Annotated in this window: 59 protein-coding genes and 1 tRNA gene (2 of these 60 cut by a window edge); 38 read left to right on the forward strand and 22 right to left on the reverse strand. The window is 30.1% G+C overall.

Features of this window, described 5'->3' with window-relative positions:
* Both ELQ10_RS06615 and putP read left to right on the forward strand, forming a co-directional pair.
* A protein-coding gene (locus ELQ10_RS06615) for a proline dehydrogenase family protein (protein WP_134250366.1) crosses the window boundary here: on the forward strand, positions 1–2,972 show its 3' portion. It extends 517 nt beyond the left edge of the window; only the last 2,972 of its 3,489 coding nucleotides appear in the window; its start codon lies off the left edge, out of view; its stop codon occupies positions 2,970–2,972.
* Positions 2,973–2,989: 17 nt separating this feature from the next.
* A complete protein-coding gene (putP, locus tag ELQ10_RS06620; RefSeq protein ID WP_002921293.1) occupies positions 2,990–4,459 on the forward strand; it encodes a sodium/proline symporter PutP in 1,470 nt (489 codons plus the stop codon).
* Positions 4,460–4,474: 15 nt separating this feature from the next.
* Here putP and yedF read toward each other — a convergent pair whose 3' ends face one another.
* Positions 4,475–4,702 carry a sulfurtransferase-like selenium metabolism protein YedF gene (gene yedF / locus ELQ10_RS06625; RefSeq protein WP_002867050.1) on the reverse strand — a complete coding sequence of 76 codons (228 nt, stop codon included), beginning with the start codon at positions 4,700–4,702 and terminating at the stop codon, positions 4,475–4,477.
* A gap of 3 nt (positions 4,703–4,705) precedes the next feature.
* On the reverse strand, positions 4,706–5,914 hold the full coding sequence (gene yedE / locus ELQ10_RS06630; RefSeq protein ID WP_134250367.1) for a selenium metabolism membrane protein YedE/FdhT: 1,209 nt from the start codon (positions 5,912–5,914) through the stop codon (positions 4,706–4,708).
* A gap of 139 nt (positions 5,915–6,053) precedes the next feature.
* Here yedE and ELQ10_RS06635 point away from each other — a divergent pair.
* The 30 genes from ELQ10_RS06635 to ELQ10_RS06780 all read left to right on the forward strand — a co-directional run bounded on the left by ELQ10_RS06635 (position 6,054) and on the right by ELQ10_RS06780 (position 34,547).
* Positions 6,054–6,151: transfer RNA gene (locus ELQ10_RS06635), tRNA-Sec, on the forward strand.
* 27 nt (positions 6,152–6,178) lie between these two features.
* A complete protein-coding gene (locus ELQ10_RS06640) occupies positions 6,179–7,429 on the forward strand; it encodes an adenylosuccinate synthase (protein WP_002862151.1) in 1,251 nt (416 codons plus the stop codon).
* On the forward strand, positions 7,426–7,854 hold the full coding sequence (locus ELQ10_RS06645) for a flagellar export protein FliJ (RefSeq protein WP_134250368.1): 429 nt from the start codon (positions 7,426–7,428) through the stop codon (positions 7,852–7,854). The genes ELQ10_RS06640 and ELQ10_RS06645 overlap by 4 nt, the downstream gene beginning before the upstream one ends.
* Complete coding sequence (locus ELQ10_RS06650) at positions 7,847–8,365, forward strand: MotE family protein (protein WP_002851265.1); 519 nt, start codon at positions 7,847–7,849, stop codon at positions 8,363–8,365. The genes ELQ10_RS06645 and ELQ10_RS06650 overlap by 8 nt, the downstream gene beginning before the upstream one ends.
* A 92-nt stretch (positions 8,366–8,457) precedes the next feature.
* A complete protein-coding gene (locus ELQ10_RS06655) occupies positions 8,458–9,009 on the forward strand; it encodes a DUF507 family protein (RefSeq protein ID WP_002851269.1) in 552 nt (183 codons plus the stop codon).
* Positions 9,009–10,127, forward strand: a complete 1,119-nt coding sequence (gene carA / locus ELQ10_RS06660; protein WP_134250369.1) for a glutamine-hydrolyzing carbamoyl-phosphate synthase small subunit — start codon at positions 9,009–9,011, stop codon at positions 10,125–10,127. The genes ELQ10_RS06655 and carA overlap by 1 nt, the downstream gene beginning before the upstream one ends.
* A complete protein-coding gene (locus ELQ10_RS06665) occupies positions 10,124–10,783 on the forward strand; it encodes a sulfite exporter TauE/SafE family protein (RefSeq protein WP_004306547.1) in 660 nt (219 codons plus the stop codon). Before carA ends, ELQ10_RS06665 begins: the two co-directional genes overlap by 4 nt.
* Positions 10,780–11,991, forward strand: coding sequence for a butyrate sensor histidiine kinase-like phosphatase BumS (bumS, locus tag ELQ10_RS06670; protein ID WP_002932343.1), 1,212 nt, complete (start codon positions 10,780–10,782; stop codon positions 11,989–11,991). Before ELQ10_RS06665 ends, bumS begins: the two co-directional genes overlap by 4 nt.
* A gap of 2 nt (positions 11,992–11,993) precedes the next feature.
* Positions 11,994–12,674 carry a butyrate response regulator transcription factor BumR gene (gene bumR / locus ELQ10_RS06675; RefSeq protein WP_002855907.1) on the forward strand — a complete coding sequence of 227 codons (681 nt, stop codon included), beginning with the start codon at positions 11,994–11,996 and terminating at the stop codon, positions 12,672–12,674.
* A gap of 125 nt (positions 12,675–12,799) precedes the next feature.
* Positions 12,800–14,266: a cytochrome-c oxidase, cbb3-type subunit I gene (gene ccoN, locus ELQ10_RS06680; RefSeq protein ID WP_002851405.1), complete on the forward strand. Its 1,467-nt coding sequence runs from the start codon at positions 12,800–12,802 to the stop codon at positions 14,264–14,266.
* A 12-nt stretch (positions 14,267–14,278) separates the two neighbouring features.
* On the forward strand, positions 14,279–14,944 hold the full coding sequence (ccoO, locus tag ELQ10_RS06685) for a cytochrome-c oxidase, cbb3-type subunit II (RefSeq protein ID WP_002855439.1): 666 nt from the start codon (positions 14,279–14,281) through the stop codon (positions 14,942–14,944).
* 4 nt (positions 14,945–14,948) lie between these two features.
* Positions 14,949–15,212: a cytochrome c oxidase, cbb3-type, CcoQ subunit gene (locus tag ELQ10_RS06690; RefSeq protein ID WP_002851307.1), complete on the forward strand. Its 264-nt coding sequence runs from the start codon at positions 14,949–14,951 to the stop codon at positions 15,210–15,212.
* A complete protein-coding gene (locus tag ELQ10_RS06695; protein ID WP_002851306.1) occupies positions 15,212–16,075 on the forward strand; it encodes a cbb3-type cytochrome c oxidase N-terminal domain-containing protein in 864 nt (287 codons plus the stop codon). The genes ELQ10_RS06690 and ELQ10_RS06695 overlap by 1 nt, the downstream gene beginning before the upstream one ends.
* Positions 16,072–16,293, forward strand: coding sequence for a DUF4006 family protein (locus ELQ10_RS06700; protein WP_072224426.1), 222 nt, complete (start codon positions 16,072–16,074; stop codon positions 16,291–16,293). Before ELQ10_RS06695 ends, ELQ10_RS06700 begins: the two co-directional genes overlap by 4 nt.
* Positions 16,290–16,391, forward strand: a complete 102-nt coding sequence (locus tag ELQ10_RS06705; RefSeq protein WP_002858872.1) for a hypothetical protein — start codon at positions 16,290–16,292, stop codon at positions 16,389–16,391. The genes ELQ10_RS06700 and ELQ10_RS06705 overlap by 4 nt, the downstream gene beginning before the upstream one ends.
* Positions 16,388–16,990, forward strand: a complete 603-nt coding sequence (locus ELQ10_RS06710; protein ID WP_002851454.1) for a hypothetical protein — start codon at positions 16,388–16,390, stop codon at positions 16,988–16,990. Before ELQ10_RS06705 ends, ELQ10_RS06710 begins: the two co-directional genes overlap by 4 nt.
* Positions 16,977–17,498, forward strand: a complete 522-nt coding sequence (locus tag ELQ10_RS06715) for a FixH family protein (protein WP_002877447.1) — start codon at positions 16,977–16,979, stop codon at positions 17,496–17,498. Before ELQ10_RS06710 ends, ELQ10_RS06715 begins: the two co-directional genes overlap by 14 nt.
* Entirely contained in the window at positions 17,495–19,861 is a 2,367-nt protein-coding gene (locus ELQ10_RS06720) for a PD-(D/E)XK nuclease family protein (RefSeq protein WP_134250370.1), read from the forward strand. Before ELQ10_RS06715 ends, ELQ10_RS06720 begins: the two co-directional genes overlap by 4 nt.
* Entirely contained in the window at positions 19,858–22,623 is a 2,766-nt protein-coding gene (locus tag ELQ10_RS06725) for a RecB-like helicase (RefSeq protein ID WP_134250371.1), read from the forward strand. Before ELQ10_RS06720 ends, ELQ10_RS06725 begins: the two co-directional genes overlap by 4 nt.
* Positions 22,624–22,706: 83 nt before the next feature.
* Positions 22,707–23,132, forward strand: coding sequence for a 50S ribosomal protein L13 (rplM, locus tag ELQ10_RS06730; protein ID WP_002779321.1), 426 nt, complete (start codon positions 22,707–22,709; stop codon positions 23,130–23,132).
* Positions 23,133–23,134: 2 nt separating this feature from the next.
* Positions 23,135–23,524, forward strand: a complete 390-nt coding sequence (gene rpsI, locus ELQ10_RS06735; protein ID WP_002851459.1) for a 30S ribosomal protein S9 — start codon at positions 23,135–23,137, stop codon at positions 23,522–23,524.
* Between the two features lie 125 nt (positions 23,525–23,649).
* Positions 23,650–24,609, forward strand: coding sequence for a fibronectin-binding outer membrane protein CadF (gene cadF / locus ELQ10_RS06740; protein ID WP_134250372.1), 960 nt, complete (start codon positions 23,650–23,652; stop codon positions 24,607–24,609).
* Positions 24,609–25,250 (forward strand): HAD family hydrolase, encoded by a 642-nt coding sequence (locus tag ELQ10_RS06745; RefSeq protein ID WP_002867040.1) that lies wholly within the window; start codon positions 24,609–24,611, stop codon positions 25,248–25,250. Before cadF ends, ELQ10_RS06745 begins: the two co-directional genes overlap by 1 nt.
* 92 nt (positions 25,251–25,342) lie before the next feature.
* Positions 25,343–28,903: a pyruvate:ferredoxin (flavodoxin) oxidoreductase gene (nifJ, locus tag ELQ10_RS06750; protein WP_134250373.1), complete on the forward strand. Its 3,561-nt coding sequence runs from the start codon at positions 25,343–25,345 to the stop codon at positions 28,901–28,903.
* Between the two features lie 23 nt (positions 28,904–28,926).
* Positions 28,927–29,238: a hypothetical protein gene (locus ELQ10_RS06755; protein ID WP_002862131.1), complete on the forward strand. Its 312-nt coding sequence runs from the start codon at positions 28,927–28,929 to the stop codon at positions 29,236–29,238.
* Positions 29,216–30,628 carry a pilus (MSHA type) biogenesis protein MshL gene (gene mshL, locus ELQ10_RS06760; protein WP_002862130.1) on the forward strand — a complete coding sequence of 471 codons (1,413 nt, stop codon included), beginning with the start codon at positions 29,216–29,218 and terminating at the stop codon, positions 30,626–30,628. Before ELQ10_RS06755 ends, mshL begins: the two co-directional genes overlap by 23 nt.
* A complete protein-coding gene (locus ELQ10_RS06765) occupies positions 30,621–31,229 on the forward strand; it encodes an ATP-binding protein (RefSeq protein ID WP_002862129.1) in 609 nt (202 codons plus the stop codon). Before mshL ends, ELQ10_RS06765 begins: the two co-directional genes overlap by 8 nt.
* A gap of 3 nt (positions 31,230–31,232) precedes the next feature.
* Positions 31,233–31,820, forward strand: a complete 588-nt coding sequence (locus ELQ10_RS06770; protein ID WP_070299883.1) for a transformation system protein — start codon at positions 31,233–31,235, stop codon at positions 31,818–31,820.
* Complete coding sequence (locus tag ELQ10_RS06775) at positions 31,810–33,369, forward strand: GspE/PulE family protein (protein ID WP_134250374.1); 1,560 nt, start codon at positions 31,810–31,812, stop codon at positions 33,367–33,369. The genes ELQ10_RS06770 and ELQ10_RS06775 overlap by 11 nt, the downstream gene beginning before the upstream one ends.
* On the forward strand, positions 33,366–34,547 hold the full coding sequence (locus tag ELQ10_RS06780) for a type II secretion system F family protein (protein ID WP_134250375.1): 1,182 nt from the start codon (positions 33,366–33,368) through the stop codon (positions 34,545–34,547). Before ELQ10_RS06775 ends, ELQ10_RS06780 begins: the two co-directional genes overlap by 4 nt.
* Here the strand turns inward: ELQ10_RS06780 and ELQ10_RS08565 are convergent, their stop codons facing one another.
* On the reverse strand, positions 34,548–34,718 hold the full coding sequence (locus tag ELQ10_RS08565) for a hypothetical protein (RefSeq protein WP_166739196.1): 171 nt from the start codon (positions 34,716–34,718) through the stop codon (positions 34,548–34,550).
* 125 nt (positions 34,719–34,843) lie between these two features.
* Between ELQ10_RS08565 and ELQ10_RS06785 the strand changes: the two genes are divergently transcribed.
* Positions 34,844–36,073, forward strand: a complete 1,230-nt coding sequence (locus tag ELQ10_RS06785) for a hypothetical protein (protein ID WP_134250376.1) — start codon at positions 34,844–34,846, stop codon at positions 36,071–36,073.
* On the opposite strand, the gene ELQ10_RS06790 is transcribed toward ELQ10_RS06785, so the two are convergent.
* The 10 genes from ELQ10_RS06790 to ELQ10_RS06835 all read right to left on the reverse strand — a co-directional run bounded on the left by ELQ10_RS06790 (position 36,045) and on the right by ELQ10_RS06835 (position 43,741).
* Positions 36,045–36,809, reverse strand: coding sequence for a TSUP family transporter (locus ELQ10_RS06790; RefSeq protein ID WP_134250377.1), 765 nt, complete (start codon positions 36,807–36,809; stop codon positions 36,045–36,047). The genes ELQ10_RS06785 and ELQ10_RS06790 overlap by 29 nt on opposite strands.
* 3 nt (positions 36,810–36,812) lie before the next feature.
* Positions 36,813–37,577 carry a TIGR02757 family protein gene (locus ELQ10_RS06795; RefSeq protein WP_134250378.1) on the reverse strand — a complete coding sequence of 255 codons (765 nt, stop codon included), beginning with the start codon at positions 37,575–37,577 and terminating at the stop codon, positions 36,813–36,815.
* Between the two features lie 16 nt (positions 37,578–37,593).
* The gene (gene flgK, locus ELQ10_RS06800) at positions 37,594–39,420 is read right to left on the reverse strand and encodes a flagellar hook-associated protein FlgK (RefSeq protein WP_134250379.1); all 1,827 of its coding nucleotides are present in this window, start codon (positions 39,418–39,420) and stop codon (positions 37,594–37,596) included.
* Between the two features lie 9 nt (positions 39,421–39,429).
* On the reverse strand, positions 39,430–39,864 hold the full coding sequence (locus tag ELQ10_RS06805; RefSeq protein ID WP_134250380.1) for a flagellar protein FlgN: 435 nt from the start codon (positions 39,862–39,864) through the stop codon (positions 39,430–39,432).
* Positions 39,865–39,905: 41 nt separating this feature from the next.
* Positions 39,906–40,103 (reverse strand): flagellar biosynthesis anti-sigma factor FlgM, encoded by a 198-nt coding sequence (flgM, locus tag ELQ10_RS06810; protein WP_134250381.1) that lies wholly within the window; start codon positions 40,101–40,103, stop codon positions 39,906–39,908.
* Between the two features lie 62 nt (positions 40,104–40,165).
* Positions 40,166–40,507, reverse strand: coding sequence for a hypothetical protein (locus ELQ10_RS06815; RefSeq protein WP_002869194.1), 342 nt, complete (start codon positions 40,505–40,507; stop codon positions 40,166–40,168).
* Positions 40,507–41,553, reverse strand: a complete 1,047-nt coding sequence (locus tag ELQ10_RS06820; protein WP_002826014.1) for a flagellar basal body P-ring protein FlgI — start codon at positions 41,551–41,553, stop codon at positions 40,507–40,509. Before ELQ10_RS06820 ends, ELQ10_RS06815 begins: the two co-directional genes overlap by 1 nt.
* Positions 41,554–41,611: 58 nt before the next feature.
* Positions 41,612–42,295 carry a 16S rRNA (guanine(966)-N(2))-methyltransferase RsmD gene (rsmD, locus tag ELQ10_RS06825; RefSeq protein ID WP_134250382.1) on the reverse strand — a complete coding sequence of 228 codons (684 nt, stop codon included), beginning with the start codon at positions 42,293–42,295 and terminating at the stop codon, positions 41,612–41,614.
* Positions 42,288–42,671 (reverse strand): ornithine carbamoyltransferase, encoded by a 384-nt coding sequence (locus tag ELQ10_RS06830; RefSeq protein ID WP_134250383.1) that lies wholly within the window; start codon positions 42,669–42,671, stop codon positions 42,288–42,290. Before ELQ10_RS06830 ends, rsmD begins: the two co-directional genes overlap by 8 nt.
* The gene (locus ELQ10_RS06835; protein ID WP_052777936.1) at positions 42,668–43,741 is read right to left on the reverse strand and encodes a DUF5644 domain-containing protein; all 1,074 of its coding nucleotides are present in this window, start codon (positions 43,739–43,741) and stop codon (positions 42,668–42,670) included. Before ELQ10_RS06835 ends, ELQ10_RS06830 begins: the two co-directional genes overlap by 4 nt.
* 86 nt (positions 43,742–43,827) lie before the next feature.
* Between ELQ10_RS06835 and ELQ10_RS06840 the strand changes: the two genes are divergently transcribed.
* Both ELQ10_RS06840 and truD read left to right on the forward strand, forming a co-directional pair.
* Entirely contained in the window at positions 43,828–44,649 is an 822-nt protein-coding gene (locus tag ELQ10_RS06840) for a thiamine-phosphate kinase (protein ID WP_134250384.1), read from the forward strand.
* Positions 44,618–45,736: a tRNA pseudouridine(13) synthase TruD gene (truD, locus tag ELQ10_RS06845; RefSeq protein ID WP_134250385.1), complete on the forward strand. Its 1,119-nt coding sequence runs from the start codon at positions 44,618–44,620 to the stop codon at positions 45,734–45,736. Before ELQ10_RS06840 ends, truD begins: the two co-directional genes overlap by 32 nt.
* 24 nt (positions 45,737–45,760) lie before the next feature.
* Here the strand turns inward: truD and ELQ10_RS08660 are convergent, their stop codons facing one another.
* The 6 genes from ELQ10_RS08660 to prfB form a co-directional block, all read right to left on the reverse strand.
* Positions 45,761–47,236 (reverse strand): hypothetical protein, encoded by a 1,476-nt coding sequence (locus tag ELQ10_RS08660; RefSeq protein ID WP_243833035.1) that lies wholly within the window; start codon positions 47,234–47,236, stop codon positions 45,761–45,763.
* Positions 47,237–47,324: 88 nt separating this feature from the next.
* Complete coding sequence (gene cysC, locus ELQ10_RS06855; RefSeq protein ID WP_134250386.1) at positions 47,325–47,924, reverse strand: adenylyl-sulfate kinase; 600 nt, start codon at positions 47,922–47,924, stop codon at positions 47,325–47,327.
* A 7-nt stretch (positions 47,925–47,931) separates the two neighbouring features.
* The gene (locus ELQ10_RS06860) at positions 47,932–49,644 is read right to left on the reverse strand and encodes an SLC13 family permease (RefSeq protein WP_134250387.1); all 1,713 of its coding nucleotides are present in this window, start codon (positions 49,642–49,644) and stop codon (positions 47,932–47,934) included.
* Entirely contained in the window at positions 49,641–51,056 is a 1,416-nt protein-coding gene (gene cysN / locus ELQ10_RS06865; protein WP_134250388.1) for a sulfate adenylyltransferase subunit CysN, read from the reverse strand. The genes ELQ10_RS06860 and cysN overlap by 4 nt, the downstream gene beginning before the upstream one ends.
* On the reverse strand, positions 51,056–51,961 hold the full coding sequence (gene cysD / locus ELQ10_RS06870) for a sulfate adenylyltransferase subunit CysD (protein WP_134250389.1): 906 nt from the start codon (positions 51,959–51,961) through the stop codon (positions 51,056–51,058). The genes cysN and cysD overlap by 1 nt, the downstream gene beginning before the upstream one ends.
* Positions 51,962–51,974: 13 nt before the next feature.
* Positions 51,975–53,072, reverse strand: a complete 1,098-nt coding sequence (gene prfB, locus ELQ10_RS06875; protein WP_134250390.1) for a peptide chain release factor 2 — start codon at positions 53,070–53,072, stop codon at positions 51,975–51,977.
* 73 nt (positions 53,073–53,145) lie between these two features.
* Here prfB and rimO point away from each other — a divergent pair, with 73 nt between their 5' ends.
* Positions 53,146–54,465, forward strand: a complete 1,320-nt coding sequence (gene rimO / locus ELQ10_RS06880; RefSeq protein WP_134250391.1) for a 30S ribosomal protein S12 methylthiotransferase RimO — start codon at positions 53,146–53,148, stop codon at positions 54,463–54,465.
* Positions 54,455–55,420, forward strand: coding sequence for a tRNA lysidine(34) synthetase TilS (gene tilS, locus ELQ10_RS06885; RefSeq protein WP_134250392.1), 966 nt, complete (start codon positions 54,455–54,457; stop codon positions 55,418–55,420). Before rimO ends, tilS begins: the two co-directional genes overlap by 11 nt.
* On the opposite strand, the gene ELQ10_RS06890 is transcribed toward tilS, so the two are convergent.
* Genes ELQ10_RS06890 through ciaI form a run of 3 tightly spaced genes read right to left on the reverse strand, consistent with a single transcriptional unit; the run spans position 55,403 to position 57,406 of the window.
* Positions 55,403–56,116: an EI24 domain-containing protein gene (locus tag ELQ10_RS06890; protein ID WP_070210348.1), complete on the reverse strand. Its 714-nt coding sequence runs from the start codon at positions 56,114–56,116 to the stop codon at positions 55,403–55,405. The two genes, tilS and ELQ10_RS06890, sit on opposite strands and share 18 nt — an antisense overlap.
* 1 nt (position 56,117) lies before the next feature.
* On the reverse strand, positions 56,118–56,807 hold the full coding sequence (dut, locus tag ELQ10_RS06895) for a dUTPase (protein WP_002936466.1): 690 nt from the start codon (positions 56,805–56,807) through the stop codon (positions 56,118–56,120).
* 35 nt (positions 56,808–56,842) lie between these two features.
* Positions 56,843–57,406 (reverse strand): intracellular survival protein CiaI, encoded by a 564-nt coding sequence (gene ciaI, locus ELQ10_RS06900; protein ID WP_002922215.1) that lies wholly within the window; start codon positions 57,404–57,406, stop codon positions 56,843–56,845.
* Between the two features lie 76 nt (positions 57,407–57,482).
* On the opposite strand from ciaI, the gene ELQ10_RS06905 reads away from it, so the two are divergent.
* On the forward strand, positions 57,483–57,671 hold the start of the coding sequence (locus tag ELQ10_RS06905; protein WP_002874151.1) for a hypothetical protein. Its footprint extends 219 nt past the window's final position; only the first 189 of its 408 coding nucleotides appear in the window; its start codon is at positions 57,483–57,485; its stop codon lies off the right edge, out of view.

The raw sequence follows: 57,671 nt of genomic DNA on the forward strand, positions 1-57,671 counted from the left end.
CCATAAAAATTACTACGATTTTTTCACAAATTAATATTATAGATTTTGATTATTCCAAAGAAGAGGTGGTAAAAAGACTAGATTATCTTTATGCTTTAGCCTTAGAAGAAGAGAAAAAACAAGGTGTATCTAAATTTATCAATCTTGATATGGAAGAATTTAGAGATTTAGAACTTACTGTTGCAGCTTTTATAGAAAGTGTGGCTAAATTTGATATTAAAGCGGGGATTGTTTTGCAAGCTTATATTCCTGATTCTTATGAGTATCTTAAAAAACTTTTTGCTTTTTCAAAAGAGAGGGTTTTAAAAGGTATGAAGCCTATTAAGATCCGTTTTGTTAAGGGTGCTAATATGGAAAGTGAAGAAACCATTGCATCTCAAAAAGGCTGGGAGCTTCCTACTTTTTACAAAAAAATAGATACTGATAGCAATTATAATAAAATGCTTGATTTTATTCTTGAAGGAGATAATTATAAATATATCAACATAGGAATTGCAAGTCATAATATCTTTGAGATTGCTTATGCTTATACACGCATAAGTGAAGCGGGTGCTTTAGATTCTTTTACTTTTGAAATGCTTGAAGGTATGAGTTTGCAATGTTCTTATGAATTATCCAAAATGCATGATTTAATCCTTTATGCTCCAGTTTGCGATGAAGCACATTTTAACAATGCCATTGCTTATCTTGTAAGACGCCTTGATGAAAATACGAGTGAAGATAATTTTATGCGTTATTTTTTCAATCTTAAAATAGGTGATGAAAATTGGAAGGCTCAAAAAGAGCTTTTCTTAAAGTCCTTAGAGGGTATAAAAACTCTTGATAATAGCACTCATCGTAAGCAAGATAGAAATAAAGAATCAAATATCATAAGTTCTTATGAAAGTAAAAAATTTAGCAACGAAAGTGATACGGATTTTATTTTAGCGCAAAATAGAGCATGGGCTAAAGAAATTAAAGCTAAATATGAAAATTTAAAAGATTATGATGTTTATCCTGTTATAGGTGAGCTTGATTTTAAAGCAGAAAATTTAAATGTTTTAGAAGTTAAAGATAAGATTGAAGATAGAGTGATAGGAAAGGCTTATTTAGCCGGAGAAAAAGAAATCAAACAAGCTTTAGAAGTAGCTAAAAATTCCAAATTTACACAAAAAAGTCATGATGAAATTTATCAAATTTTAGCTAAAAGTGCAAAACTTATGAGAGAAATAAGAGGGGATTTGATAGGTTTGGCAGCTTTAGAAGTGGGCAAAACCTTTTTGGAGATCGATCCTGAAGTAAGTGAGGCTATTGATTTTATAGAATTTTACCCACATTCTTTAGAAGAGCTTAAAAAACAAAATCCAAAAGTTAAATTCACGCCTAAAGGTATAGGGGTTACCATAGCTCCTTGGAATTTTCCTATAGGGATTTCAGTGGGTACCATAGCTGCACCCCTAGCTGCTGGAAATGTGGTGATTTACAAACCTTCTTCACTTTCAACTCTAACAGGTTATATGCTTTGTAAGTGTTTTTGGGATGCAGGTATTCCAAAAGACGCTTTGATTTTCTTACCTTCAAAAGGAAGTGATATTTCTAAATATTTACTTGTTGATGAAGTGATTAAATTTTCAATTCTTACAGGAGGAGAGGATACTGCTTATGCTATGTTAAAAGCTAATCCAACCTTGCTTTTAAGTGCTGAAACTGGCGGAAAGAATGCGACTATAGTTTCTAAATTTGCTGATCGTGATAGTGCGATTAAAAATATTATTCATTCTGCTTTTAGTAATAGTGGTCAAAAATGTTCAGCTACTTCTTTGTTAGTCTTAGAGGAAGAAGTTTATAATGATGAAGAATTTAAAAAGACTTTAGTAGATGCTGCAAGTTCTATGGCAGTGGGCAATCCTTTTGAATTTAAAAATAAATTAGGTACTTTAGTTGATAAGCCAAGTTCTAAAGTTCAAAAGGCCTTAGATGAATTACAACCTTATGAAGAATGGGCATTAAAACCTAAGTTTTTAGAGGGTAATCCTTATTTGATGACTCCAGGTATTAAATACGGTACCAAAAAGGGTGATTTTACTCATATGAATGAACTTTTTGTACCGATTTTAAGTGTAATGAAAGCTAAAGACTTAAAAGAAGCTATTGATATAGTAAATTCTACAGGTTATGGTTTAACTGCAGGTTTTGAAAGCTTAGATGAAAGAGAATGGGAGTATTTTCACACTCATATAGAAGCAGGAAATATTTATATCAATAAACCAACCACAGGGGCTATAGTTCTGCGTCAACCTTTTGGAGGGGTTAAAAAATCTGCCATAGGTTTGGGTAGAAAAGTGGGAATTTATAATTATATCACTCAATTTTTAGAGATTAAGCAAGAAGATTTTGATGATCATTTAATTGAAGATAAATTTTCAAAAAAATTAGCACAAATAGATTTAAAAGAAGCACAAGATTTTACGAACGATTTAATTAAAATGTCTCAATCTTATGCTTATCATTATAAAAATGAGTTTAGTGTTTCAAAAGATTATGTCAATATACGTGGAGAAGATAATCTTTTTTCTTATACTAAAATAAAGAATATGGTTTTAAGACTTTGTGGAAATGAAAGCTTAAAAGATGTTTTAGGGGTGGTTTTAGGTGCAAATATTGCAAATATTGATCTAAGTATCAGTTATGATGAACAAGATATTAGTATGATAGAGCAAATTGTTCAAAGTATAGGAGCAAAAGTATTATTTTTAAAAGAAAATAAAGAAAATTTTATCAAGAGTATTAAAGAATATGAAAGAGTGCGTTATTTGGCAAAGCCAGATGTAAATGATGAGATTTATAAAGAGGCTGCAAAGCTTGCTAAAATCATCATAAGAGAAAAGCCATTGTTAAATGGTCGTTTTGAACTTTTAAATTATTTTAATGAAAAAGCTTTAAGTATATCTTTTCATCGCTATGGAAATTTAGGCATTAGAGCAATATCTTAATGATCAAGGAGAGATTGATGGAAGTAGTTCAAATTAATACCCCAATAGCAGTGATGTTTGTAGTTTATGCCTTATTGATGCTTTATATAGGTTTTTATTTTTATAAGCAAAATAAAAATTCAGAGGATTATTTTCTAGGTGGGCGTACTATGGGGCCTGTGATATCTGCGCTTAGCGCAGGGGCTTCTGATATGAGTGGTTGGCTTTTAATGGGATTACCAGGAGCTTTATATGTAAGTGGCTTTATAGATTCTTATATTGCAATTGGACTTACTATAGGAGCTAGTTTAAATTGGATTTTTGTGGCAAAAAGACTTAGAATTTATACCAGCGTGATTGCAAATTCTTTGACTATTCCTGATTATTTTGAAACTCGTTTTGATGATGATAAACATATACTACGCATCGTATGTGCGGTGGTAATTTTGATATTTTTTACCTTTTATGTTTCATCAGGGCTCGTAAGTGGAGCAAAACTTTTTGAAAGTACTTTTGGTATCAGATATGATTATGCTTTAACTACTGGAACGATTATTATTGTTGCTTATACTTTTTTAGGCGGATATAAGGCGGTTTGTTGGACGGATATGATACAAGGGCTTTTAATGATGATGGCTTTAATTATTGTACCTTTGGTTATGCTTTATCATTTAGGTGGCTTTGGTGAAGCGATGAATATAGTAAAAGAAATAAAACCACAAGCTTTATCTATGGGCGAAGGAGTAGGAGTTATAAGTATTATATCTGCACTTGCTTGGGGTTTGGGTTATTTTGGTCAACCACATATTTTAGTGCGTTTTATGTCGATTCGTTCTACTAAAGATATTCCTATGGCCACTTTTATAGGTATTGCTTGGATGGCGGTTTGTCTTTTAAGTGCTTGTATGATAGGTATTTTGGGTATAGCTTATGTGCATAAATTTGAGTTGAGTTTGCAAGATCCTGAAAAGATTTTCATCGTGATGTCGCAGCTTTTATTTAATCCTTGGATAGCAGGTATTTTACTCAGTGCTATTTTAGCGGCTATTATGAGTACGGCAAGTTCACAATTGTTGGTTTCAAGTTCTACTATAGCGGAAGATTTTTATAAAAAGATTTTTAGAGAAGATGCGCCGAGTCATGTTGTATTAAATTTAGGTAAATTAGGTGTTTTACTAGTAGCTGTAATAGCGTTTTTGATTTCTACTGATAAAAACTCAAGTGTTTTGAGTATAGTTTCTTATGCATGGGCCGGATTTGGAGCTTCTTTTGGTTCTGTAATGCTTTTTTCTTTATTTTGGAGTAGGATGACAAGAGTAGGAGCGATTTTAGGTATGATAACAGGAGCTGCTACTGTGGTGCTTTGGAAGAATTTTGCAAATTCAGGTCTTTATGAAATAGTTCCAGGGTTTTTAGCAGCTTCTGTGGTAATTATTATTGCAAGTTTGTTTACAAATGTAAGATCTGGAACTAAAGCAGCTTATGAAAAGATGTTAAAAGAGCTTTGAGAACAAAAGCCTTTTTTAAGGCTTTTGTATTAAAAATCTTAGCGTGGGTCCACTTTGATCGATTTCAAGCACTTTAAAACCACGGTTTTTTGCATCTTGAGGTATGGAATTGATACTTTGTGGGCAATCACAAAGCACTTCCAAAATTTCTCCGCTTTGAAGCTTGGGTAAGACATCAAGTGTTGCTATAGCAGGATAAGGACAAGCTTCACCTTGTAAATTTAAACTATAAGTAATTTTCACTGTTTATCCTTTAAGTTGATTTTTAAAGAAGTGTTTTTTGTAAAATACTACAAAAGCAAACATCAAGATAAATAAAATAAGGTTGATAAAAAATCCATTTAAATTGCCAAATTCAGTTAAAAGATTGATTTTTATACCTTCTTTAAAAGCTTTTGGTAAAAAGTCATAACTTAAAGCTAAAATCATAGTTCCTATTATATTTGCAATTCCTACTATCATAAAATGACTTTGTCCTTCAAAGGCACGATAAGTCCAACCACACTCGCAACCTCCGGCAAAAACTATGCCAAAACCAAACAAAAATGCTCCCACAGCTACAGCAGGAGAAAGTTCTATGAGTTTGCTAGTATGACCTTGCAAGATAAAAGCAAAAGCGATTAAAGAAGCGATAATCATGCCAATTAATGCGCCTTTTATAGCATTATCTCTACCAAATAAAAATAAATCTCTAAAGCAAGAAGTAAAACAAATTTGCCCTCTAGAAATAATAAAGCCAAAAACAAAACCAAAAATCAGCGCTAAAGCTAGAAGACTTTGTTTGTTTTGTGTGCTGATATTGCCGTTTGTAAAAACAAGATAAAACACCCAAACTAAAAAGGCTATGAAAAGTAATATGCCTAAGTTAAAATATAATTTTGTACGCAAACTTTGCTTGTTTAGCGGCAAGTTTTCTTTATTTACACGTTCTAATTTAGCTTTAGGTTTAAAAAAGGAAGTGTTGCAAATTTTCACTCCGAGATAAATTCCTAAAACCATAAAAACAGTAAAAAGCCAAGTGTGTAAAGAAAAATAAGGTAAACCTGTAAAAAAATTAGCTAAATTGCATCCAAATGCAAGTCTTGCTCCATATCCTGAAAGAATTCCACCTACTATTGCTTGAAAAATTCTTATATTGCTAGCAGGTAGACGAAATTTGACTTTGTTAGCTAAAAGTGCGGCTACTAAACAACCTATAAACATACCTATGAGCATAATACCATCAGTTCTTGTTAAAGGGGTTCCATTTAAATTTTGCTTTTGGTAATAAGAATACCCATCTAAATTCATACCTAAAAGTTCTAAAAATTCACCACCCCAACGCGTCATTTCTCCAGTAACAGCCCAAACGCCACCAAAAATCCCAAAATACACTGCACTTAAAATTCCAAGTGCAATCATAGAACGGGAATTGCCCCAAAAATTGATTAAATATTTTTGTTTAAAAGAATTCAAAGAAAGATCCTAAAAATGTAATCATCAAAACTTGATGCTAAAAAAGAGTGAGATTATAGCTTAAATTTAACATGAAGTCAAAAAGAATATTGATAAATTTATTTTGTTTTTCATTAAAAATCGCTATAATTATCACTTTGGAAGATTAGCGTATCTGGTGATCGCCACTGACTTCAAATCAGATGAAAGGATAGTTGACTATTCTTTGGGGAGTTCGATTCTCTCATCTTCTCGCCAATATTAAGTAAAATCAAGGAAATTTTTATGAGCAAAGCAGATATTATTGTCGGCATTCAATGGGGCGATGAAGGAAAAGGTAAGGTAGTTGATAAATTATGTGAAAATTATGATTTTGTTTGCAGAAGTGCAGGTGGACACAATGCAGGACATACGATTTGGGTAAATGGTGTAAGATATGCGCTTCATCTTATGCCAAGTGGAGTTTTGCATCCAAGATGTATTAATATTATCGGAAATGGAGTTGTGGTTTCTCCTGAAGTATTGATTGCTGAAATGGCTCAATTTGAAAATTTAAAAGGTAGATTATATATCAGTGATAGAGCTCATTTAAATTTAAAACATCATTCTTTAATAGACATTGCAAAAGAAAAACTCAAAGGCAAAAATGCCATAGGAACAACAGGTAAGGGTATAGGACCTTCTTATGCAGATAAGATTAATCGTACAGGACATAGAGTTGGTGAGCTTTTAGAACCACAAAGACTTTGTGAGGCTTTGATGAAAGATTTTGAAGCTAATAAAACTTTTTTTGAAATGCTTGAAATTGAAATTCCAAGTGCTGAAGAATTGCTTGCTGATTTAAAACGCTTTAATGAAATTTTAACTCCTTATATTACAGATACTACAAGAATGCTTTGGAAGGCTTTAGATGAAGATAAAAGAGTACTTTTAGAAGGAGCTCAGGGCTCTATGCTTGATATTGATCATGGAACTTATCCTTATGTTACAAGTTCAAGTACTATTTCAGCAGGCGCTTTAACAGGACTTGGGTTAAATCCTAAAGAAGCGGGAAATATTATAGGTATTGTAAAAGCTTATGCAACGCGTGTGGGAAATGGAGCTTTTCCTACTGAGGATAAGGGCGAAGATGGAGAAAAAATTGCGCAAATTGGAAAAGAAATTGGTGTAAGCACGGGACGTAAAAGACGCTGTGGATGGTTTGATGCGGTTGCTGTAAGATATACAGCAAGGCTTAATGGTCTTGATGCTTTATCTTTGATGAAGCTTGATGTTTTAGATGGTTTTGAAAAGATAAAAATTTGTCGTGCTTATGAATATAAGGGTATGGAAATCGACTATATACCAAGTGATTTAGAAAATGTTCAACCTATTTATGAAGAAATGGATGGTTGGGATAAAGTTTTTGGTATAAAAGATTATGATTTATTGCCAGAAAATGCTAAAAAATATATAGCAAGACTTGAAGAGCTTGCAGGGGTTAAAGTAAAGTATATTTCCACTAGCCCTGAAAGAGATGATACTATCATCTTATGAAAAGTAAATATAATTCTGTTGTAAAAGTAAGAAAACAACAACTTGATAAAGCAGAATCAAATCTTAATCAAGCCAAACAAAGACAGCTTGAACATGAAAAAGCTTATGAACTTTCACGCCAAGAGTGTGAAAGTTTAGGCGTATTGCCAAAATCAGGATCTATAGCAGAGTTAAGATCAAATTTAAGTATGGCGCAAGTAGGACGCGAGGTTTTGGCAAGAGCTAAGGAGAAAGTAGAACTTTCTAAAAAAGAAATGAACCATTATCAGTTTTTATATCAAAAAGCGCATTTAGATTATGAAAAAATGAAGGCTTTGGAAACTGAAGAAATTAAACAAAAACAAAAAGAACTTGCGAAGGCTGAAGAAAAATTTTTAGATGAAATTGCAATCAGTCGTTTTTTCAAAGGGGAAAAAGATGATTAAAAAATTTATATTGTTAGTTTTTATTTCAAGTGTAGTTTTTGGAGCTGAACAAGATTGTGAGCAGTATTTTGAAGCTAGAAAAGCTCAAATTGAATTGCAAACTAGAGAATTTGATGAAGCAAGACAATCTTTAGAAGCTTATAAAGCCTCTTTTGAAGCTTTGCAAAAAGAAAGGCTTGAAAATTTAGAAAAAAAAGAGGCTGAGGTTAATGCAACTTTGGCAAAAATTGAAGAATTAAAGCTTGAAAACGCAAGGCTTGTAGAAGAACAACAAAAGATTTTAAATTCAATCAATGATAAAACTCAAGGTAGGGTTAAAGAAATTTATTCCCAAATGAAAGATGCAGCCATTGCAGATGTTTTAAGTCAAATGGATGCAGAGGATGCAAGTAAAATAATGCTTTCTTTGGAATCGCGTAAAATTTCAGGTGTTTTATCTAAAATGGATCCAAAAAAAGCTAGCGAGCTTACTTTACTTTTGAAAAATTTAGATAATAATGCTAGTAATTAGGTGATTAAAAGAATGAAAATTTTTCATTTTTAACATTCTTTTACCAAAAATAAGCTATTATTTCAAACATTATTAAATAAAAGGTTTTCAAGATGCGTATAAAATTACCACATATTCCTTATATCGCAAATAAAATGATGTTAGATATAGCTAATTCTTCTTTTGTAGAAATTAAAGATCAATTAGAAAAGCTTAAGGTATGTATAATAGAAGTTTTAGAGAAAGATATTTTAAATGAAAGAAAATTAGATGAAAGAGTAAAAGAGCTTTTAGAGCAACAAGAAGATGAAATGGAGCTTATGCAAGTAGATCGTAAAAATATGTTTTGGCTTGTGAAGAAAAAGTTAGCTCCTGAATTTAATGTGATTTTAGATTCTGAAGATAGACATAATCATCTAGCGCATCAAATTTTAGAAGAACTTGTAGAGAATGATTATATTAATTTTATAGTGAGTGAAAATAGAGTTAAAAATTTAATCTTTTCAAGTATAGAGTCTTATCTTAAAATTTATGAAAAACTTGAAGATGAGGTTTATGAGAAAATTAGCAATTATAAAACAAAACCTATTCCAGGTAGCGAAGAATACGATCTTATCTTTGAAAAACTCTATCAAGAAGAGCTTAGAAAAAAAGGTATGTTTTAATGAAGACTTATATTTATTTAGAAAATGATATTTTTTTAAGTGCTAAGGCTTTTGGAAAGAGCGGTACTTTTTTTGGAGAGCTTGTGTTTAACACTTCTTTAACAGGGTATCAAGAAATTATTTCAGATCCTTCTTATGCAGGGCAATTTATCGTATTTTCCATGCCAGAAATTGGTATAGTGGGAACCAATGAAAATGATAATGAAAGTAAGGAAATTTTTGCAAGTGGTGTTTTAATGCGTGAATTAAGTTCTAGTTTTTCAAATTTTCGCGCTAAAGAAAGTCTGCAAGATTATCTTGAAAAACATGGAAAAATAGGAATTTATGAACTTGATACGAGATATCTAGTAAAAATGATAAGAAATAATGGCAATTTAAGAGCTGTAATTTCAACTGAAATTTCAAATAAAGAAGATTTAAAAATCGCCTTAGAAAAATCAGCAAAAATTGATGAAGTAAATTTTGTAAAAGAAGTTAGCACTAAGAAAAATTATTCTCATAAACAAGGTGTTTGGAACGCTAGTTTTCAAAAATTTAATGATGCTAAAAGAAGTGAGAAAAAAGTTGCTGTTATAGATTATGGTGTTAAAACAAATATCCTAAATGAACTTGTAGAAGTAGGTTTTGAAGTAGAAGTTTATCCATATAATGTTAAAGCAGATGAGTTGATTACTCTGTATAAAAAAGGTGAAATCCAAGGCGTATTTCTTTCTAATGGTCCAGGTGAGCCAAGGATTTTAAAACAAGAGATTGCAGAGATTAAAAAACTTGCAGAAGCTAAAATTCCCATGCTTGGAATTTGCTTAGGTCACCAGCTTTTAAGTAATGCTTTTGGATATGAAACTTATAAAATGAAATTTGGACAACATGGAGCAAATCATCCTGTGATCAATCTTGATACAAAAACGGTAGAAATTACCGCACAAAATCATAATTATAATGTTCCAGAAGAATTAGCTCAAGTGGCTCATATCACTCATAGAAATTTATTTGGCGACAATGTTGAAGGAGTAAGATATAAAGACTATCCTATTATTTCAGTGCAACATCACCCAGAAAGTTCTTCAGGTCCTCATGAAAGCAAGTATATTTTTAAAGAATTTATGAATTTGATGTGAGTATAGATTTTTTAGCTATTATCAGCGTTGCTTTTTTATCTAGTTTTGGACACTGCTATTCTATGTGTGGTGGTTTTAATTTACTTTTTATAAATTTGAATTCAAAAAGCAATAATTTATTTTTATTAACTTTTATTTATCATTTGTTTAGAATTTTTGCTTATATTGCTTTAGGGATAATTTTTGGAACTTTTGGGAATATCTTAGCAATCAATGCTAAGGTTCAAAGTTTGTCATTTTTTATTCTTGGTATATTTATGATGATTTTGGGTTTTGCTCTTATTTTTAGAGGCAATATGTTATCTTTTATTGAAAATAATGTTTTTTTTGATAGTTTTGTAAAGAAAATTATTAAAAAATCTAAAAATTTTAAAGGATTAAAATCAGCCATATTTTTAGGATTTTCAAATGGTTTTGTTCCTTGTGGATTGGTGTATTTTTTTATAGCCAATGCAATGAGTAAGCAAAATATTTTTGAAGGTATTTTGGTAATGATGATTTTTGGAATATCAACTTTACCTGCGATGTTATTTTTTTCTAAAATTTCACAGTTTTTTAGTGATTTTTTGAAAAATTTGTTTAATTATTTATCGTATGGCGTTATTGTTTGTTACGGTATAAATCTTGCCTATATAGGTTTTAAGGCTTTTCAATGAAAGATTTTTTTAAAGATCAGTTTTTTAAAGCTCTTGAAAAAAATACGATTTTTTCAAGAGCTGATGTTCAAGGAAATTTAATTTTTGTCAGTGATAAGCTTTGTCAAATAAGTGGATATAGTAAAAAAGAGCTTATAGGAAAAAAACATTCAATATTTAAACATCCAGATGTTGAGGAATGTTATATTGAAGAACTTTTAAAAAAACTTTCATATAAAAAACCTTATCAAGTTATTTTTAAAAATATTGATAAATTAGGCAAAACTTTCTATCTTGAAACTTTATTAATCCCCATATTAGATAAAAATAATGAATTAATAGAAATAGTAGCATTCTCTCATGATGTTAGTAATTCTTTTAAGCTTAATGAAGAGCTTGCTCTAAATCACGCTAAATTAAGAGAATTAAGTATTAATCTTGAAAATACAGTTAAAAATCACCAACAGGAATTTATACAGTTAGGTAAAAAATTTGAGAAAAAAATGCAAATTGCCTTGGAAAAAAATGAAAAAGATATTAAAATAGTCTATGAAGAGATTTTGAAATCTTCATTAGAGCAAATGATTAGTGATATAGCTCATCAATGGAGGCAACCGTTAAATGAGCTTGGTATTGCTATGTTTCAAATGAAACAAAATCTTAAAGATGAAAAAGGATTTGCTGAGATTTATTCACAATCAAAAGATATGATTAAAAATATGTCAGAAACAATTGATGTGTTTAGAACTTTGTTTAATAAGGGGGTAGAACAGTGTGTATTTATAAAAGAGACTTTAAATAAAGCCTTAGAAATTGCTTTTGAAACTATAGAAAAAAATCATGTAAATATCAATATTGTTTCGAAAAGTGATTATGAAGTTTTGGCATATGAGAATGGTTTAATAAGAGTTTTTCTTAACTTGATTTTAAATTCAATAGAAGCATTTAAAAACAAAAAAAGAAAAATCATAACAATAACTTTTTCAAAATTTGGAAAAAATTATCTGAAAATTACAATAAAAGATAATGCTGGTGGGATTGATAAAGAAAACTTAGATAAAATTTTTCAACCTTATTTTACAACAAAACATCCTAGTCAGGGTATAGGAGTAGGACTTTATATAAGTAGACAAATTATCGAAAGTTTCCAAGGAAAAATAAAAGTTAAGAATGGAAAAGATGGGGCTTGTTTTGAAGTATTTTTAAAGCTAAAAGAGAGGGTAGAGTAAAAATGTCACAAGAATGTAAAGAATTGATAATATTAGTAGTTGAAGATGAAATTAAGACTAGAGAATCATTGATTAATGTATTAAGCGAACGCTTTAGTAAAGTAATCGGAGCTCAAAATGGAGATGAAGGGCTTAAAAAATTTAAAAAATTTAAACCGGATTTAGTTATCACAGATATTGCTATGCCTATTATGGATGGACTGGATATGGCAAGAGAGATTAAAGAAATTTCAGATGATGTCCCAATTGTTGTTCTTAGTGCGTATTCAGAGAAAGAGAGACTTTTGCGTTCCATTGATATCGGTATAGATAAATATTTAATTAAACCTGTTGATATAGAAGAATTATTCAAAGTCTTAGATTGTTTAGTAGGTGAAAAAATTGAAGCAAATATGCTTGTAAAAATTTCCGAAGAATATCAATTTAACAAAACTAAACGAACTTTGATTCATAATGGTAAAGAGATTGTTTTAACTAAAAAAGAATTGGCTTTTATTTCTTTGCTTTTAAAACAACCTGGGGTTTTGGTTTTGCATGAAGATATTAAGAAAAATGTTTGGATAGGTGAGCATGTGAGCGATACTGCTGTTCGAACATTTATAAAAAGAGTAAGAGATAAAGTGGGTGAAGATTTTATAAAAAATGTGCCAAGTTTAGGTTATAAGATAAATATCAATAAATAAGACTGATTTTGCCTTAAAATATAAAGCATAACAAATGATTAACAAAATTATCATTTTTAAGAAAAAATGTATAATTAATATTCTATAATATTCTCTTGTTATCAAAAATTTTAAGGAGAAAGTCGATGCATCCAGGTAATGTATTAAATTACGACTATACGGTTGCAAGATATTTTATGTTTGCGACCATATTGTTCGGCATTGTTGGTATGGCTATAGGAACTCTTATAGCTTTTCAAATGGCATATCCTAATTTAAATTATTTAGCAGGAGAATATGCCACTTTTTCAAGACTTAGACCACTTCATACTTCAGGTGTGATTTTTGGTTTTATGCTTTCAGGGATTTGGGCAACTTGGTATTATATAGGTCAGCGTGTTCTTAAAGTGAGTATGGCTGAGTCAAGATTTTTAATGGCTGTTGGTAAGCTTCATTTTTGGCTTTATATGCTTACTATGGTTTTAGCTGTTATATCTTTGTTTATGGGTGTGACTACATCTAAAGAATATGCAGAGCTTGAGTGGCCTTTAGATATTCTTGTTGTTCTTGTTTGGGTTTTATGGGGTGTAAGTATTTTTGGACTTATTGGAATTCGCCGTGAAAAAACCCTTTATATTTCTCTATGGTATTATATAGCTACATTTTTAGGTATAGCTATGCTTTATCTTTTTAACAACATGGAAGTACCAACTTATTTTGTTACTGGAATGGGTAAATGGTGGCATAGTGTATCAATGTATGCAGGAACAAATGATGCTTTAGTACAATGGTGGTATGGACATAATGCTGTGGCATTTGTATTTACTGTGGGTATTATTGCTCAAATTTATTACTTCTTACCAAAAGAAAGTGGTCAGCCGATTTTCTCTTATAAACTCTCTTTATTTGCATTTTGGGGCTTAATGTTTGTTTATCTTTGGGCAGGTGGTCACCATTTGATTTATTCAACTGTACCTGATTGGATGCAAACTATGGGTTCGGTTTTCTCTGTAGTATTGATTTTACCTTCTTGGGGTTCAGCGATTAATATCTTGCTTACTATGAAAGGTGAGTGGAGTCAGCTTCGCGAGAGTCCGTTGATTAAATTTATGATTTTGGCATCAACTTTCTATATGTTCTCAACACTTGAAGGGCCAATTCTTTCAATTAAATCTGTTAATGCTTTAGCACACTTTACAGATTGGATTCCAGGACATGTTCATGATGGAACATTAGGTTGGGTAGGATTTATGACTATGGCTGCGCTTTATCATATGACTCCTAGAGTTTTCAAAAGAGAGCTTTATAGCAAATCTTTAATGGAAGCTCAATTTTGGATCCAAACCACAGGTATAGTTCTTTATTTTGCTTCAATGTGGATTGCGGGTATTACTCAAGGTATGATGTGGAGAGCGACAGATGAGTATGGTAACTTGCTTTATAGCTTTATTGATACTGTTGTGGCTATTGTTCCTTATTATTGGATTAGAGCGATTGGTGGATTGTTGTATCTTATCGGTTTCTTTATGTTTACTTATAATATTTACAAAACAATTGCTTGTGGAAGAGTGCTTGATAAAGAACCAAAAAGCGCTTCGCCTATGGCAGCATAAAAAGGAGAAAATATGTTTAGTTGGTTAGAAAAAAATCCATTCTTTTTTGCTGTAGCTGTTTTTGTAGTGATTGCTTATGCAGGCATAGTTGAAGTTTTACCAAATTTTGCAGAAAATGCAAGACCAATTGAAGGTAAAAAACCTTATACGGTTTTACAACTTGCAGGGCGTGCAGTATATATTAAAGATAGTTGTAATGCTTGTCATTCACAGCTTATTCGTCCATTTAAATCAGAAACAGATCGTTATGGTATGTATTCTGTAAGTGGTGAATTTGCTTATGATAGACCTTTTCTTTGGGGCTCAAAAAGAACAGGACCTGATCTTGCTCGTGTAGGAAATTATAGAACAGCTGATTGGCATGAAAATCATATGTGGGATCCTACTTCTGTTGTTCCAGATTCTATTATGCCTTCATATAAGCATATGTTTAAAAACAATGCAGATATTGAAACTGCTTATGCTGAGGCTTTAACTGTGAAAAAAGTTTTCAATGTTCCTTATGATACAGAAAATGGAACAAAACTTGGTTCTTGGGAGGATGCACAAGCTGAAGTAAAAGCTGAAGCTCAGGCTATAGTTGATCAAATGAAAAATCAAGAAGTAAAAGATGCTTTTGCTAAAGGTGAAATCAAAGAAATAGTTGCTTTGATCGCTTATTTAAATAGCTTAAAGTAAGATGATGGAACATTTATCAATAGTTTTTGATGTGATTAAAAATTTAATCACATTTGATTTAGCAACAGTTCAAAAACATGAGTGGGAGATTTTCCAAGGTTATGGTTTTTTTGCACTCGTGATGTTTTTGTCAATAGTATTATATGCGTATTGGTATCATTTATATAGAACAGAAAAAAAAGGTGAGAGAAATTATGAAAATTATGCAAACCTTGCCTTAAAAGATGATATTGATGATAGTGTATTAGAAAGTAAAAGGAGTGCTTAATGCAATGGTTAAATTTAGAAGATAATGTTAATCTCTTATCTTTAATTGGAGCTATTCTTATCATTTTAATCACACTAGTTATTGTGGGTAGAATGTTTAAGCAAATGAAAGAAAAAAAAGGCGAGTCAGAGCTTAGTGAACATAGTTGGGATGGAATAGGAGAGTATAAAAATGCTGTTCCTACTGGTTGGGCTGTGGTATTTTTCCTGACTATTGTTTGGGCTATTTGGTATTTTCTATGGGGATATCCTTTAAATTCTTTTTCAAGTATAGGTCAATACAATGAAGAAGTAGCAACTCATAATACAAAATTCGAAGAAAAATTTAAAAATTTATCTCCTGAAGATAAAATAGCAATGGGTCAAAATATCTTTTTAGTTCAGTGTTCAGCTTGTCATGGAATTACAGGCGATGGTATCAATGGTAAAGCTCAAAATTTAAATATTTGGGGTAGCGAAGAAGGTATAATCAATGTAATTAAACATGGTTCAAAAGGTATGAATTTTCCAGGTGGAGAAATGCTTGGTGCTGCTGATTTGGGTGTGGCAGAAGAAGATATCCCTGCTATTGCTGCTTATGTAGCAAAAGATCTTTCAGCTATTAAGAAAACTGCAAATGAAAATTTAGTAGCAAAAGGTAAAGAAGCTTATGCAACTTGTGCAGCATGCCATGGAGAAGATGGAAAAGGTCAAGATGGAATGTTCCCAGATCTTACAAAATACGGTTCTGCAGCTTTTGTAGTAGATGTTTTACATAGTGGTAAGGCTGGTTTTATAGGAACAATGCCGAGTTTTCCAACACTTAATGATATTCAAAAAGAAGCTGTTGGCGAGTATGTAATTTCTCTTTCAAGGGGTGAATGATGGAAAATAATAATAGATGCGTGTTTTCTCTTTCAGGTGTTACAGGTATGTTAATTGCTACGGTTTTGTTACTTGCTATCTTAGTAGTCTTAACTATTTGGGGTCTTAAAGCTCAGCAAGAAGTGATGCAAAAGCCATATAGTCTTAAAGATGTACAAAGTGTAAAGATGTTTGGTTCAAAAGAACAAGATCATAGAAGTATAAAGGAAGCACAATGAGTAAGGCTTTGGAATATTTAATTGTTATTGGTTTAGTTGTTGCTGCTGCAATCACCGCTTGGTCGGTTTTAACTGTAAATCATCTTCATATAGGATGAAAAAAATATTACAAGATGGCTTTTTTTTAGCCATCTTCTTCTTTGTTTTATTGCCTTCTAGGGTTTTTGCTCTTGATGCTGTACTTTTTAATGAAAATATTTTAAGTCAAAAAGTAAGTAATGAGATTAATCTTATAGGAAAAGAGCTTTACCAAAAAAGTAATATTTTTATCGGTGTTATGGTTGGTGATAAAACTGAAATTGAAACTTTATTAAATAAACAAAAAGAACTTCCTCAATCTTATATATTGCTTCTTTTGTCAAAAAATTCTCACAAAGTTGATATAGTGGGCTCAAAAGGTGCTTTAGCTTTGATTGATAAAGAAGCTGTACTTAGTCCTTATCCTGGAACAGGATCTATTTTGCCGATATTAGCTACAAATAAAGGTGATATTTATAATGCTGCTATACTTAATGGTTATGCAGATATTGTAGATCGTGTGGCAAAATCCTTGGGATTACAATTAGAACATTCTATAGGCAATGCAAATCGTGATACTATCAATATCTTAAGAATACTTATCTATGGATTTATTTGCTTTGCATTGTTATACTATGCACAAAGAAGAATAAAGAGGAAAAAAAATGTTAGAAACTAAAAAAAGTTTTTGGCCTTATGGTATTTTGCTTTCGCTTTTGGCTATAATTATTGCTTGTATTGTAACGATTTTTATAGCAAGTCACCATCCTGTGTATGAGGATGATTTTTATTTTGACTCTTATCAAAATGTTGAAAATAATTACAATCAAATACAAAAACAACAAGTAAATTTTGATAAATTTTTTAAAGTAAATTTTCAAAATGATAAAATCACTTTTATAGGTAAAAGAAAAATTCCTAGTTATGAAGTGGATCAAAATTCCTATGTTGCAAATTTTAAAATTTCTGCATTACAAAATATAAATTCTGATGATTTAAAAGTTCAAGCTCTTCTTACAAGACCATTCACTAAAAATTTTGATCAAAAGTTAGAAGGACAAGTTAAAAATGGAATTTTAAGTATCGCTTTACCTAAACTAGATAAAGGTAGATGGGAGCTTAAGCTAAAGTTTTATGCAAATCAAGAAACAGTGGGTTTTTTTAGCTACGAATTAAATGCTCAATGAAATTAAGAATTTTTAGTTCTTCAAGACAAATTAGAGAGTATTATAATCAAAAAAAACAGCAAAATGCCTTATTAGATAGTGCTATTCATATAGGTGAATTTTTAGATAAAGTTTGTTTGAGCAATTTTCATAAGGCAAGTTCTTATGAAAGCTTGCTTTTAATGCAAGAAGCTTGTCTAAAAAGTAAGGATTTAGAAAAAAAACTAGGAATTTCGGTAGAATTTTTTGCTTTTTTGAAAAATAACGAATATCTTTTTTCTTTTTTTAAAGAACTTAGTTTAGAAAAAAAAAGCATAGAAGATCTTAAAAACAATGATTATTATGCTACCTATAATGAACATTTGGAAATTTTAGATGAGGTATATAAGAATTATCTTGCTTTGCTTGAAAAGAATTCTTTTTATGATGATCTTTCTTTGCCTAAAAATTACACTCTTAATAAAGATTTTTTAGATGAGTATGAAGCTATAGTTTATGATTTGCAAGGTTTTTTGAGTAAATTTGAAGAAAATTTATTAAGTGAAATTTCTCAGATTAAAGAAGTGGTTTTAAGTTTTAAAACAAGTAAATTTAATCTTGAATATCTTTTAAAACTTGATTTTTTAAAAACATTTGATTTAAAAATAAACACTCATTATGAAATCAATCTTTCAAAACAAGAGATTTTAAAAGAAGAAATTTTTAAAACAAAAAATTCAAAAATTAAACTCAAATCTTTTGAATTAAGGGCTTTACAATGCACCTTTGTTACGGATGAAATTTCACATTTTGTACGCAAAGGTTTAAAGCCTGAAAATATTGTAGTTATAACTCCAGATGAAAGTTTTTGTGAGTTTTTAAGGCTTTTTGATAAAGACAATATGCTCAATTTTGCAAGTGGGATTAGTATTAAAGAAAGTTTGTTTTATCAAAAATTTCAAGCACTTTATGAAAGTGCTAGTAGTGCTTCTTTTGTTTATAAAAATCAAGAGGATTATTTTGAAGATACGCAGATGATTTTTGATTATCACAATACGCTTTTACATTCTTTAAAGCTTGATTTTATAGAGTTTAAAAAGTATTTTGATGAGAAATGTGATTTTGAATATTTTGAAAAATTACTTGCTTTATTTTTAGAAAATGAAAAGCAAGAGCTTGTTTATTTGATACGAAAAGAACTTTATTTTATTAAAGATTTATTGAAAAATCAGTCTTTAACTCTTAAAGAGTTGATCCATCTTTTTTTCATGCAAATTTCACAACTTTCCCTTAGTGATGTAGGCGGAGGTAAGGTTACGGTAATGGGACTTTTAGAAAGTCGTGGGCTTTGTTTTGATGGGGTAATTTTGGTTGATTTTAATGAAGAATTTATTCCTAAAAGAAGTGTTAATGAACTTTTTTTAAACAATGAAGTGCGTAAAAAAGCAGGATTGATTAGCTATGATAGAAGAGAAAATTTACAAAGATTTTATTATGAAAGCTTGATGAAAAATGCTTTAGAAGTAAGTATTTGCTTTGTGGAAAATGAAGAAAAGAGCAAATCACGTTTTTTAGATGAACTTGATTTTGACTTTTTTTATGAAACTCATATCCATCAAAAAGCTTATCTTAATGCTTTAAAATTAGACTATGAAGGCATAAAACCTAATCTAACTCCTATAAAAGCTCCTATTTTAAAGCATAATCCTTTCGAGTTTGCGCTTTCTTTTAGTCGTTTTAATTTATTGGAAAATCAAAAAAGAACTTATTATTATCGTTATATTTTAAATTTAGCAGAACCTAGGGTTTTAAGCGAGGAAAGCAAAGCGAAAAATCAAGGAAATTTCATCCATAAAATGCTTGAAATTTATTATAAAAATTATGCAAATAATGATTTTGATATAAAAGTTTTTGCAAATTTATTGGATAAAGAATATCAAAAATACAATATTAGCGAACTTGATCTTGAAGTATTTAAATTAAAATTTATACAATTTGCTAAAAATGAAAAAGAGCATTTTTCAAAAGGCTTTTATGTCGCACATACAGAGCTTGAGTTAAACAATATTTTAAAGCTCGGAACAGATAGTATAAAACTTAAGGGCACTATAGATCGTATCGATAGTTCAAAAGAAGGTAATTTGATCATTGATTATAAAAGTGGAAAAGTACCAAGTAATTCTTATCAACTTGCTTTTTACCAAGCTTTATATGATGAAAATGCAAACGTGGGTTTTTATGATTTAAATAGTATGCAAATATTGCACCAAAAAGCTAAAAGTTTAGATGAGCTGAAAGAAAGACTTAAAGACTTAGTTCTTATGAGCAAGGAAGAAATAGAGTTTGAAAATGAACAAGATGAGTACTGTCCTTATAAACTCATTTATAAAAAGGAATTAAAATGAGTCAATTTGAGTCTTTTTTGGCATTAGAAGCGAGTGCGGGAAGTGGAAAAACCTTTGCTTTGAGTGTGCGTTTTGTAGCACTTATTTTAAAAGGAGCTAGGATTAATGAAATTTTAGCTTTGACTTTTACCAAAAAAGCTGCTAATGAAATGCAAAAAAGAATTATTGAGACTTTTTTAAATTTAGAAAAAGAAAATAAAACCAGTGAATGTAATGAACTTTGCAAGCTTTTAGGTAAAGATAAAGAAGAGCTTATTTCTTTAAGAGATGCTAAAAAAGAAGAATTTTTAAGAACAGAGTTAAAAATCAGTACTTTTGATGCTTTTTTCGGAAAAATTTTGCGTGTTTTTGCTTTAAATTTGGGCTTAAGTAGTGATTTTACAATGAGTGAAGAGAAGCTTGATGTAAGAGAGATTTTTTTAAAACTTCTTAAAAAAGATGAATTAAAAGATTTGGCTTATTATATTAATTTAGTTGATGAGAAAGAAAATTTTTTTAACGAGCTTGAAAAATTTTATGAGAATGCTTATTTTCAAAATCGTCCTAAAATTCCAAATCCATCTAAAGCTTATATCAATAAAGCTTATAGTGAGTTAAGAAGTTATTGTTTGGGTCTTACTCATGTAAAAAATTATAAAAACTTGTGTGACAATTTTAAAAGCGAAGTTTTAGATTTATCCGTGTTTATGCAATCAAGTTTTATGACAAAATTTGAAAGTACAAAATATTTACAAGATTTAGAAAGCACTAACTTGTATTTTAGCGCAAAAAGAATGGAGCTTATAAATGCTTTAAATACTTATGCTATAGAGCTTGAAAATTATAAAATTGCTAATTTAATGAATCTTTTAAATCATTATAGTGAAGCTAAAAATATATTTCATAAAGATAAAAATACCTTAAATTTCCAAGATGTGAGTAAAAAAGTTTATGAGTTAATAACCAGTGACTTTAAGGATATGATTTATTTTCGTTTAGATGGCTTTATTTCGCATTTGCTTATTGATGAATTTCAAGATACGAGTGTGATCCAATATCAAATTTTACGCCCTTTGATCGCTGAGCTTGTTTCAGGAGAAGGGGTTAAGAAAAATCGCACTTTTTTTTATGTAGGAGATAAAAAACAAAGTATTTATCGCTTTCGTAAAGGAAAAAAAGAATTATTTGATTTGTTAAAACAAGAATTTAGTCAAATTAAAAGTGATAGTTTAAATACTAATTATCGTTCTAAAGAGCTTTTGGTTGATTTTGTTAATGAAACTTTTAAAGAAAAAATCAAAGATTATAAAGAGCAATTTGCCTTAGAAAGTAAAAAAGGCGGTTTTGTGCGTATTGTGGAATCTAAAGAACAAAAGGTTAAAAACCAAGCCCAAGAAATCAAGGAAAAGACTTTAGAAACTTTATTTGAGCAAATTAATTTTTTAAGATCTAAAAATATTTCTTATGATGATATTTGTATTTTGTGTTGGAAAAATAGCGATGCAGATATGGTTTTGGATTTTTTAAGAGAGCAAAATATTCCTGCATTTACTCAAAGTAATGTTTTGCTTGAAAATAAAGCAAGCGTAAGGCTTGTTTTAGAATATGCTAAATATTGTATTTTTGGTGATGAGTTTTACTTAGTATTTTTAAAAGAACTTTTAGGTTTTGAGCCGAGAAAAATCACCTTTGATTTTTCAAAAAATGCTATGGAAAATGTACTTTTTTTAATAAAGGAATTAAAACTTGATTTAAATGATATCGCTTTAATACAATTTATCGAATATGCTAAAACTAAGGAGAATTTTTTAAAGCTTTTATTTGAGCCTTGTACTTTGAAAATAGTAAGCGAACAAAATATGGGTATTAGTATTATGAGTGTGCATAAATCTAAGGGTTTGGAATTTGATCATGTGATTTTGCTTGATAGTTTATCTAAAAACAATTCAAACAATGAAGATATCATGCTTGAATATGATATCAATCAAGGTTGGCAACTCCATATTAAAGATAAAATTCGAGAGCTTACTAAAGAGCCTATTTACACCCTTTTTAAAGAAAATATTACAAGAGCGAATTATGAAGATGATATCAATAAACTTTATGTGGCTTTTACAAGAGCTAAGGAAAGTTTGATCATCGTAAAAAGAAATGAAGAAAGTGTAAATGGAAATTATCCAAGTTATTTTAAGGGGGGATTTTTAAATATACACTCTCAAGAGAGAGGTTTTTTAGAAAGCAAAGAACAAATTTTAAGTGTTAAAAAAGAAAGTATTCAAGCTTTACAAAAATTTGAAAAAATTAGCCCACAAGAAGTTCAAAGCGAAGAAAGACTTGATAGTAAAGAATTATATTTTGGAAATGCTTTTCACTTTTTTATGCAAAATTTAAAACTCCCTAAGGGTGAAAATTTTCACATGCTTACTCAAAGATGCAAGAGCAAATTTAGACATTTTTTGGATGAGAGTGATTTTGAAAAGCTTTTTAAAAGAATTGAAATTTTACTTAAAAATACTCAATTTCAAAATTTGATTGGTAATGGAAAGCTTTTAAAAGAACAAGCTTTGAGTTTTAATGGAGAAATTAAACAATTAGACTTGCTTGCCTTAAAAGATGAAGAAGCTTTCATAATTGATTATAAAACAGGTCTTGCTATGCAAGATAAACATAAAGAGCAGGTAAGAACTTATAAGATCGCCATTAGTGAAATTTTGAAAAAAGATAAAGTGCGTGCTTTTATAGTTTATTGTTTGGAAAACGAAATTCAAATTTTGGAAATATAAACTTTATTTTTACTTAAATTAAGTAAAAATTAATATTATTTTTTATACAATCACATTTTAAATTTTTGGCAAAGGTAAAAATTATGACAAAGATAACAAAGCCAAACGAAGTAAAACGAGAATGGATTGTTTTAGACGCAGAAGGCAAACGCTTTGGTCGTCTTTTAACTGAAGTAGCAACAATTTTGAGAGGTAAAAACAAACCTTGCTTTACTCCAAATGTTGATTGTGGTGATTATGTAATTATCATCAATGCTTCAAAAGCTGTATTTACAGGTGCTAATAAAGCAGAAGATAAGCTTTATCATAGACATTCAGGATATTTTGGAAGTGTAAAAAGCGAAAAATTTGGTGATTTACTTGAAAAAAATCCTGCAAAATTATATAAATTAGCAGTTAGAGGTATGCTTCCTAAAACAAATTTGGGCAGAGCTATGCTTAAAAAATTAAAAATCTATGCGGGTAGTGAGCACCCACACACTGCGCAAATTGCTAAAGAAGGAAAATAATCATGGCAACAACATACGCAACAGGTAAGAGAAAAACTGCTATCGCAAAGGTATGGGTAAAACCAGGTAGTGGTAAAATTAGTGTTAATGGTGTTGATTTAAACACTTGGCTTGGTGGACACGAGGCGATTAAGCTTAAAGTGGTTCAACCTTTACTTGTGACTAAACAAGAAACTTCAATGGATATTAAAGCAACCACTTTAGGCGGGGGCTATAGTGCTCAAGCTGAAGCTTTAAGACATGGAATTTCAAGAGCTTTAGCAGCTATGGATGCTGATTTTAGAGCCTTATTAAAACCTAAAGGACTTCTTACTAGAGATAGTAGAACTGTTGAGCGTAAAAAATATGGACGCCGCAAAGCAAGAAGAAGCCCACAATTCTCTAAACGTTAATATTTTTGGTGGGATTTTCCCACCTTTCTACAATTTTTTATAAAACTCATCCTTTTTTTTATCATTTATGATATAATTGCAAAAATTTAAATTTTTATTTTATAACACAATGAAAGGTTTTTTCTATGAAAAAAATATTCTTATGTTTAGGTTTGGCAAGTGTTTTATTCGGTGCTGATAACAATGTAAAATTTGAAATCACTCCAACTTTAAACTATAATTACTTTGAAGGTAATTTAGATATGGATAATCGCTATGCACCAGGTGTTAGACTTGGTTATCATTTTGACGATTTTTGGCTTGATCAATTAGAATTTGGGTTAGAGCATTATTCTGATGTTAAATATACAAATACAAATAAAACTACAGATATTACAAGAACTTATTTGAGTGCTATTAAAGGTATTGATGTAGGTGAGAAATTTTATTTCTATGGTTTAGCAGGTGGAGGATATGAGGATTTTTCAAATGCTGCTTATGATAATAAAAGCGGTGGATTTGGACATTATGGCGCGGGTGTAAAATTCCGTCTTAGTGATTCTTTGGCTTTAAGACTTGAAACTAGAGATCAAATTAATTTTAATCATGCAAACCATAATTGGGTTTCAACTTTAGGTATTAGTTTTGGTTTTGGTGGCAAAAAGGAAAAAGCTGTAGAAGAAGTTGCTGATACTCGTCCAGCTCCACAAGTAAAATGTCCTGTAGAACCAAGAGAAGGTGCTTTGTTAGATGAAAATGGTTGCGAAAAAACTATTTCTTTGGAAGGTCATTTTGGTTTTGATAAAACTACCATAAATCCAACTTTTCAAGAAAAAATCAAAGAAATTGCAAAAGTTTTAGATGAAAATGAAAGATATGATACTATTCTTGAAGGACATACAGATAATATCGGTTCAAGAGCTTATAATCAAAAGCTTTCAGAAAGACGTGCTAAAAGTGTTGCTAATGAACTTGAAAAATATGGCGTAGAAAAAAGTCGCATCAAAACAGTAGGTTATGGTCAAGATAATCCTCGCTCAAGCAATGACACTAAAGAAGGTAGAGCGGATAATAGAAGAGTGGATGCTAAATTTATTTTAAGATAATGAATAAAACTATTTTATTTGATTTAGATGGTACTTTAATTGATTCTACTGATGCTATTTTAAATTCTTTCCAAGGAGCTTTTAAAGCCCTTGGATTAACTTCTAAAAATAATGAAGAAATCAAAAATCTCATAGGTTATCCTTTAGAGCAAATGTTTAGAATGCTTTATCCAGATAAAGTAAATTTAAGTAAAGAATTTGTATTAGCTTATCGTGAAATTTATGCACAAATTTATTTAGAACAAACTACTCTTTTGCCTAAAGCAAAAGAAGCATTAGAACTTGGAAGCGAAATTGCAGATCTTGGTATAGTTACAACAAAAGGAGGTAAATTTACTCCGATTTTACTTGATTATTTGGGAGTTAAAAAATTCTTTAAAACTTTAATTACTCTTGAAGATGTCACAAATCCAAAGCCAAGTTCCGAACCTATAATTTTAGCCTTAAAAAGACTCAATAAAACTCAAGAAAATGCCTATATGATAGGCGATACAATACTAGATATTCAAGCTGCAATTTCTGCTAATATCACTCCTTTGGCCTTAGCTTGTGGCTATGGCAATGAAAATGAATTAAAAGCCTATTCTATGGTATTTTTAAATGCATATGAGGCTGTTAATTATATAGCTAGATTAAACTAATTTCAAGTTTTCGTTAAACGCCTTTTAAGAGAATTTATAGTAAATTGATAGCTAAAAAATTATAAAAATTATCAATATAAAGGAAGGTCTCAATGGGTAAAATTATGAAAACTATGGACGGAAATGAGGCTGCTGCATACGCTGCGTATGCTTTTACTGAAGTTGCTGGAATTTATCCTATTACACCTAGTTCTCCTATGGCTGATTACACCGATATGTGGGCAGCTGCAGGCAAAAAAAATCTTTTTGGAGTTCCTGTAAAAATCGTAGAAATGCAAAGTGAAGCAGGAGCTGCAGGTAGTGTGCATGGATCTTTACAGGCTGGGGCTTTGACTACAACTTATACAGCTTCTCAAGGATTACTCCTTAAAATTCCAAATATGTATAAAATAGCAGGTCAATTACTCCCCTGTGTAATCCACGTAGCAGCGCGTTCTTTGGCTGCTCAAGCTTTGTCTATCTTTGGTGATCATCAAGATATTTATGCAGCAAGACAAATTGGTTTTGCTATGCTTTGTTCGCATTCTGTGCAAGAAACCATGGACTTAGCTGGTGTAGCACATTTAGCTGCGATTAAGGGAAGAGTGCCATTTTTACATTTTTTTGATGGTTTTAGAACAAGCCATGAAATTCAAAAAGTTGAAGTGATGGATTATGCGCATTTTGATAGATTATTGGATAGAGAAGCTTTGCTTGAATTTAGAAATAATGCTTTAAATCCAGAAAATCCAAAAACACGCGGAACAGCACAAAATGATGATATTTATTTTCAAACTAGAGAAGTAAGCAATCGTTTTTATGATGCTTTACCTGATGTTGTTAATGAATATATGCAAGAAATTTCAAAAATCACAGGTAGAGAATATAAACCATTTACTTATTATGGACACAAAGAACCAGAGCGTGTGATTGTTGCTATGGGTTCTGTAACTCAAGCACTTGAAGAGGTAGTGGACTATCTTAATGCTAAGGGTGAAAAAGTAGGGATTTTAAAAGTTTATCTTTATCGCCCATTTAGTTTAAAATATTTCTTTGATGTTATGCCAAAATCAGTGAAAAAAATCGCAGTTTTAGATAGAACCAAAGAACCAGGAAGTCTTGGGGAGCCACTTTATCTTGATGTAAAATCAGCTTTCTATGGAAGAGAAAATGCTCCTGTTATAGTAGGTGGAAGATACGGACTTTCTTCAAAGGATGTTGATCCTGCTCAAATGATAGCAGTATTTGAAAATCTTAAACTTGATAATCCAAAAGATGGCTTTACTGTAGGTATAGTTGATGATGTAACTCATACTTCACTGAGTACTGGAGAGAAAATTTCACTTGGAGATGAAAGTACGATCGAATGTTTATTTTACGGACTTGGTGCTGATGGAACTGTGGGTGCAAATAAAAACTCGATTAAAATCATCGGAGATAAAACGGATTTTTACGCTCAAGCTTATTTTGCTTATGATTCTAAAAAATCAGGGGGTTATACAAGAAGCCATTTAAGATTTTCTAAAAAACCTATCCGTTCAACTTATCTTGTTTCAACTCCGCATTTTATCGCTTGTTCAGTAGCGGCTTATTTGGAAATTTATGATGTTTTAGTAGGAATTCGCAAAGGAGGAACTTTCCTTTTAAATAGTATTTGGAATGCTGAAGAAACCATAAGACAACTTCCAGATGCAGTAAAGAAAACTTTAGCTGAAAAAGAAGTAAATTTTTATATCATCAATGCAACCAAACTAGCTCGTGATATAGGTTTGGGAAATCGTACAAATACCATTATGCAATCAGCTTTTTTCAAACTTGCAAAAATCATTCCTTATGAAGACGCACAAAAATACATGAAAGAGCTTGCGTATAAATCTTATAGTAAAAAAGGCGATGCTATTGTAGAAATGAATTACAAGGCTATTGATGTGGGTGCTGATGGACTTGTAAAAGTTGAAGTGGATCCAAATTGGAAAAATTTAGAGCTTAAAGAAAAAGAACAAACCAATGCCTATAAAGGCACTGAATTTGTTGAAAAAATCGTAAAACCTATGAACGCAGCTAAGGGTGATGATTTACCTGTTTCAGCCTTTTTAGGTTATGAAGATGGAAGTTTTGAACACGGCACAACCGAATACGAAAAACGCGGTGTTGGGGTTATGGTACCAAGATGGATAGAGGCAAATTGTATTCAATGTAATCAATGTGCTTCAGTTTGTCCACATGCTGTTATCAGACCATTTTTGATTAATGATGAAGAAATGGCAAATGCACCTCGTGGAGTAAAAGATCATGCTTTAGAAGCTAAAGGAACCAAAGGAGAAAAATTAAGCTTTAAAATCCAAGTTTCTCCACTTGATTGTACAGGCTGTGAGCTTTGTGTTCATGAGTGTCCTACTAAAGAAAAATCTTTGGTTATGGTACCACTTCAAGAAGAGATGGATTTTGGTGAGCAAGAAAATGCGGATTATTTATTTAAAGAAATTACTTATAAAGATGATATTTTAAATAAAGAAACCACAAAAGGAGCACAATTTGCCCAACCTTTATTTGAATTTCATGGGGCATGTCCTGGATGTGGGGAAACTCCTTATATTACTTTAATTACAAGATTGTTCGGTGAAAGAATGATTGTGGCTAATGCGACAGGTTGTAGTTCTATTTATGGGGGTTCAGCTCCATCAACTCCTTATAGAAAAAGTGTGAAAAATGGACACGGTCCTGCTTGGGGAAATTCACTTTTTGAAGACAATGCTGAGTTTGGTTTGGGTATGAAAATTGCAACTGAAAACACAAGACACCGCATTGAACATATCATGAATGAAAGTATGCAAGAAGTTCCAAATGCTTTATCAGCCCTTTTTAAAGATTGGATTGCAAATAAAGACAATGGTGCTATGTCTGTGGAAATTAAAGATAAAATGATCCCTATTTTAGAGCAAAATAAAAATATTAAAGCGGTGCAAGATATATTGGAGCTTAAACAGTATTTAAGTAAAAAATCTCACTGGATTTTTGGTGGTGATGGTTGGGCTTATGATATAGGCTATGGCGGACTTGATCATGTTTTAGCAAGTGGAGAAAATGTAAATATTTTAGTGCTTGATACAGAAGTTTATTCTAATACAGGCGGTCAAAGTTCAAAATCTTCTAGAACAGGAGCTGTAGCACAGTTTGCAGCAGCAGGCAAACCTATACAGAAAAAAGACTTGGGTCAAATTGCTATGACTTATGGTTATATTTTTGTAGCACAAGTAAATTCAACTGCTAATTATAGCCATCTTATCAAGGCTATCACTGCAGCTGAGGCCTATGATGGACCATCTTTGGTGATTTGTTATTCTCCTTGTATAGCTCATGGTATTAAAGGTGGGCTGGGTTACTCAGGAGAGCAAGGTGAGCTTGCTACAAAATGTGGTTATTGGCCACTTTATACCTTTGATCCTCGTTTAGAAGAGCAAGGAAAAAATCCTTTAACTCTAACAGGAAAAGAACCTGATTGGGATTTATATGAGCAATTTTTAATGAATGAAGTGCGTTATAATTCACTTAAAAAAGCAAATCCTGAACATGCTGCTGAGCTTTTTGAACGCAATAAAAAAGACGCTCAACGTCGCTATAGACAGCTTAAGCGTATCGCTATGGCTGATTATAGCAATGAGGTTGAAAGCTGATAAAATATATTTTTAGTGCTACATTGTGTTTTAGCACTTTGTTTGCACAAGATAATTTTGAAGAGTATTTTAAACTTATAGATAAAGAAAATCGCATAAATTTTAATACTCTTCAAAACCCATTTGTGAATCCTACTTTTGAAAAATTAAGACATATTAAAATTACTGCAATTATGCTTGATAAAGTAAAAATTTATGATCGATGGTATAAAAAAGGTGATATGATTGATGATGCTATAATACATGAAATAAATACTAAAGAGATTAAATTCCAATATGATAATTTAGAAATTGCAATCCAAATAAATAAAAATGATAAGATTAATATTAATTAACATTCTTTTTTGCCATTATCTTTATGCTTTAGATTGTCAAAAGCGTCTTTTTGATATCAGTATTAATGAAAAATTAAGCATACAAGAAAGTCTTGATGAGCTTGCAAAATATTGTTCTTTTAGTATTATTGTTAAAGATAAAATTGCCAAAGAAAAATTAGAAACGTTGCAAAACTCTGTCAATATTCATCAAATGAGTTTAGACGAAATTTTTAATTTTTTTATCAAAGAGCATGATCTTAGCTATGATTTTGATGGTAAAATTTTAAGAATTTCAGGCATTAATACGAAGATTTTTAAGATAAGTTATATCACTTCTATCAGAGAAGGACAAAGCATAACTAAAGCGTCTGTAGACGCTAAACCAAGGCAAAGTGAATATAGCGGTAGTTTTGATGACGCAGAAGACAATATGATTAAAAGTATGGAAAAATTTGATTTTTGGCAAAATATAGAAAAAGAGATTATTGTATTATTAAAAAATTCTCATGAAGATTATGAGGCTAAAACTCCCATTATAAATCCCAATGCAGGTCTTATTATAGTAACTGGAACAAATTCTCAGTTAAAAAGTGTGAAAAATTATTTGCAAAAACTAGAAAATCGTCTTAAAAAACAAGTTATTATCGATGTTAGCATACTTGCTGTGAGTTTAAATGAAAGCCATTCTAGTGGGATTAATTGGCAAAATTTTAATATAGGTTTAAATTCGCAAGTAAATAATGAAAATTCTTTTATTCAGTTTCAAAATGGGCAAGGTTTTGTTAAGAACTTGGGTTTAAGGGCGAATTTAAATTTTGATTCTATTATTAACTTTCTTTCTCAAAATGGAAAAACTAGCGTGCTTTCTAATCCAAAGCTTATGGCTTTAAATAACCAACAAGCCATTATTTCTGTAGGCGATACTATAAATTATCAAGTTAAAGAAAGTTCCAAAGGCACTGAAAATGGGACTACTGTTAGTGAAAGTTATAATAATTATTCTATTTTTGTAGGCATTTTACTCAATATCTTGCCTGAAATTTCTGATGATGGAAAAATAATGCTTAGGATTAATCCAAGCTTAAGTGATTTTAAGTATCCAGAAGATAATAAACGACAAAAAGAACCAAGAACTATTGCTCCTGATACCATACAAAAAAAGCTTTCTAGTGTTGTGCAAGTAGAGAATAATCAAACTTTAATTTTAGGTGGATTGATTTCTCACGATAAATCTAATGAGAAAAATTCTATCAATTTTCTATCAAAAATTCCAATCCTAGGTTCTTTGTTTAAAGGAGAAGTTTTAAATTCTAAAGCAACCGAAATTGTTTTTATTATCACTCCAAGTATAGTAGATAGTGTAAACGCTCCAAGTCTTAAAGATCTAGGATTTAAGCATTATGAGTAAAATTATTCCATTTAGAGAAGAAATTTTTCATCAAATCAATCAAATTTTAGAAAGCCAAAAAGCTTTTATTTTTTTATGGGGAAAAAGTGGTAGCGGTAAAAGTGTATTGTTGCAAAGATTGGCAAAAAAATATAATGTTGATTTTATTAATGAAAATTTTAAAGATCAGAGTTTCTTAAAAGAAAAAATTGAGTTTTTGATTTCACAAGGTCAGAGTTTAATCATTCTTGATGAAGTAGGAATGTATGATTATGCAATGCTAGAAAGCATTAGGATTTATAGTGATTCTATAAGTTTTGTTTTAAGTTCTCATAAAAAGTTAAATATACTTAAAAAAGAGCATTTTAAAAGTCGTTTAAGTGCTTGTTTTGAATTGAAAAATATTAGTCTTTTAGAGCTTGATGATTATATTAAATTGAAATTCGGAATGAATTTTTCAAATAAATGTCTTAAGTTTTTACAAAAAATTTCTCAAGGAAATTTAAGATATATTGATAAAACTTTAAAAAGTTTTTATGAGATAAATAGTTTTTTTGATAAAAACAAAAGTCAAGAGTATATTTTAAAGCTTAGTGCTTTAGAGAATGGCTTATTAAGGTAAGGTATGCAAGAAAGAATTAAAGAGCTTGAGCTTAGGTATAAATATTTTTTACTTAAAAAATATTTAAAATATTTATTTTTAATTGTTTTAATCTTAGTGATAGCATTTTGTTTTTTTATGCTAATGCAAAAATATAATAAGCAAAAAAATATTTATTTGCAAGCTATTGAACATAAAAAGCATTTAGAGCAAAAGATTCTTCAAGCGCAAATTTTACAAGAAAAAAATAAGATTTCTAGGGAAAAGTTATATAAAGAACTAGAAGAAGTTAAAGCGGTGCAGGAAAATACACATATTAGTAAGATAGAAATTGATTCTAAAATTTTAAATATTTCTGATTTAAAAAAATCTTTTTATCAAAATCCAAGCTATGAAAAGGCTTTAAATTTAGCTAAGAAGTATTTTGATATTAAAGCTTATCAAAAGACAATATTTTGGGCTTTAAAAGCCAATGAACTTGACAAGCAAAAACAAGATTCTTGGCTGATTTTTGCTCAGGCTAAAAGAGCTTTAGGTGAAGAAAAAGAAGCTCAAAGTGCTTTAGATGCTTATATAAATTATTATGGTTTAATGGAATTAGATGGAAAGTAGAATGGATAAAATTTTTCAAGCTTATATTGATAATGAAATAAGTCTTGATGAAATTTGCACTAAATTTAATATCACTTCTTGGGATTTTTTTAAAAAATTAGCAAATTTTTGTAATTTACATTTTGTTGATTTAGATGAAGATAATGATTTTATTTATGAAGGTATACCTTTTTCTTTACTTTTAAAATTTAAATTTCTGCTTATTAAAAACAATGACGGCTTTATGATTATTAGATCCAAACCTTGTTCTTTAGAGCTTTTAGAGCAAGTTAGGACTTTTATGATTTGTGAAAAAATCGACACTGCAATTGCCGATGAATTAAAGATAGCTAAAATTTTAAATCAAATTCGCATTCAAGAGGAGATTAAAAGATTAAGCATTAAGCTTAGACTTGAATGGCAAGAAAATCAAAAAAGAGATGATCAAAGTTGCATCAGTCAAATTTTTGATTTTTTATTACATGAAATTTTATCTTTTCATGCGAGTGATATTCATATAGAAGCAAGGAATGATGACGCTTTGATTAGATTTAGGGTTGATGGAATTTTGCGTGAATTTGCTATTTTTGAGAAGGATATTTATGAAGCTTTGGTTTTTCATGTCAAATTTTTAGCTTGTTTGAATTTAGCTGAATCAAGAAAAACGCAAGATGGAAGTTTTGAATTAGATTTTGAAAATGAAAGATATGATTTTCGTGTTTCATGTTTGCCTTTGATTTATGGCGAAAGTGTTGTTATAAGAATTTTAAAACATGATAAAGAAATTTTGGATTTGTATAAACTAAATCTTGGAAATAAAAATTTAGAAATTTTAAAAAAGATTTTACATCGTCCCAATGGAATGATTTTATTAACCGGCCCTACAGGTAGTGGTAAAAGCACAACTTTATACGCGTGTTTAAATGAGTTGAAAAGTATTGAAAAAAAGATTATCTCCGCAGAAGATCCTATAGAGTATAAAATTCCTTTAGTGCAGCAAATTTTGCTCAATTCAAAAGTTGGAGTCGAGTTTAATAGTGTTTTAAGAGCAATTTTAAGGCAAGATCCTGATATTATCATGATAGGAGAAATTCGCGATGAAGAAAGTTTAGATATTGCACTTAAAGCTTCTTTAACAGGTCATTTGCTTTTAAGCACCTTGCATACTAATGATGCTCTTAGTACCATTGATAGGCTTTTGGATATGCAAGCAAAAAGTTACTTGATAGCATCAGCTTTGAGTCTTGTTATAGCACAGCGTTTGGTTAGAAAACTTTGTCCTTGGTGTAAGCAAAAAAGCAAAAAACATTATATTGAATTTGAAGGTGAATTTTTTGAACCAAAAGGATGTGAGCGTTGTCATCATAGTGGATTTTTTGGCAGAGAATTAATCGCTGAGTGCTTAGAGATCAATGAAGATTTAGCTTGTGCAATTAGGGAAAATCAAGATAAAACGATTTTAATGGAGCTTGCAAAAAAATATGGCTTTCAAACTATGTTTGAACAAGGTTTAAAAAAAGCCAAAGAAGGTCTTACAAGTATAGATGAGCTTTTAAGGGTTGTAAGATGAAATTTTATGAAGTAGAATTTCTTAAAAACAATCAAAATTATACAAAAACTATAAAAGCTGAAAATTTAAATACAGCACAAGCAAAAGCCTTATCAAAGAATTGGAAAATCATTGATATAAAAGAAATTCAAAAATCTAATTTTCAGAGATTAAAAGATGAAAATTTTATACTCTTTTTTAAAGAGCTGGCTTTGTTGTGTGAAGTTGGATTAAGTGTTCAAGAAGCGATTAGAGAATTATATCTTATGCATTCTTGCAAGATTATGAAAAAAATATTAGACAATTTAATTTTAGCTCAAAATCTAAATCAAGCTTTTGAAAATGCTAATTTTGGATTAAATCGTGCGGAGTTAGCTTTGATTAAAACGGCTGAAAAGACAGGAAAAATCAGCGAAGTGTTTAGTCAAATTTCTAAACTTCGAGAAAAAAGTTTAGAGAGTCAAAAACAATTAAAAAAGGCTTTTAGATATCCTACTTTGGTTTTTTTAAGTATTATCGGAGCATTTTTGTTTTTAATGCTTTTTGTAGTGCCTAATTTTAAAGATTTATTTGAAAATTTAGGCACGAGTTTGCCTTTTATCACGCATGTAATGTTAGAAATTTATAATTTTTTAGATGACTATGGAATTTTTTGCATATTTTTGTTTGTTATTTTTATTGTTATGCTTATTTTAGCTTATAAAAATTTTCATTCTTTTGCTTTTTCTTGCGATTTTTTATTTTTAAAAATACCTTTGATTTCTCGTTTGATTATTTATAATCAAAATTATTATTTTTTTATGGTTTTTTCTTTGCTTTTAAAAAATGGAATTTCAATATCTAAAGCTTTTGATTTAGCTATTATAGGGCTTGAAAATAAATTTTTAATTTTTCAGTATAAAAAACTTTTTAGTTTTATAGATTCTGGTCTTGAGTTAAGTCAGGCTTTTAAAAAGATTGATATTTTTGATTCTTTGGTATTTTCTATGCTTAGTGTTGCGATGAAAAGCGGAAGACTTGAAGTGTTAAGTGAAGAAATTGCCAAATATTATCAACAAAAAAGCGAAAATTTAATGGATAGATTTTTGATTTTTTTAGAGCCTATGATGACTTTATTTGTGGCGCTTTTAGTTTTGTTTTTGGCTTTAGGTATATTTTTACCTATGTGGGAGCTTAGTTCGGGTATAAATTTTATTTAATTATTTTAAGAGATCTTCTAATTCTTTACATTCATTTTTAAGTTTTTGAAGTAAAGTTTCTGCTTGCAAACCTATCATTAAAAGTTTATAAACTTTGGGGCGATCTTTTTTCCATTTGCGCAAGGTTTTGACATTTATATCAAGTTTTCCAGCTATATCTCTTTGTGTCATTTAAAATCCAAAATTTTTATTAAATTTATCTTTAAATGCTTTAAAAGACAACAAGGTAAATTTAGGACTTTTTAAAAATAAAAAAGGTAAATTTAGGACTAAAATTTTAAAAAATAGGACTTATTGTGTTAAAAACTGTTGATGAAAAAGGCAATATAATTTATGGAGATTTATCTTTACAAAAAAATTTAAAGCTAGAATTTAAAGGACGCAACAATATAGTCTTTTTTGCAGGAAGTAGTTTGAATGCAAACATTGTTTTTTGTGGAGATAATGCTTTATTTTTTCATGGTGGAGGCGGATGGATAAATGGTAAAGTAGTCATGCAATTTAATGGACTTTGTTATATAGGTAAAAATTCAAGTTTCAATGGAGTTGATATTAGGGTTTTTGAAGGAAAAAATTTAATTTTTGGTGATGATGTGATGTTTTCATGGGGAATTTGGTTATCTCCATCTGACCATCATCTTATTTTTGATGGAAATACTTACAAAAGAGTAAATTTTGGTAAAAGTATTTATATAGGTGATCATGTGTGGTGTGCTCAAGAAGCAGCTATTTTAAAGGGAAGTTTTGTAGCGAGTGGAAGTATTTTAGGGGCAAAAAGTGTTAATGCGGGTAAAAAATTTTCAAATGCTATTTATGCTGGAAATCCTAGCAATTTAATTAAAGAAAATTATTTTTGGAGTAGAGAAGATCCTGTAAGTGGTTCTTGGAGTAAGGAAAAAATTGCAAAATTTTCTATCATGCCAAAAGATGATTTTATTTTTAATTTTGAAAAAGACAAATTTTTAGATCCAAATTTGCTTGAAGCAGAGCTTGAAAAGTTCGAAACTGCAGCACAAAAATTAGAATTTGTATATGATTATATTTATAATAATACAAACAAAAACCGTTTTGCTTTATTTAAAGATAGTGATACAAGCGAGTGTAAGCTTTATAAAGATGAAAGCAAAACGCCTTTTTCAAAATTACAATTTGAAGTTCCAGAAAAACAAGAAAGTTTTATATTAAAGCCCGTAGGAGCGGTATGCTTGGTTAAAAATCATCTTGCTTATAAATTGGGTGTAGAGATGATAGAAAATTCAAAAAGCTTCAAAGGATACTTAAAAATGCCTTTTAGGCTTTATAAAATTTCAAAAGAGTATAAAAAAATACCTAAAAATCAAGCAAAATTAGAAGATTTTAGTGATTATCGCGAAGCTTTGCAGTGTAAAAATCATCTCTCTTATAAGCTTGGAAATGCTTTGATACAAGCACATAAAAATTGGTATAAGGGCGGATATATTAATTTTTATTTTAAAGTATTAAAAATTAAAAAGGATTTTAAGAAAAATAATCCCAAGCTACTTTAATGATAGTTAAGCTGACTATGATTAAAAATAAGGTTTTGATAAATTTTCCATTTGTTTTTAAAACAAGTTTTGATCCTAAAAATGCTCCTAAAATTTGTCCTAGACCCATTAACAACCCAACTATCCATAAAATTTCATATTGCCAAAGAAATATTCCTAGTGCGACTATATTGCTAGAAAAATTTAAAATTTTTGTATTAATGCTTGCTTTTCTCATATTAAAACCTAGTAGCATCACACAAGCAAAAATCCAAAATGAACCCGTTCCAGGTCCTAAAAATCCATCATAAAATCCTAAAGTTAAGCCACAAATTAAATGAAAAATTTTGATATTTTTTATTTTAGGTTCGCTTTCGTGTTTGCCTAAGTTAGGACGTAAGGCTGTATATAAGAAAGTAAGAGTTAAAAAGATCAAGATAATAAGCTTTAATTGCTCATCTTTTACAAAAAGAACGCTATAACTTCCTATAGCTGCTCCTAAGGCTGTGAAAAAAACACCCCAAGCAAGATGAGGTAGAGTGGTGGATTTAAAATAAGTTAAAGTAGCCGTAAAAGAACCAAAGACGCTTTGGAGTTTGTTTGTTGCTAAGGATAAATGCGCAGGAATTCCACAGGCTATGAGTGCTGGTAGAGTAATAAGCCCTCCTCCACCTACAATAGAATCTATAAAACCAGCAAAAAGAGCTACAAAAAAAAGTATGAAATAATAAATTGTATCTAAGTGCTCAAAGCCCATTTTTCACTCCTTAAATTTGTCAATTTCCTTACTTTGCCCTAAACGATAGAGTGCAAAGTCATATTTTATGGGATCATTTGCATCTAATTTTTTTAAATTTTGCGTGAGTTCTAAAACACTTTTATAATCATATATTTTACGCTTTAGAAGTCCTAAAGTCAAGGAAATTTTATGTGTATGTGTATCAAGTGGAATTAAAAGATCTTTGGTGTGAATTTTGGTAAAAAGTCCAAGATCAAGTTCATCTTTTCTAACCATCCATCTTAGATACATATTATAGCGTTTAAGAGGTGAAGTAGGGGTGTTTTGCCAAATTTTTCCAAAGAAAAAATCATACCCATAACTTGAATATGAATTTAAGGTTTTGATTTTTTGCATAAAAGCTAAGATGGCATCTGTGGTATTTTCTCTTTCTTGATAGGCTTGATAAAAAAGTTCGTAGAGTGAAATTTCATTTTTAAGTCTTGAAAGAGTGATAAAAATTTCTTGTATATCTTTCTCATTTTGGAAGCGGTATTTTAAATTTTTAAGTTCTTTTTTTATTTGTTTTTCTTGAAGGTTTAATAAAGAAAAATCAAGTTTTTTTAGAAAATTTACTATATTTTTAGCATTTCCATAGGCAAATAAAGCACAAATTAAGGCAATAAATTCATCATTGTGAATTTTAGCAATTTGCAAAGGATCTGGAATTTCAAAAAGAGAATGATCGGTATTTTTTTGATTGGCTAAAAAATCAAGCTTAGCTTTAAGATGGATAAAATTTTTCACTTGATATTGCTAGAGCTTAAGATTTAAGCCCTAGTAAGGTATCAAGCATTTGATCTACGGTTGAGACGATTTTTGCTGCAGCACCATAACTTGATTGATATTGTATAAGAGCGGCTAATTCTTCATTTGTATTTACACCACTTTTAGATTGGTACTCGCTATAAACAGAATTATAAAGAGTTTCATTGCTTGAATTTACAACATTGTTATTTTCACCATCTGAGGCTATTTTACCTGTAAGTTTGCGGTAATATTCTTCCATGGTAAGATTATCAATAGTGCCATCTTCATTATAAAAATTAACTTTATCATATTGAAGTTGGATGATTTTATTTGCCATGTCATTGCCACTATCAACCCCATTTAAGCTTGCTCTTACTGTGCTTGGATCATTTAAGATAGAATCTTTTACTTTCATGTTACTTGCATCAGTTCCGCTAAAAAAACCACCTATACTAAACGCACCTGCAAAATTTGTGCCTTTATCTTCAATGGCTATTTTAAAACCTGATTTTGCATTGATTTGAAATAAACCATCTCCAGTTTTTGCATCGTAGCTAAAACTTGCATTGATATGATCATCAACATCATCGTTTGGATTTTTATTGTTATTATCATCTGTATTAGCATTGATTTGACGCATGATATCATTCATGGTTGTATTTACATCTATGGTGATGGTTTTGGTAAGTTTTTTATCGCCTTTATCATCATAAATGACTATATCAAAACTTCCTGGTTGTATGGTTCTGTCGTAATTAACTAAAGGAATATCTCCCTTAAGCCCAGGTAAATAATCAGAAGTAACAGAATTTTTTGCAGAACTTGCATAAAGATTGTTAGTTTCATTGATCATGGTCTTAGCAAAAGTATCTAAAGAATCCATATAACCTTGGATAATTCCATCTTTATATTTTCCTTCGCTTTTGCTATAGTTTCTACCGCGTAAGTCAAGTTGAGCACCAAGCTGTCCACCGCTAATCTTTGCAGTAAGATCGCGAACTTTTTCATCAGGAGTTTCATAATAAATGCTATAAGATTTATTTTTATCATCATAATCAAGCTTTAAAGGATGAAAATTTATCCCATCTACTATACTAAAACCTTCTATACTTAGATTGTATTGATGTCCTGGATCAGTGATGGTTGTATCAAGGCGATTGTCTTGATTGATTTCATTTTTGCTTGCAACTGCACTAACTAGCTTTGAAAGAGTAAGCTCAAGCTCATCTCTTCTATCTCTAAGTTCATTTGCATGTTCTGTTGGTAAGGCTTCTTGTCCATAAATTTGTTTATTTATAGTAGCAATTTCTTCGCCAATTCTATTAATCTCATCAACTGTATTTTTAATATCATCATTTACTTTTTTTTGGATTTTATCTAAGGTTGCAAAAGTGTTATTAACGCTTTCTGTTAAGGTCTGAGAAGCTTTTACAAGGGCTATTTTTGTGGCATTTTCATTGGGGTTAGATGCAAAATCATTCCAAGCTTTGTTATAATTTTCTAAATCTTGTAAAATTCCAGTATTCTGTAAGTCCGGAAAACGCTGTGCAATTTCTTGTAAAGTGGAAGCCATATATTTAGTGTATTCTAGTTGAGTAGATGCACCTTTTAATTTATAGTAAGAATACTCATCATGTAAACGAACTATGCTTTCTATAGCAGTTCCTGTACCTACTTGAACTCCACCTGTTGTAATATATCCATTTGTAGTTTGCACCACTCTTTGGCGTGTATAAAAAGTTGCATTAGCATTTGAGATATTATTTCCAGTTGTTGCGATTTGAACTTCGCTTGCCTTTAAGCCTGTAACACCTGTGTATAATGTTCCAAAAATACCCATTATAAATCCTTATACATTAATCTTAAAAATTGACTCTGGATTTGTCTTTTTATCCCCATAAGCATTATTTGTTCCATCATTAATATCAAACATTTTATTTACTAAGCCATCAAGAAAATCTTTGACAATAAGAACAAATTTAGCATACTCTTTGTTTTTACTATGAAGGTTTTGAAGATTTTTTTTAAGTAGATCTAGTTTTTGTTTATCTTGATCATCTAAGAGTTCGCTAAGCCCTTTTGTAGAGCTATTATTTAGCTCAACCAAGGCAACATCAAGTTGTTTTTTAGCTGTAATAAATTCGGCGATAAGTTTGTTTTTTTCTTCTACACTTGGCGTTACACTCTCATGTTTAGCCACTTTGATATTTTCTATATCTTCTTCGGTTAAAGCAATAAGTTTTGCTAAGATAGCATTTACTTCATCAAGTCTTTGTTTAAGCATATTTTCTCCTTTTCTCTCTCAAAAAAAGGAGAATGAAAGTTTTAGATTAAAGAGTCAGCAATCGCAGCAGCTGTAGCTTTTGTATCGATTTTATAAGTACCGTTTTTAATCTGCTCTGCGATTCTACTCGCTTTATCATTTTCCGTTTTTTGAGTATCGTTTGTTTTAGTTTCTTTATCTATTTTATTTGTATTTAATGTGGTATTTGCCACATAACTTTGTTGTATAGGATTGATCATTTCTGCCTCCTTGATCTTAGTTATAATCCTCTACAAACCATATCGACCAAAATTTAAAAAACTTAACCCCTTTCTTTTAAAAAATCGTATAATAATTTTGAAAAACCCATACCTCCACTTAAAGCTTTACTCATAGTATCGTTATACATGGAAGAGTATATTTCATCGCTAGCATCTTTTCCAAAGAGTGAATTTTGACTTTTTAAAGATACGTCTAAAACTTGCTTTAAAAAAAATGCTTCAAAGGCATCCGTTTGTTCTTTTAAGGCTTCATCTTCTTTGGTTTTTGTAACTATATCATTGTCATTTATTTTGATGCTTGATTCTAAGCTTCTTGCTTTGGCTGCACGATCAAGTAAAGCGCTATTCATACTATAAGTATTTAAAAAATTATCCACTTTCATTAGATGATCTCCAAATCCGCGTTAATTGCACCTGCGCGCTTTAAATTTTCCATAATAGCGATAATGTCATTTGGGGTTGCTCCAAGTTTATTAAGCATTCTAGCTATATTTGCAACTGTGCTTTTTGCATTGTTGATTCTTAAGGTATTTGAACTTGGATCTACAAAACCACCATCTTTCATATCGATTTCATTTTGATTAGCTACTGCGTTATTGTTTGGATCTATTTTTATAGTGATATCTTTATGAGTGATTAAAACAGGTTCTACCTCTACATCAACTCCAGCAATCACTGTTCCTGTTCTTTCATCGATGATAACTTTGCTTTGTGGTTTATAAGCTATATCTTGTTCTAAAACTCTTGCCATAAAATCAACATTTGAAAGATCTTCAGGTTTTTTGAGTTTTACTGTGCGAGAGTCGATGGCTTTAGCTACTTCTTCGCCAAAGACAGTATTTAAAACTCTTTCTATATCGTTTGCAGTTTTAAAGTCCGCTACTTTTAAACTTAAGGTTAGATCATTATTTTGGCTAAAATTTTGTGGAATTTCTCTTTCTACATTAGCTCCGCCCATTACAGTTGCAGCAGTTGAGTGAGAACCTGCTCCTCCTGGCCTAGGTGTTAAACCTCCTGTTGAGATAGAGCCTTGTGCTATAGCATAAATTTCACCATCAATCCCACGAAGTGCAGTCAGTAAAAGTGTTCCACCTTGTAAAGATTTTGCATCACCCATAGATGAAACGGTAATATCAAGTTTATCTCCGCTTTTTGCAAAGGCTGGAAGTTTGGCTGTAACCATAACAGCTGCGGTATTTTTTGATTTGATATCGTTAGGATCTACTTTGATATTCATACCTTGCAAAAGGTTTGAGATGGATTGTAATGTAAATTTAGAGCTTGTTCCATCACCACTTCCATTAAGCCCTACAACAAGTCCATAACCTATAAGTTGGTTATCTCTTACACCTACAGTGTTTGCTACATCCTTGATTTGCACTGCAAAAATGCTTGTCATAAAGAGTAAAAATATCGTTAAAACTCTCATGGATTCTTCCTTTAATCTATTGTTGATGATAGATCAAGCAAAAAGTGTTCCAAGTGAGTTAAGAAGAGTAAAAACTTAAGCTAGTTGATCCAAATTTCTTTTCTTTGATTTTTTGAAAATTTTGGATTTTTTCGGGAGTTTTTATGGTTGAGTGGTGTTCAAAAATGATTAAATTTAAAGTTTTTAAATCTAAATTTTCTAAAAAATGATAAATTTTTTCATAAATATCGCTAAAACCTTCTCTGATATTAAAAGGTGGATCAAGATATAAGATGATGTCATTTTTTGAATTTTCTATGAGTTTGGGTAAAATTTCAAAAGTATTTGCATGGATCACTTCTAAATTTGGATCTATGTTTTTAGCATTTTCTAAAGCAATTTTATAAGCTTTTGCATCAAGTTCTATAGCATAAGCTTTTAAAGCATGATTACTTAGTGCTTCAGCCGCCATTAAAGCACTTCCGCCAAAGGCTTCAATGAAAATTTTATCTTTTAAATCTTCCCTTATTACATTAAAAACACAACTTTTTACTATGCTTTTAGTACTTCTTGTTGTTGTAAGACTAGGTAAAAGTAGTTTTTTCCCTTTGTATTTACCACTTTCTATATTTGTATAAAGCTTTGTTTCTTTAGTTTTTTTTGTTTTTTCTTTAGGAAGTTTAATTTCTTGTTTTTGAAGAAATTTTTTTCTTTTTTCATTGTGATTAAAAAAGTCTTTAACGCTTATAAATTCATCATTCATCATTAAGTGCTTTTACGAGTTTGTTTTTAAGATCTTTTATGGCAAGATCGATTTTATTTTCATAATCTTTTTTAAATTCCAAAGCAATAGCGTCAATTTTTTCTTCAAGCAGTCTTTTTTGTTCAAGTGCAAGTTGCAAAGCTGCTGCTTTTAAGGCATTATCAAATTCATTTAAAGACTCAAACAAGGCTTCTTTGCTAAATGGTACGCTTAAAAATGGAGAGTTTTTAGAGACGATAAATAAGGGTTTTGCGGTATGAATTTTTTCATCGCTAATGATGAAATCACAATCTTTTTTCATTACCAAATGATCTTTTAAAAAAAGTTCTAAAGTTCTTTCTATAATGAGATCTTTGCATTCTAAAGAGATTTTCATATCAAACTAACCTTTAAAGTGTGATTTTTTAATGATGGAGCTTGTATACCTTCGATAAGGGCTAAAAACTCAAAACGGCTCAAAATATAAAAGTCTTCAAAATCCCTTCCACTTGTTTGCATAAGTTTTTTAGCGCAAGTATCAAAAAGATAAAAATCCTTTTCTTCTTTTACTACCATAAAATCAGCCCCGCTATCATAAGCATCTAAAACAATATCTGCGGCTATTTTATAGCTTAGCGTAGGATTTAGATTAAGCAAGCTAAAGCCATTATTTTTTGTACTGTTTTCATAGGAAATAAATTTAGCCTTAAGTTTGGATTTTAAAGTATCGCAAGCATTAAAACCATAAAAAGCTATATTGAAATCTTTAAAATTATGCTTAATTTCCTTAAGTTCTTTGATCTCATTATCAAAAGCATTGGTTTTAGGTAAATCAAAGTGTAAAATATTTTTATCAAAAAGCCCTAAATTTAAAATTTCATTTTGTAGGTTTTTGATCGTTGTTTCTAAAATTTCATTTTTGCTTTGAAGATGATAAAAAATACCCTTTTCTTTATCTGCTAGAGTTTTTAAAATTTCTATCTTTTTTTCAGGATATTTTTCTATCATTTTTGAAGCCAAATAAAACACTCCATCACCCATATATTCAGGAAGATAGTCTAAAATTTCACTCGCATAATATAAATAATCATATTTTGCATAAAGCTTTTTATCCTCTTCATCACCAAATTTTTCAAGATATTTGTATTTGTCTAAAAAATCATTTTTATCGATGATAAGATCTTTAATCGCTCTTTTTGTGCTTAAAGGCTCGATACAAAGACTAAAATCAAATTCTTTTGCTATTTTTTCTAAAGGTGTAAAAAGTGGTATGATTTGCTTATTTACAACTATGTAAGTATCTTCATCTTTATCAAAATCAAAATAAATATCATCATCTTGAATTTGCAAAAGCAGATCATAAAAGCTTGCAAAATTTTCATAATTATCATAAATATAAGGTTTATAATAAGCCTCATAATCCTTGGTTTTATCAAATCTAAAAATTCTTAATTCTAATTTTTTCATGGTTTTTCCTTAAATATTTCTATATTATATAAAATTTTTCTAAAATTCACTAGAATTTAAAAGGAAATTTTATAAAATCACGCATTATGAACAAAGAAGATTTTATTATCAAAGCTTTTTTAAATGAAAAAAATGGTGATGATGGAGCTATTATCGATGATTGGTGTTTTAGCAAGGATTTGTTTTTTGAAAATGTGCATTTTAAAAGAGAGTGGCTTAGCTTAGAGCAAATTGCTACAAAAGCAATGCTTGTTAATATCTCAGATGCCATTGTGATGAATGCTGTACCAAAATACGCACTTTTAGGACTTGCTTTACCAAAAAATTTAAGCGAAAATGAGATCAAAGCCTTGCAAAAAGGTTTCTTAAAAACAGCTAGGAAATTTAATATAAAAATCATAGGCGGCGATACTATAAGCAATAATAAAATAGACATTAGTCTTGCTATCATTTCAAAGATTAACGATAAAGCTATTTTTAGAAAAGGTTTAAAAAAAGGACATTTGCTTGCTTATACGGGAAAATTAGGGCGAAGTTTAAAAGGACTTGAAATTTTGCAAAATGGGGGTACTTTAAAACCAAACCATGTATTTATAAAGCCAAAATTAAGAGCTAGTTTTTTTTATGAAATCGCACCTTTAATTTCTTGTGCTATGGATATTTCAGATGGTTTAAGCAAGGATTTATCAAGGCTTTTAGCCTTAAATAAATGCGGTATTTCTTGGTTTAAAAAACTTGATGATTATACGCTTTATAGCGGAGAAGAATATGAAATTTTGTTTGCTTTTGATGAAAAAGAACGGCAAAATATAGAAACAATAGCCAAAAAACACGGCGTGAAATTAAATATCTTTGGAAAAGCAGTGAAAGGAAAATATGAATTTAGCGGAAGAGAACACCATTTTTAAACCTATGTATAGTTTAAAACACAGTCCTATTAATGCGTATTTTAGTAAAAATAGCGATGATTTTGTAGTACGTGAAAGACCTTTGTATGAATTTAGCGGTAAGGGTGAGCATCTTATTTTGCATATCAATAAAAAAGATTTAACCACAAATGAAGCTTTAAAAATTTTAAGCGAAGTAAGCGGGGTTAAAATAAGAGATTTTGGTTATGCAGGGCTTAAAGACAAGCAAGGATCAACCTTTCAATACCTTTCTATGCCTAAAAAATTTGAGAGTTTTTTGTCAAATTTTTCTCATCCTAAACTTAAAATTTTAGAAATTTTTACCCACGAAAACAAGCTAAGAATAGGGCATTTAAAAGGAAATTCTTTTTTCATACGCTTAAAAAAAGTTTTACCAAGCGATGCTTTAAAACTAGAACAAGCTTTGATGAATTTGGATAAACAAGGTTTTGCGAATTATTTTGGCTATCAGCGTTTTGGAAAATTTGGGGATAATTACAAAGAAGGGCTTGAAATTTTGCGTGGTAGAAAGATGAAAAATGTCAAAATGAAAGAGTTTTTAATTTCAGCTTTTCAAAGTGAGCTTTTTAATCGCTATTTGAGTAAAAGAGTGGAGTTATCACATTTTGCAAATGATTTTAGCGAAAAAGAATTGATCCAAATTTATAAAATTTCTAAAGAAGAAGTCAAGGAACTTAAAAAACAAGAGCAATTTTTCAAGCTTTTAAAAGGCGAAGTTTTAGGGCATTATCCTTTTGGAAAGTGTTTTTTATGTGAGGATTTGAGTGCCGAGCTTGAGCGTTTTAGAGCAAGAGATATTAGTGCTATGGGACTTTTAATCGGTGCTAAGGCTTATGAAACAGGAGAAGGTTTGGCTTTAAATTTAGAAAATGAAATTTTTAAAGATGCTTTGGAGTTTAAAGCTAAAATGCAAGGTTCAAGACGCTTTATGTGGGGATATTTAGAAGAGTTAAAATGGCGTTATGATGAAGAAAAAGCTCATTTTTGTATAGAGTTTTTCTTGCAAAAAGGCTCTTATGCTACTGTGGTTTTAGAAGAAATTTTGCATAAAAATTTATTTGAGTGAGTGTAAATATATCTAATATATATTTTATCTTTTTCTCTCGTACTCTCTCTTCAACCTAGGCACATGTTTGAAGTAAAACTTGATATACCCCTCCCCATACCAATTCTTACTAGCCTTAATAAATTCTTCTCCTAATTTATAAGTAAAACATTCTTTTTCTTTTAAAGCTTCATTATAATCAGGATAAGTTTCTAAAGGTGGTAAAGCCAAATTTGGATTTTTCTTTATTTTAAATTTATAAGCCTTTTGTTCTTGTTTATGTGAAATAATAATACTTAATATTATAAAAGGTAAAAATATAAAACCTAATATACTTTTAGAATTTATAATCAAAGCCTGTCCTAGTTTATAAGAAAGTTGATTTTGGATACGAGTTTTAGCTTTTCCATAGTTATTTTGGAAATTTAGTGTTTCATTTAAATTATAAATTTGATTAGCTTGATTGCTGGATTCTTGATTTTTAATTTCTAAAGTTTGATTAAGACTAAGAATGTTTTCGTTTTTTGTTTTGATAATATCTGCTATAAATTCAGCTATCTTATCCCAGTATTCTGGTTTCATTTCTCTAAGTTCATAATTTTCTTTATAAGTATTCATATCTTTTTTAGGAAATAATCTTTCTTTATGTGGAAAAAATTCCTTTCTAACCCATTCGTTTGACTCTTCAAAATAATCTATATAAGATCGGTATATTTCTTTTGGTGGTTGAAATTTAAGTTTGGGATCTTTTGAGGTAAAATGTTTATCGAAAAAATTAACAATAAAATCAACATATCTATTTGTAAGCATTGGAATGCTGTAATTATTAAAATGATTCAAAATTTCCATTCCCAATAAATCTAAAGTTTCGTTTTGTTTATCAGGTATGATAAAATTATTATCCCATTCTAGACCTATAGTATTTATAAAATCTTTTAATAAATCTCCTTGATAAAATTCATTTTTGCTGAACAATTTTACGATGAGATTTTCTTTTTTAAAAATATTTTCCCAATTTTTTAAAGTTTGTTCATGATGACATAAAATTTTAAATTTATTATTTTCACTAGGTAAGGATAAAAATTTTTTTGGAGTACCATCTTTTAGTGCTTGAGAACACATAGAAATAAATAAATCACTAGGATTTCTTAAATAAATTATAATATATATCTTTGTAAATCCTAGATTTTTTAAAATAATTTGCAATTCTTGTATATATTTTTCATTGTAAAGTAAAAATTGAATGTTTTCAGTTGAAACTATTACTTTGTTTGAATGAGAATTATTGATTTCTTGTTTTAATGGTTTTAAATATGAGTCTAAGCTTGAAAAATTAGCTTGTTCTAAAAAATATTCAATTGCATGAGCAAAAGGATTATGATCGTTTAAATGCCAAGAATTTTTAATAGAATTTGGATATAAGGTTTTTTGAATTTTAAGTAAATTTTGATTTTTATATAAAAAATCCTGAATAGAGCTAGTCCCAGTTTTCATAGTTCCTATATGCAAGTAACAGGTCATTTTCACTCCATCAAATAAGAATTTTTAAAATTTTATTATGTAAAAAACTTTTTTACTTAAATATTTTTATTTTCTACATGAAATTTTTTCAAGTATCAATATATCCATTTTCTTTAAGATAGTTTAAGATTATATCTACATTTTCATTAAGTTTGGCTTTGGAATTTTGCAAATGAATTTCAGGATTTTGAGGTTTTTCATAAGGGCTGTCTATACCTGTGAAATTTTTTATTTCTCCATTTCTTGCCTTTTTGTAAAGTCCTTTAGGATCTCTTTTTTCACAGAGTTCTAAAGGTGTATCTACAAAAATTTCTATAAATTCATCTTTTTTTACCAAAGATCTTGCTAAAGCTCTGTCACTTTTAAAGGGTGAGATAAAAGCGCTTAGTATAATCAAACCACTATCAACAAAAAGTTTGCAAAGTTCTGCTATGCGTCTTATGTTTTCCACTCTTGAGTTTTCATCAAAGCCTAAGTCTTTATTTAAACCCAAGCGAATATTATCCCCATCAAGCAAATACGTATGAAAACCAAGCTCGTGTAATTTCTGTTCTAAAGCATTGGCAATGCTTGATTTTCCACTTGCGCTAAGTCCTGTTAGCCAAAGTACACAAGGTTTTTGATTTTTAAGTTTTGATCTTTGTTCTTTGGTGATATTTGTGTTATGCCAAGTAAGATTTTTATTCATAAATATCCTAAAAATTAAAGATTAAAGGTACGCCTATGAGAACTATAGCACTATATACGATAGAAACAATGGCGCCTATTTTTATAAAATCTGTCATTTTGTAATCACAAAGCGAGCTAACCATTAAATGAGTTTGGTATCCATGTGGTATCATAAACCCAGCACTAGCCCCATAAGCTACAGCAAAGATGAAAGGCAAAGGATTTACTCCCAAGGCTTGAGCTGTGGCAAAACCTATAGGGAAAGCTAAGGCCGCAGCAGCGTTATTGGTAATAAATTCGGTTAAAAGTAGGGTTAAAAGATAAACTCCTATAAAACTTCCATAAACTCCATAATGTCCAAAAAAACCTGTGATAAGTTGAGCTAAATCTTTGGCAAGTCCGCTATCTACAAGTACTTTAGCAATTGCTAAAGAAGAGCCTACTATGATGAAAATATCAAAAGGAAAACGCCTTTTTATTTCATCAAGCTTGATAAATTTGCAAAGTAGTAAAAAGCTTAAACAAATAAGCAAAGCCTTGGTAAAAGAGATAAAATTTAAAGCCGAAAAAACAATAACACTTAAAAAAGCCATTATGGTCAACAAGCTTTTTTTAGCATCAAGTTTTTCGTTTTGTTTGATATTTGAAAGTAAATAAAAATTTTTAGCCAAATTATCCCTTAGGATAAAATCTTTACCCACAGCTAAAATCATTCTATCTCCAGCTTGTAAAACACTTTCGCCAATTTTTTTGATATGCACATCTCCTCTTTGTAAAGAAATAATAGCTGCGTCAAATTTAGATCTAAAATTAGCTTCTTTTACGCTTTTTCCAATTAAATTAGAAGTTGGAGAAATGATTGCATCGATAAATTTACTTTCTTTTAACTCGTAACCATCTGCAAGTTTTAAGCCATCAAATTTATTTAGAGTTTCAAGTTGTGAAATATCTCCACTAAATATAAGTGTATCTTTTGCATTTATGATTTCATTATGTGAAACGGGAGTGATGCTTTGATTGTTTCTTTGAATTTCTACTAAAAATAAAAACTCTAAATTTCTAAGTTTGTTCTCTTCTATGCTTTTACCTATTAAAGAGCTATTTTCTAAAACTTTTAAAGCGATTAAATGTTCTTTTATATTTTTATCTTTATTTTCATAATGAGGCAATAATTTACTAAAAATCATCAAAACCAAAATCATTCCTATGCTTAAAGCTATACCTATATAAAAAAAATCAAACATTTTAAGACTCGGTAGTCCATTTTGTACCACAAAGGAATTGATGATTAAATTTGTAGAAGTTCCCACAAGAGTGATAACACCACCTACTATGGCAAAATAAGAAAGAGGGATTAAAAGCTTTGAAGGAGCTTGAAATTTATTGTTTTTTACTATACCCATAAAGCTTGCTACTACTGCGGTATTGTTTAAAAAGGCTGAAACCGCACAAGTAATTACACCTAATCTCAAAAGAGAAAGATTATAGTTCTTTCCTATGATAAACTTACTTGCCCACTCTATAATGATAGTTTTTTCAACAGCGATAGAAACTAAAAGTAGTAACATGAGTGAAATTAAAGAATCATTTGTATAAGAACTTATCCAAGTTTTAAAATCAAGATAACCTAAAGCGTAGTAAAATCCTGCCAAACTTCCAAATAAAACAGCAGGCTTTATTTTGTTGCGTATGAGCAATATAAGTAGAATTAAAAGCGTGATACCTACTATGATTTTCATATTTTTCTACACCCCCATTCTGGATAGTTTTTTCTTATAAAAGCGTTAAGTTCTATTTCAGCTTGAGTGTAAATTCTTTGGCTTTGCTGTGAATTTAAAATTTTTATTATCATACCTGCGGCCAAGGTTTCATTGCTATATTTATCGATGATAATAAATGATCCTAAGGTTTTATTATCTTTATACTCTTTAAGTGCTAAATTTTTATTTAGCTTTAAAGTACAATTTGCAATATCATTAAGTATTAAATTTGAGGCATTTTCTTCTTTAAAAGTATTGATATCTTTTTTATAGTTAATATTATCAAATTTAACATTGCAAAGATTGTGAGCTCTTTTTATAAGATAATTTTCATTAAGATCTAATTGTTTTTGACTCATCCATATAATCATAGCTTCAAAAGTATTGCTCATTTTAAGATCATGGTTAATAGATGCCAAAATATCACCTCTAGAAATATCGATTTCATCTTCTAAACATAAACTTACGGCCATATTAACACAAGCTTCATTTTGACTTGGAATGATTTCATTTTCATCTAAAGTTCTTAAATCTTTAATATCATTTGTAATGATACTTTTAATTTTAGATTTTTGCATAGAAGGCAAGACTATAACTTCATCTTGTAATTTTACATAACCACTTGCTATATTTCCGCAAAAACTACGAAAATTTAAATGTGGGCGATTAACATACTGCACAGGCATGATAAAATCATCCCAAATGATTTTATTTATTTTAATTTCATCTAAAAGTGCAAGTAGAGTTTCGCCTTTATACCAAGATAAATTTCTACTTTTTTGAGTGATATTTTCACCATTTAAAGCACAAATGGGAATAAAATGTGTTTGGATACCTTCTTGCAAATAAGGGATGATTTTTTCATAATCTTTACAAATATTATTGAAGATTTTTTCTTCGTAAGAAACTAGATCCATTTTGTTAATGGCAATGATAAAATTTTTAATACCAAGTAAGCTCACTATATAAGAATGCCTTTTAGTCTGCTTTAAAACCCCTTTTCTTGCATCAATTAAAATAATAGCAATATCTGCTGTACTTGCTCCTGTTGCCATGTTTCTAGTGTATTGTTCATGCCCTGGTGTATCAGCTATGATAAATTTGCGTTTATTACTGGTAAAAAATCTATAAGCCACATCTATGGTAATGCCTTGTTCTCTTTCGCTTGCAAGTCCATCTACTAAAAGTGCAAAATCAAGTTTATCTCCGGCATTCCCCATTTTTTTACTATCTTTTTCTAAGGTGCTTAATTGATCACTAAAAAGAGCTTTAGTATCATAAAGCAATCTTCCTATAAGAGTGGATTTTCCATCATCAACGCTACCACAAGTGATAAAACGACAAAGTTCTTTATTTTCATGTTCTTTTAGATAATTTTCTACACTTTGCATTAAAAATATCCTTGTTGTTTTTTCTTTTCCATGCTAGCTTCTTCATCACTATCTATAAGTCTTCCCTGTCTTTCACTGGTTGTAGCTAGAAGTAGTTCTTCTATGATATCTAAAACACTTGTGGAATTTGAATTTATGGCTCCAGTTAGAGGATAGCAACCCAAAGTTCTAAATCTTACCATTTCTTCTTTAGCATTTTTTGCTAAATCTTTTGGCATTCTATCATCATCAACTAAAATTTTTGTTCCCATGTATTCAACTATAGGTCTTTTTTTGGCAAGATAAAGACTTGGTATAGGAATATTTTCAAGGTATATATACTGCCAAATATCAAGTTCAGTCCAATTGCTCAGCGGAAAAACTCTTATGGATTCTCTTTTTTTATGGCGTCCATTATATAAATTCCAAAGTTCTGGGCGCTGATTTTTAGGATCCCAAGTGTGATTTTCATCACGGAAGGAATAAATTCTCTCTTTTGCTCGCGATTTTTCCTCATCGCGTCTAGCTCCTCCAAAAACAGCATCAAATTGGTATAAATCAAGCATTTGCTTTAAAGCTTGAGTTTTCATGATATCTGTATGTATATTTGAGCCATGTATGAAAGGGGATATATTTATTTCTTTGCCTTTTGGATTAGTATAAACGATAAGTTCCATACCGAGTTCTTTAGCTCTTTTATCACGAAATTCTATCATTTCTTTAAATTTCCAAGTCGTATCTACATGCACTAAAGGCAAAGGAGGAGTGGCTGGATAAAAAGCTTTTTGTAAAAGATGAAGCATCACTGAACTATCTTTACCTATGCTATAAAGTATAGCTGGCTTTTCAAATTCGGCTATTACTTCACGCATGATGAAAATAGACTCACTTTCAAGTTGTCTTAAATGGGTAAGATTGAAAGTCATTTTAATCCTTTTATCATTCTGCTTTTAAAGCAATCAAAACACCTTCTATCATTTTCTTAATATCCCCATCAAGGATATTATCCACTTGAGAAAAAGCTTCTCCGCTGCGATTGTCTTTGACTTGCTGATAAGGGAAAAGTACATAAGAGCGGATTTGATGTCCCCAGCCTATCTCGCTTTTTTCTCCAGCATTAGCACTATCTTGTTGTTTCATGAGTTCAAGCTCATAAAGGCGAGATTTTAGCATTTTAAAAGCAGTGGCTTTGTTTTTGTGCTGACTTCTGTCATTTTGGCATTGTACAACTATACCAGTTGGAAAATGTGTGATTCTCACGGCTGATTCTGTTTTATTAACATGTTGTCCGCCTGCACCACTTGCTCTGTAATAATCTATTCTTATGTCTTTTTCTTCGATTTCAATTTCTATATCATCATCAAGTTCAGGGCTTACCATAACACTTGAAAAGCTTGTATGACGGCGTCCTGCACTATCAAAAGGAGAAGTTCTCACCAAACGATGGATACCATTTTCAGCCTTCAAATAACCATAAGCATTTTCGCCTTTAACCAAAAAGCTCACATCTTTAAGTCCTGCTTCTTCGCCTTCTTGAAAGTCTAAAGTTTCGACTTTAAAACCTTCTCTTTCGCAAAATCTTAAATACATTCTATAAAGTATGCTTGCCCAGTCATTACTTTCCGTTCCACCTGCACCTGGGTGAATGGAAACAATGGCATTTTTACCATCATTTTCCCCACTTAAAAGCATGGAAATTTCAAGATTTGTGATAGTATCTTCAAGTTTTGGTGCATCATTAAATAAAGCTTCAAGCGTTTCTGTATCGTTTTCGCTATTGGCTAGATCGAAAAGTTCGTTTGCGTCATTTAGTGCATTAAAAGCATTTTCATAGTTTTTAAGTAGATTGGTGATTTTGGTTTTTTCTTTTCCTATGATCCCTGCTTGTTTCACATCACTCCAAAAAGAAGGAGAATTTTCAAGCTCTTCGATTTCTTTAAGCCTTGTTTGGATATTTTCAGGCTTGATGATGGAGGCTATGTTGCCGACTTTGTTTTTTAAAGTTTTTAAAAGTTCGCTAAATTCGTAATTATCCATAAAATTTCTTTGCTATAATTATATTTTTAAAATCAAAAATTATATCAAAAGAAAACTTTAATATAGGAAAAAAATGTCAAAACTTTATCTTGTGTCTTTAGGTTGTAATAAAAATTTAGTCGATAGTGAGATCATGCTAGGACGCCTTAGTGCTTATGAACTTTGCGATGAACCAAGCAAAGCCGATGTTTTAATCGTAAATACCTGTGGTTTTATCGATAGTGCAAAAAAAGAAAGCATTAATGCGATTTTGGATTTGCACGAACAAAGAAAAAAAGATTCTCTTTTGGTGGTTACGGGTTGTTTGATGCAGCGTTACCGCGAAGAACTTATGAAAGAACTTCCTGAGGTTGATCTTTTCACAGGTGTGGGTGATTATGAAAGAATCGATGAAATGATACTTAAAAAAACAAATTTATTTTCAAATTCGACTTATTTGCAGAGTGAAAATTCCAAACGTATTATCACAGGTTCAAATTCCCATGCTTTTATAAAAATCGCCGAAGGTTGTAATCAAAAATGCTCTTTTTGTGCCATCCCAAGTTTTAAAGGCAAGTTAAAATCTCGCGAAATAAGTAGCATTATAGCTGAGCTTAAAGATTTGGTAGCTAGAGGTTATAAGGACTTTTCTTTTATCGCGCAAGATACGAGTTCTTATTTGTTTGATAAGGGTGAAAAAGATGGGCTTATACGCTTAATCGATGAGGTGGAAAAAATCAAAGGCATAAGAGCGGCTAGAATTTTATATCTTTATCCTACGAGCGCGAGTGAAGCTTTGATCAAACGCATTATAGCTTCTGAAATTTTTGTAAATTATTTTGATATGCCTTTACAGCATATAAGTGATAATATGCTTAAAATCATGAAGCGTGGGGCAAATAGCACAAGACTTAAAGAAATGCTAAATTTAATGAAAAGTGCGCCAAATAGTTTTTTACGCACGGGCTTTATCGTAGGACATCCAGGTGAGAGTGAGGCGGATTTTGAAGAGCTTTGTGAGTTTGTTAAAGACTTTGGTTTTGATAGGATAAGCGTTTTTGCGTATTCCAAGGAAGAAGATACGGCCGCTTTTGATATGGAGCAAGTGCCTTTTAAAGTGATCAATAAAAGGCTTAAAATCATAGAAAAAATTGTTGATGAAGTGATAGAAAAAAGTTTTGAAAAAGAAGTAGGGCAAAAGCGTTTAGTAGTTTGCACAGGAGAAAGTAGCGAGGGAGAGTTTTTCATCGCAGCCAAAGATCTAAGATGGGATAGAGAGATTGATGGGGAAATTCTTATCAATGAAAGTGAATGTGGAAATTTAGAAATGGGGCAAATTTATGAATGTGAAATTTTACAAAACCTTGATAAAAAGCTCCTTGCTAAGGCTTTAAGAAAAGTAGATGCAAATTAAAGATGAAATTTTAGCCCTTTTAAAAAAGGGTAAAAATTTACTCGCTTTTTCTTATGGAAGTGATTCTAGTGCGCTTTTTTATCTTTTAATGCAAGAAAAGATCGACTTTGATCTTGTGATGATAAATTACAAAACTAGAAAAAATAGTGATTTAGAAGAGTTAAAAGCTAAAGAACTTGCTTTGAAATTTCATAAAAAAATTTTTATAAAACACGCTCCTAAATTTCAAAGTAATTTTGAAAAAAAAGCTAGAGATTTTCGCTATGAATTTTTTGAAAAAATTTGTCTTGAGCAAGATTATGATCATCTTATCTTAGCCCATCATTTAAACGATCAGTTTGAGTGGTTTTTAATGCAACTTTCTCGTGGGGCAGGTTTGGCTGAAATTTTAGGTATGCAAGAGTGTGAAAAACGCCAAAATTATACACTGTTACGTCCTTTGCTCTTTATAAGTAAAGATGAAATTTCATTTTTTTTAAAAGAAAAAGATATTTTTTATTTCCATGATGAAAGTAATGAAAATGAAAAATATTTTAGAAATTATATAAGAAAAAATTTCTCTAATGCCTTTGTGAGTAAATTTCATCAAGGTTTAAAAAGAAGCTTTTCTTATCTTAGTGAAGATAGGAAAAAACTTTATGATTTTGAAAATATCAAAGAAATTCAAGGACTTCTTATTTGCCCTAAAAATGAAAGCTTGATCGCTAGAGCGGTGAAAATGAAAGGTTTACTTTTAAGTACGGCACAAAGAAAAGAGCTTTTAAAGGGTGATTGTGTTTTAGGTGGTAAAATAGCACTTGTATATAAAAATGAACAAGCTATTGTTTTTGAGTACGAAACTTGTCAAAAATTACCTAAAAATTTTAAAGAAGAGTGCAGAATAGCCAAAATTCCAAAGCTTTTAAGAGCTTATTTATATAATCATAAAATCGATATTTCAAGCCTTAGCTTTTAGTTTTAAAATTTTTTGATAGGCTAAATGTGTGAGAAAAATCACAAAAAACACTTGCAAAAAAAGTCCTAAAAGTGGCACTGATGAGAGTAGATAAAAACAAAGAGTGCTAAATTTAAACTCTAAAGGCGAAAAATCAGAATGAAAATTTTTAAAACTTTCTTTGTCTAAAATCGTGCTTGCAACATCAATCATTAAAAGTTTGTGAAAGAGATAATAAAAGGCAAGATAATATACAAAAATATTGATAAAAGGTAAAAATAAAGCCAAGGTACAAAGTAAAAAAATCCCTATAAATTTTATAAAAATTTTAAAAATTTCAAAGATAGTTTTTAGGGTTGAAACTTCGTTTATATTATCATAATTGTAATATTTTTGGTTGATTTCTTTAACGATAAAAGGAGTGAGAAAAGAAGTGATAAAAAGGGCTAAAAAAACCGAAGCAAAAACAACAATAAAACCTGAAAATAAAAAGCTTATGATGGTGATTAAAATTTGCACAAAATGAAGGGCATAAAACCACGCCCAAAACGAATCCTCTCCAACGCTAAATAAAGAATTAAAATAATCAAGCAAGGCTGAAAAACCAAGTACTCCTAAAAAAAGCATAAGTACAAGGCTAAAAATCAAAGGAATTAAGGCAAATTTTAAAAATTTAAGACTTAAAAAATCTTTGATCGAAAGTTTTAAAATATCCAAATTATGCCTTTTTGTAGCATTCTTCTAGTTTTTTATAAATAGTGTCAAAATCAAGCTCTTGTTCTAAAATTTGAGCTAAAACTTCATTGTCTTCTTTGCCATTCCAAGTTTTTTTATAGCTACCATCTTTGTAACCATTGTTTTGTCTAAAAATATTTAAAACATTTTTTCCTATGTAGGTTTTATAAAGAATTTCAAGATTTAACCCACATTTAATAGCTAGAGTAAAATAGGTTGAAAGCAATTCTCCAAGATTAAATCCAAAACCACTGCATTTGTGGATAATAAGCTCTATATCATTTAAAATACCATAAATATCACTCTCATTAGGATGCTCTTCTTCTTTGCAAAAATCCTGAAACACGCTTACAGCATTGACTTCTGTAGCTATAGCTTTGAAATCTTTACCGTTTTTATCGCGATATTCTTCAAGTAAAAGACTTAAGATAAAATGCCAAATATCAACAATCTCTATGCGTACATTTTCCCAATTTGTTGGACTTGAAATGTTTTTCCAATGTTTCCATGCAAAAGAGTCTATAAGTTCTGCACATTCCATATAAATACAGCGTCTCCAACTGATCAGTTTTCCTTCTTTAGTATAGCCATTTTCCCAATTTAAGCCGTTTGTTTCATCGTTGAGTTTTTGTTGGAGTTTGAGCATATTTTCTAAAATTTCGATATTTGTCATTTAAAACTCCTTGATAATTTTTAATATTATATGATTTAAGCGTAAAGATTTAAACTATCATCTGTCTTATCTTGATTTTCCTTGGCTTTTTCTTGTTGTTTTTCAAGTTGTTTTTTCATTTGTTCTAAAACTTCATCAAGAAGTTTTTTGCTATCTTCAAGCATAGAAGTGTTGATATCTTTATCATCTGTTTGATTTTGTTTTAGTAAATCACTGAGTTTATTTGTAAAATTATTCATAATAGCATTTTGATGGTTTTCATCATTTGGTGTTGGTAGAACATTTGCCATTTGCATAGCTGATTCTATAATTTCTTTTGGTTTTAACTCTCCGACTTTAGAATTTGCTAAAAAGTCTTTGATCATAGGTTCAACTTCTTTCATAGCATTTTTAATCTCATCAAGATCATTTTGTGTGAGCTTAGAGCCCTCAAAAGTAAAGCTAAAGCCATACTGACGCTTAAGATTAAGAGCCTTGCCTTCTTCATTATTTGCATAACTTACGCTTTGATTGTCATACATAGATAAGGCTAAATGTTTGCCACTTTTTGTTGTATAATCCATCGAAAAACTTTGGTTTCTGCTAGCATCAATTTGCATTTCTTCCCCTTATATTTATAGTTTATAAAATTATAATCGGTTATTTTTAAAAATATTTTAGTATAATTTTTACAATATGGATGAAAGAATTTTAGAATTTATAAAAAATGAGCAGCTTTTATCTTGGGCTATGATTGATGAAAAAGGTGTTTATACAGCTAGTGCTTTTTATGTTTTTGATGAGAAGAATTTAGCTTTTATTATCGCTTCTCATGAAGATACTAAGCATATAAGATTAGCTAGTGAAAATTCAAGTATAGCGCTT

Origin of the sequence: Campylobacter sp. US42a, from assembly GCF_004379055.1 — a bacterium.
Lineage (GTDB): Bacteria > Campylobacterota > Campylobacteria > Campylobacterales > Campylobacteraceae > Campylobacter_D > Campylobacter_D jejuni.

Excerpts from the sequence above, each read along its gene's own strand:
- putP (WP_002921293.1), top strand. The coding sequence starts at position 2,990 with ATGGAAGTAGTTCAAATTAATACCCCAATAGCAGTGATGTTTGTAGTT.
- ELQ10_RS06640 (WP_002862151.1), top strand. The coding sequence starts at position 6,179 with ATGAGCAAAGCAGATATTATTGTCGGCATTCAATGGGGCGATGAAGGA.
- ELQ10_RS06645 (WP_134250368.1), top strand. The coding sequence starts at position 7,426 with ATGAAAAGTAAATATAATTCTGTTGTAAAAGTAAGAAAACAACAACTT.
- ELQ10_RS06650 (WP_002851265.1), top strand. The coding sequence starts at position 7,847 with ATGATTAAAAAATTTATATTGTTAGTTTTTATTTCAAGTGTAGTTTTT.
- ELQ10_RS06655 (WP_002851269.1), top strand. The coding sequence starts at position 8,458 with ATGCGTATAAAATTACCACATATTCCTTATATCGCAAATAAAATGATG.
- carA (WP_134250369.1), top strand. The coding sequence starts at position 9,009 with ATGAAGACTTATATTTATTTAGAAAATGATATTTTTTTAAGTGCTAAG.
- bumS (WP_002932343.1), top strand. The coding sequence starts at position 10,780 with ATGAAAGATTTTTTTAAAGATCAGTTTTTTAAAGCTCTTGAAAAAAAT.
- bumR (WP_002855907.1), top strand. The coding sequence starts at position 11,994 with ATGTCACAAGAATGTAAAGAATTGATAATATTAGTAGTTGAAGATGAA.
- ccoN (WP_002851405.1), top strand. The coding sequence starts at position 12,800 with ATGCATCCAGGTAATGTATTAAATTACGACTATACGGTTGCAAGATAT.
- ccoO (WP_002855439.1), top strand. The coding sequence starts at position 14,279 with ATGTTTAGTTGGTTAGAAAAAAATCCATTCTTTTTTGCTGTAGCTGTT.
- ELQ10_RS06690 (WP_002851307.1), top strand. The coding sequence starts at position 14,949 with ATGGAACATTTATCAATAGTTTTTGATGTGATTAAAAATTTAATCACA.
- ELQ10_RS06695 (WP_002851306.1), top strand. The coding sequence starts at position 15,212 with ATGCAATGGTTAAATTTAGAAGATAATGTTAATCTCTTATCTTTAATT.
- ELQ10_RS06700 (WP_072224426.1), top strand. The coding sequence starts at position 16,072 with ATGATGGAAAATAATAATAGATGCGTGTTTTCTCTTTCAGGTGTTACA.
- ELQ10_RS06705 (WP_002858872.1), top strand. The coding sequence starts at position 16,290 with ATGAGTAAGGCTTTGGAATATTTAATTGTTATTGGTTTAGTTGTTGCT.
- ELQ10_RS06710 (WP_002851454.1), top strand. The coding sequence starts at position 16,388 with ATGAAAAAAATATTACAAGATGGCTTTTTTTTAGCCATCTTCTTCTTT.
- ELQ10_RS06715 (WP_002877447.1), top strand. The coding sequence starts at position 16,977 with ATGTTAGAAACTAAAAAAAGTTTTTGGCCTTATGGTATTTTGCTTTCG.
- ELQ10_RS06720 (WP_134250370.1), top strand. The coding sequence starts at position 17,495 with ATGAAATTAAGAATTTTTAGTTCTTCAAGACAAATTAGAGAGTATTAT.
- ELQ10_RS06725 (WP_134250371.1), top strand. The coding sequence starts at position 19,858 with ATGAGTCAATTTGAGTCTTTTTTGGCATTAGAAGCGAGTGCGGGAAGT.
- rplM (WP_002779321.1), top strand. The coding sequence starts at position 22,707 with ATGACAAAGATAACAAAGCCAAACGAAGTAAAACGAGAATGGATTGTT.
- rpsI (WP_002851459.1), top strand. The coding sequence starts at position 23,135 with ATGGCAACAACATACGCAACAGGTAAGAGAAAAACTGCTATCGCAAAG.
- cadF (WP_134250372.1), top strand. The coding sequence starts at position 23,650 with ATGAAAAAAATATTCTTATGTTTAGGTTTGGCAAGTGTTTTATTCGGT.
- ELQ10_RS06745 (WP_002867040.1), top strand. The coding sequence starts at position 24,609 with ATGAATAAAACTATTTTATTTGATTTAGATGGTACTTTAATTGATTCT.
- nifJ (WP_134250373.1), top strand. The coding sequence starts at position 25,343 with ATGGGTAAAATTATGAAAACTATGGACGGAAATGAGGCTGCTGCATAC.
- mshL (WP_002862130.1), top strand. The coding sequence starts at position 29,216 with ATGATAAGATTAATATTAATTAACATTCTTTTTTGCCATTATCTTTAT.
- ELQ10_RS06765 (WP_002862129.1), top strand. The coding sequence starts at position 30,621 with ATGAGTAAAATTATTCCATTTAGAGAAGAAATTTTTCATCAAATCAAT.
- ELQ10_RS06770 (WP_070299883.1), top strand. The coding sequence starts at position 31,233 with ATGCAAGAAAGAATTAAAGAGCTTGAGCTTAGGTATAAATATTTTTTA.
- ELQ10_RS06775 (WP_134250374.1), top strand. The coding sequence starts at position 31,810 with ATGGAAAGTAGAATGGATAAAATTTTTCAAGCTTATATTGATAATGAA.
- ELQ10_RS06780 (WP_134250375.1), top strand. The coding sequence starts at position 33,366 with ATGAAATTTTATGAAGTAGAATTTCTTAAAAACAATCAAAATTATACA.
- ELQ10_RS08565 (WP_166739196.1), bottom strand. The coding sequence starts at position 34,718 with ATGACACAAAGAGATATAGCTGGAAAACTTGATATAAATGTCAAAACC.
- ELQ10_RS06790 (WP_134250377.1), bottom strand. The coding sequence starts at position 36,809 with ATGGGCTTTGAGCACTTAGATACAATTTATTATTTCATACTTTTTTTT.
- flgK (WP_134250379.1), bottom strand. The coding sequence starts at position 39,420 with ATGGGTATTTTTGGAACATTATACACAGGTGTTACAGGCTTAAAGGCA.
- ELQ10_RS06805 (WP_134250380.1), bottom strand. The coding sequence starts at position 39,864 with ATGCTTAAACAAAGACTTGATGAAGTAAATGCTATCTTAGCAAAACTT.
- flgM (WP_134250381.1), bottom strand. The coding sequence starts at position 40,103 with ATGATCAATCCTATACAACAAAGTTATGTGGCAAATACCACATTAAAT.
- ELQ10_RS06815 (WP_002869194.1), bottom strand. The coding sequence starts at position 40,507 with ATGAAAGTGGATAATTTTTTAAATACTTATAGTATGAATAGCGCTTTA.
- ELQ10_RS06820 (WP_002826014.1), bottom strand. The coding sequence starts at position 41,553 with ATGAGAGTTTTAACGATATTTTTACTCTTTATGACAAGCATTTTTGCA.
- rsmD (WP_134250382.1), bottom strand. The coding sequence starts at position 42,295 with ATGAATGATGAATTTATAAGCGTTAAAGACTTTTTTAATCACAATGAA.
- ELQ10_RS06830 (WP_134250383.1), bottom strand. The coding sequence starts at position 42,671 with ATGAAAATCTCTTTAGAATGCAAAGATCTCATTATAGAAAGAACTTTA.
- ELQ10_RS06835 (WP_052777936.1), bottom strand. The coding sequence starts at position 43,741 with ATGAAAAAATTAGAATTAAGAATTTTTAGATTTGATAAAACCAAGGAT.
- ELQ10_RS06840 (WP_134250384.1), top strand. The coding sequence starts at position 43,828 with ATGAACAAAGAAGATTTTATTATCAAAGCTTTTTTAAATGAAAAAAAT.
- truD (WP_134250385.1), top strand. The coding sequence starts at position 44,618 with ATGAATTTAGCGGAAGAGAACACCATTTTTAAACCTATGTATAGTTTA.
- ELQ10_RS08660 (WP_243833035.1), bottom strand. The coding sequence starts at position 47,236 with ATGACCTGTTACTTGCATATAGGAACTATGAAAACTGGGACTAGCTCT.
- cysC (WP_134250386.1), bottom strand. The coding sequence starts at position 47,924 with ATGAATAAAAATCTTACTTGGCATAACACAAATATCACCAAAGAACAA.
- ELQ10_RS06860 (WP_134250387.1), bottom strand. The coding sequence starts at position 49,644 with ATGAAAATCATAGTAGGTATCACGCTTTTAATTCTACTTATATTGCTC.
- cysN (WP_134250388.1), bottom strand. The coding sequence starts at position 51,056 with ATGCAAAGTGTAGAAAATTATCTAAAAGAACATGAAAATAAAGAACTT.
- cysD (WP_134250389.1), bottom strand. The coding sequence starts at position 51,961 with ATGACTTTCAATCTTACCCATTTAAGACAACTTGAAAGTGAGTCTATT.
- prfB (WP_134250390.1), bottom strand. The coding sequence starts at position 53,072 with ATGGATAATTACGAATTTAGCGAACTTTTAAAAACTTTAAAAAACAAA.
- rimO (WP_134250391.1), top strand. The coding sequence starts at position 53,146 with ATGTCAAAACTTTATCTTGTGTCTTTAGGTTGTAATAAAAATTTAGTC.
- tilS (WP_134250392.1), top strand. The coding sequence starts at position 54,455 with ATGCAAATTAAAGATGAAATTTTAGCCCTTTTAAAAAAGGGTAAAAAT.
- dut (WP_002936466.1), bottom strand. The coding sequence starts at position 56,807 with ATGACAAATATCGAAATTTTAGAAAATATGCTCAAACTCCAACAAAAA.
- ciaI (WP_002922215.1), bottom strand. The coding sequence starts at position 57,406 with ATGCAAATTGATGCTAGCAGAAACCAAAGTTTTTCGATGGATTATACA.